Source organism: Ktedonobacterales bacterium, from assembly GCA_036557285.1.
GTDB lineage: Bacteria > Chloroflexota > Ktedonobacteria > Ktedonobacterales > DATBGS01 > DATBHW01.
The window spans coordinates 57,672-115,342 of the sequence record DATBHW010000044.1; the positions used below are offsets into that span (position 1 = coordinate 57,672).

At 59.4% G+C, this 57,671-nt stretch carries 51 protein-coding genes (2 of these 51 cut by a window edge); 24 read left to right on the forward strand and 27 right to left on the reverse strand.

Annotated features, from left to right (window positions below; all coding sequences use genetic code 11):
• On the forward strand, window positions 1-742 hold the 3' portion of the coding sequence (gene tgt / locus VH599_12920) for a tRNA guanosine(34) transglycosylase Tgt (GenBank protein ID HEY7349208.1). The gene continues 461 nt to the left of window position 1, outside the view; 742 of the gene's 1,203 nt are visible here — the last part of the coding sequence; its start codon lies beyond the left edge, outside the window; the stop codon is at window positions 740-742.
• Between the two features lie 15 nt (window positions 743-757).
• Here the strand turns inward: tgt and VH599_12925 are convergent, their stop codons facing one another.
• From VH599_12925 to VH599_12960, 8 genes are all read right to left on the reverse strand, one after another.
• Window positions 758-2,365: a tetratricopeptide repeat protein gene (locus VH599_12925; protein HEY7349209.1), complete on the reverse strand. Its 1,608-nt coding sequence runs from the start codon at window positions 2,363-2,365 to the stop codon at window positions 758-760.
• A gap of 97 nt (window positions 2,366-2,462) precedes the next feature.
• Window positions 2,463-2,966, reverse strand: a complete 504-nt coding sequence (locus VH599_12930) for an OsmC family protein (protein ID HEY7349210.1) — start codon at window positions 2,964-2,966, stop codon at window positions 2,463-2,465.
• Window positions 2,967-2,990: 24 nt separating this feature from the next.
• The gene (gene gatA / locus VH599_12935) at window positions 2,991-4,472 is read right to left on the reverse strand and encodes an Asp-tRNA(Asn)/Glu-tRNA(Gln) amidotransferase subunit GatA (protein ID HEY7349211.1); all 1,482 of its coding nucleotides are present in this window, start codon (window positions 4,470-4,472) and stop codon (window positions 2,991-2,993) included.
• A gap of 3 nt (window positions 4,473-4,475) precedes the next feature.
• A complete protein-coding gene (gene gatC / locus VH599_12940; GenBank protein ID HEY7349212.1) occupies window positions 4,476-4,787 on the reverse strand; it encodes an Asp-tRNA(Asn)/Glu-tRNA(Gln) amidotransferase subunit GatC in 312 nt (103 codons plus the stop codon).
• Window positions 4,788-4,799: 12 nt separating this feature from the next.
• Complete coding sequence (locus VH599_12945; GenBank protein HEY7349213.1) at window positions 4,800-5,087, reverse strand: acylphosphatase; 288 nt, start codon at window positions 5,085-5,087, stop codon at window positions 4,800-4,802.
• Between the two features lie 7 nt (window positions 5,088-5,094).
• Complete coding sequence (locus VH599_12950) at window positions 5,095-5,895, reverse strand: lysophospholipid acyltransferase family protein (GenBank protein HEY7349214.1); 801 nt, start codon at window positions 5,893-5,895, stop codon at window positions 5,095-5,097.
• Window positions 5,882-6,556, reverse strand: coding sequence for a (d)CMP kinase (gene cmk / locus VH599_12955; protein HEY7349215.1), 675 nt, complete (start codon window positions 6,554-6,556; stop codon window positions 5,882-5,884). Before cmk ends, VH599_12950 begins: the two co-directional genes overlap by 14 nt.
• Before the next feature lie 106 nt (window positions 6,557-6,662).
• Window positions 6,663-7,448, reverse strand: coding sequence for a pseudouridine synthase (locus tag VH599_12960; protein HEY7349216.1), 786 nt, complete (start codon window positions 7,446-7,448; stop codon window positions 6,663-6,665).
• 64 nt (window positions 7,449-7,512) lie between these two features.
• Between VH599_12960 and VH599_12965 the strand changes: the two genes are divergently transcribed.
• Window positions 7,513-8,991, forward strand: coding sequence for a hypothetical protein (locus VH599_12965; GenBank protein ID HEY7349217.1), 1,479 nt, complete (start codon window positions 7,513-7,515; stop codon window positions 8,989-8,991).
• Between the two features lie 93 nt (window positions 8,992-9,084).
• On the opposite strand, the gene VH599_12970 is transcribed toward VH599_12965, so the two are convergent.
• From VH599_12970 to VH599_12980, 3 genes are all read right to left on the reverse strand, one after another.
• Entirely contained in the window at window positions 9,085-9,330 is a 246-nt protein-coding gene (locus tag VH599_12970; GenBank protein ID HEY7349218.1) for a hypothetical protein, read from the reverse strand.
• Window positions 9,331-9,692: 362 nt separating this feature from the next.
• Complete coding sequence (locus VH599_12975) at window positions 9,693-10,460, reverse strand: phosphotransferase (protein HEY7349219.1); 768 nt, start codon at window positions 10,458-10,460, stop codon at window positions 9,693-9,695.
• A 135-nt stretch (window positions 10,461-10,595) separates the two neighbouring features.
• Complete coding sequence (locus VH599_12980) at window positions 10,596-11,822, reverse strand: DUF2851 family protein (GenBank protein ID HEY7349220.1); 1,227 nt, start codon at window positions 11,820-11,822, stop codon at window positions 10,596-10,598.
• 82 nt (window positions 11,823-11,904) lie between these two features.
• On the opposite strand from VH599_12980, the gene ccsB reads away from it, so the two are divergent.
• A complete protein-coding gene (ccsB, locus tag VH599_12985) occupies window positions 11,905-12,912 on the forward strand; it encodes a c-type cytochrome biogenesis protein CcsB (GenBank protein HEY7349221.1) in 1,008 nt (335 codons plus the stop codon).
• Between the two features lie 109 nt (window positions 12,913-13,021).
• Here the strand turns inward: ccsB and VH599_12990 are convergent, their stop codons facing one another.
• Both VH599_12990 and VH599_12995 read right to left on the reverse strand, forming a co-directional pair.
• A complete protein-coding gene (locus tag VH599_12990; GenBank protein HEY7349222.1) occupies window positions 13,022-13,963 on the reverse strand; it encodes a hypothetical protein in 942 nt (313 codons plus the stop codon).
• Window positions 13,964-14,135: 172 nt separating this feature from the next.
• A complete protein-coding gene (locus VH599_12995) occupies window positions 14,136-15,044 on the reverse strand; it encodes an isoaspartyl peptidase/L-asparaginase (protein ID HEY7349223.1) in 909 nt (302 codons plus the stop codon).
• Window positions 15,045-15,341: 297 nt separating this feature from the next.
• On the opposite strand from VH599_12995, the gene VH599_13000 reads away from it, so the two are divergent.
• From VH599_13000 to VH599_13020, 5 genes are read left to right on the forward strand one after another with little or no spacing between them, the layout of a single operon-like run.
• On the forward strand, window positions 15,342-16,550 hold the full coding sequence (locus tag VH599_13000; protein HEY7349224.1) for a CaiB/BaiF CoA-transferase family protein: 1,209 nt from the start codon (window positions 15,342-15,344) through the stop codon (window positions 16,548-16,550).
• A gap of 21 nt (window positions 16,551-16,571) precedes the next feature.
• Window positions 16,572-17,543: a GNAT family N-acetyltransferase gene (locus VH599_13005; protein HEY7349225.1), complete on the forward strand. Its 972-nt coding sequence runs from the start codon at window positions 16,572-16,574 to the stop codon at window positions 17,541-17,543.
• 52 nt (window positions 17,544-17,595) lie between these two features.
• Window positions 17,596-18,786: a M20 family metallopeptidase gene (locus VH599_13010; protein ID HEY7349226.1), complete on the forward strand. Its 1,191-nt coding sequence runs from the start codon at window positions 17,596-17,598 to the stop codon at window positions 18,784-18,786.
• Entirely contained in the window at window positions 18,783-19,949 is a 1,167-nt protein-coding gene (locus tag VH599_13015; GenBank protein ID HEY7349227.1) for an aminotransferase class I/II-fold pyridoxal phosphate-dependent enzyme, read from the forward strand. Before VH599_13010 ends, VH599_13015 begins: the two co-directional genes overlap by 4 nt.
• A gap of 22 nt (window positions 19,950-19,971) precedes the next feature.
• Entirely contained in the window at window positions 19,972-20,784 is an 813-nt protein-coding gene (locus VH599_13020) for an aminoglycoside adenylyltransferase domain-containing protein (protein ID HEY7349228.1), read from the forward strand.
• 80 nt (window positions 20,785-20,864) lie between these two features.
• Here the strand turns inward: VH599_13020 and VH599_13025 are convergent, their stop codons facing one another.
• Window positions 20,865-21,473, reverse strand: a complete 609-nt coding sequence (locus tag VH599_13025; GenBank protein HEY7349229.1) for a hypothetical protein — start codon at window positions 21,471-21,473, stop codon at window positions 20,865-20,867.
• 157 nt (window positions 21,474-21,630) lie between these two features.
• Here VH599_13025 and VH599_13030 point away from each other — a divergent pair, with 157 nt between their 5' ends.
• On the forward strand, window positions 21,631-22,428 hold the full coding sequence (locus VH599_13030) for a glycosyltransferase family 2 protein (GenBank protein ID HEY7349230.1): 798 nt from the start codon (window positions 21,631-21,633) through the stop codon (window positions 22,426-22,428).
• Window positions 22,429-22,440: 12 nt separating this feature from the next.
• Here VH599_13030 and VH599_13035 read toward each other — a convergent pair whose 3' ends face one another.
• Genes VH599_13035 through VH599_13045 form a run of 3 tightly spaced genes read right to left on the reverse strand, consistent with a single transcriptional unit; the run spans window position 22,441 to window position 25,376 of the window.
• Complete coding sequence (locus VH599_13035) at window positions 22,441-23,796, reverse strand: hypothetical protein (GenBank protein ID HEY7349231.1); 1,356 nt, start codon at window positions 23,794-23,796, stop codon at window positions 22,441-22,443.
• Between the two features lie 50 nt (window positions 23,797-23,846).
• The gene (locus VH599_13040) at window positions 23,847-24,584 is read right to left on the reverse strand and encodes an isochorismatase family cysteine hydrolase (protein HEY7349232.1); all 738 of its coding nucleotides are present in this window, start codon (window positions 24,582-24,584) and stop codon (window positions 23,847-23,849) included.
• A 42-nt stretch (window positions 24,585-24,626) separates the two neighbouring features.
• Window positions 24,627-25,376, reverse strand: coding sequence for an NUDIX domain-containing protein (locus tag VH599_13045; GenBank protein ID HEY7349233.1), 750 nt, complete (start codon window positions 25,374-25,376; stop codon window positions 24,627-24,629).
• Window positions 25,377-25,544: 168 nt separating this feature from the next.
• Here VH599_13045 and VH599_13050 point away from each other — a divergent pair, with 168 nt between their 5' ends.
• The 7 genes from VH599_13050 (at window position 25,545) to VH599_13080 (ending at window position 34,811) form a co-directional block, all read left to right on the forward strand.
• Window positions 25,545-25,889: a cupin domain-containing protein gene (locus VH599_13050; protein HEY7349234.1), complete on the forward strand. Its 345-nt coding sequence runs from the start codon at window positions 25,545-25,547 to the stop codon at window positions 25,887-25,889.
• 96 nt (window positions 25,890-25,985) lie between these two features.
• Window positions 25,986-27,965: an ATP-dependent DNA helicase gene (locus tag VH599_13055; GenBank protein HEY7349235.1), complete on the forward strand. Its 1,980-nt coding sequence runs from the start codon at window positions 25,986-25,988 to the stop codon at window positions 27,963-27,965.
• Between the two features lie 55 nt (window positions 27,966-28,020).
• A complete protein-coding gene (queG, locus tag VH599_13060) occupies window positions 28,021-29,307 on the forward strand; it encodes a tRNA epoxyqueuosine(34) reductase QueG (protein ID HEY7349236.1) in 1,287 nt (428 codons plus the stop codon).
• Window positions 29,297-29,569 carry a hypothetical protein gene (locus VH599_13065; GenBank protein HEY7349237.1) on the forward strand — a complete coding sequence of 91 codons (273 nt, stop codon included), beginning with the start codon at window positions 29,297-29,299 and terminating at the stop codon, window positions 29,567-29,569. The genes queG and VH599_13065 overlap by 11 nt, the downstream gene beginning before the upstream one ends.
• A gap of 191 nt (window positions 29,570-29,760) precedes the next feature.
• Window positions 29,761-31,818 carry a murein biosynthesis integral membrane protein MurJ gene (murJ, locus tag VH599_13070; GenBank protein ID HEY7349238.1) on the forward strand — a complete coding sequence of 686 codons (2,058 nt, stop codon included), beginning with the start codon at window positions 29,761-29,763 and terminating at the stop codon, window positions 31,816-31,818.
• A gap of 165 nt (window positions 31,819-31,983) precedes the next feature.
• The gene (locus tag VH599_13075; GenBank protein HEY7349239.1) at window positions 31,984-33,525 is read left to right on the forward strand and encodes an O-antigen ligase family protein; all 1,542 of its coding nucleotides are present in this window, start codon (window positions 31,984-31,986) and stop codon (window positions 33,523-33,525) included.
• 110 nt (window positions 33,526-33,635) lie between these two features.
• Window positions 33,636-34,811 (forward strand): hypothetical protein, encoded by a 1,176-nt coding sequence (locus tag VH599_13080; protein HEY7349240.1) that lies wholly within the window; start codon window positions 33,636-33,638, stop codon window positions 34,809-34,811.
• A 65-nt stretch (window positions 34,812-34,876) separates the two neighbouring features.
• Here the strand turns inward: VH599_13080 and VH599_13085 are convergent, their stop codons facing one another.
• From VH599_13085 to VH599_13120, 8 genes are all read right to left on the reverse strand, one after another.
• Window positions 34,877-36,352 carry a sugar transferase gene (locus tag VH599_13085; protein HEY7349241.1) on the reverse strand — a complete coding sequence of 492 codons (1,476 nt, stop codon included), beginning with the start codon at window positions 36,350-36,352 and terminating at the stop codon, window positions 34,877-34,879.
• Window positions 36,353-36,393: 41 nt separating this feature from the next.
• The gene (locus VH599_13090) at window positions 36,394-37,683 is read right to left on the reverse strand and encodes a glycosyltransferase family 4 protein (GenBank protein ID HEY7349242.1); all 1,290 of its coding nucleotides are present in this window, start codon (window positions 37,681-37,683) and stop codon (window positions 36,394-36,396) included.
• Window positions 37,684-37,877: 194 nt separating this feature from the next.
• Complete coding sequence (locus VH599_13095; GenBank protein ID HEY7349243.1) at window positions 37,878-39,164, reverse strand: glycosyltransferase family 39 protein; 1,287 nt, start codon at window positions 39,162-39,164, stop codon at window positions 37,878-37,880.
• A 40-nt stretch (window positions 39,165-39,204) separates the two neighbouring features.
• The gene (locus VH599_13100; protein HEY7349244.1) at window positions 39,205-40,371 is read right to left on the reverse strand and encodes a glycosyltransferase family 4 protein; all 1,167 of its coding nucleotides are present in this window, start codon (window positions 40,369-40,371) and stop codon (window positions 39,205-39,207) included.
• 175 nt (window positions 40,372-40,546) lie between these two features.
• Window positions 40,547-41,785 carry a glycosyltransferase family 4 protein gene (locus tag VH599_13105; GenBank protein ID HEY7349245.1) on the reverse strand — a complete coding sequence of 413 codons (1,239 nt, stop codon included), beginning with the start codon at window positions 41,783-41,785 and terminating at the stop codon, window positions 40,547-40,549.
• A gap of 1 nt (window position 41,786) precedes the next feature.
• Complete coding sequence (locus VH599_13110; GenBank protein ID HEY7349246.1) at window positions 41,787-43,670, reverse strand: lipopolysaccharide biosynthesis protein; 1,884 nt, start codon at window positions 43,668-43,670, stop codon at window positions 41,787-41,789.
• A gap of 34 nt (window positions 43,671-43,704) precedes the next feature.
• Window positions 43,705-44,754: a D-glucuronyl C5-epimerase family protein gene (locus tag VH599_13115; GenBank protein HEY7349247.1), complete on the reverse strand. Its 1,050-nt coding sequence runs from the start codon at window positions 44,752-44,754 to the stop codon at window positions 43,705-43,707.
• A 3-nt stretch (window positions 44,755-44,757) separates the two neighbouring features.
• Complete coding sequence (locus VH599_13120; protein HEY7349248.1) at window positions 44,758-46,977, reverse strand: glycosyltransferase; 2,220 nt, start codon at window positions 46,975-46,977, stop codon at window positions 44,758-44,760.
• 528 nt (window positions 46,978-47,505) lie between these two features.
• Between VH599_13120 and VH599_13125 the strand changes: the two genes are divergently transcribed.
• From VH599_13125 to wecB, 5 genes are read left to right on the forward strand one after another with little or no spacing between them, the layout of a single operon-like run.
• Entirely contained in the window at window positions 47,506-48,105 is a 600-nt protein-coding gene (locus VH599_13125; GenBank protein HEY7349249.1) for an acyltransferase, read from the forward strand.
• Window positions 48,106-48,117: 12 nt separating this feature from the next.
• The gene (locus VH599_13130) at window positions 48,118-49,248 is read left to right on the forward strand and encodes a DegT/DnrJ/EryC1/StrS family aminotransferase (protein HEY7349250.1); all 1,131 of its coding nucleotides are present in this window, start codon (window positions 48,118-48,120) and stop codon (window positions 49,246-49,248) included.
• On the forward strand, window positions 49,181-50,200 hold the full coding sequence (locus VH599_13135; protein ID HEY7349251.1) for a Gfo/Idh/MocA family oxidoreductase: 1,020 nt from the start codon (window positions 49,181-49,183) through the stop codon (window positions 50,198-50,200). The genes VH599_13130 and VH599_13135 overlap by 68 nt, the downstream gene beginning before the upstream one ends.
• Window positions 50,176-51,519 (forward strand): nucleotide sugar dehydrogenase, encoded by a 1,344-nt coding sequence (locus tag VH599_13140; GenBank protein ID HEY7349252.1) that lies wholly within the window; start codon window positions 50,176-50,178, stop codon window positions 51,517-51,519. The genes VH599_13135 and VH599_13140 overlap by 25 nt, the downstream gene beginning before the upstream one ends.
• A 9-nt stretch (window positions 51,520-51,528) precedes the next feature.
• Window positions 51,529-52,584: a UDP-N-acetylglucosamine 2-epimerase (non-hydrolyzing) gene (gene wecB / locus VH599_13145; protein HEY7349253.1), complete on the forward strand. Its 1,056-nt coding sequence runs from the start codon at window positions 51,529-51,531 to the stop codon at window positions 52,582-52,584.
• Here wecB and VH599_13150 read toward each other — a convergent pair.
• Window positions 52,570-54,132, reverse strand: coding sequence for an O-antigen ligase family protein (locus VH599_13150; protein HEY7349254.1), 1,563 nt, complete (start codon window positions 54,130-54,132; stop codon window positions 52,570-52,572). The two genes, wecB and VH599_13150, sit on opposite strands and share 15 nt — an antisense overlap.
• Before the next feature lie 275 nt (window positions 54,133-54,407).
• Between VH599_13150 and VH599_13155 the strand changes: the two genes are divergently transcribed.
• The 3 genes from VH599_13155 (at window position 54,408) to VH599_13165 (ending at window position 57,319) form a co-directional block, all read left to right on the forward strand.
• The gene (locus VH599_13155; GenBank protein ID HEY7349255.1) at window positions 54,408-55,088 is read left to right on the forward strand and encodes a glycosyltransferase family 2 protein; all 681 of its coding nucleotides are present in this window, start codon (window positions 54,408-54,410) and stop codon (window positions 55,086-55,088) included.
• Window positions 55,089-55,375: 287 nt separating this feature from the next.
• Window positions 55,376-56,425 carry a hypothetical protein gene (locus tag VH599_13160; GenBank protein HEY7349256.1) on the forward strand — a complete coding sequence of 350 codons (1,050 nt, stop codon included), beginning with the start codon at window positions 55,376-55,378 and terminating at the stop codon, window positions 56,423-56,425.
• A gap of 57 nt (window positions 56,426-56,482) precedes the next feature.
• Window positions 56,483-57,319, forward strand: a complete 837-nt coding sequence (locus tag VH599_13165; protein ID HEY7349257.1) for a hypothetical protein — start codon at window positions 56,483-56,485, stop codon at window positions 57,317-57,319.
• 126 nt (window positions 57,320-57,445) lie between these two features.
• Here VH599_13165 and VH599_13170 read toward each other — a convergent pair whose 3' ends face one another.
• A protein-coding gene (locus VH599_13170; GenBank protein ID HEY7349258.1) for an SDR family oxidoreductase crosses the window boundary here: on the reverse strand, window positions 57,446-57,671 show its end. Its footprint extends 728 nt past the window's final position; the window shows 226 of its 954 coding nt (coding positions 729-954); the start codon falls outside the window, past its right edge — the gene reads right to left on this strand; it ends in the stop codon at window positions 57,446-57,448.

The window sequence follows — 57,671 nt, forward strand, 5'->3', positions numbered from 1 at the left end:
CGAATGCCTGCCCTATCCCACCACGCCGGAGGCCAGCGTCATCGCTATGGAGCGCACGCACCGCTGGGCCGAGCGCGCCCTGGCCGCCAAACGCCGACCCGATCAAGCCCTCTTTGGCATCATTCAGGGCGCTTTTGACCCGGCGCTCCGCCGCGCCAGTGCGCGTTTTATTGGCGCGCTGCCCTTCCCTGGCTTCTCTATTGGCGGGCTTTCTGTAGGCGAACCCAAGGAACTGATGCTGCCGCTGCTGGAAGCGACGACCACCGAGCTTCCCGATGGCAAGCCACGCCATCTGCTGGGCGTTGGCTCGCCGGAAGATTTGCTGGAGTGTGTGGCGCGCGGCGTTGATATGTTCGATTGCGTCTTGCCCACGCGCACCGCCCGCAACGGCGGCCTCTATACCCGACATGGCCGCGTGAATATCCGCGCCGCTCGTTTCCGCGCTGAGCGCGGTCCCGTCGAGCCAGGCTGCGACTGCGCCGCCTGTCAGACCTTCAGCGCGGGCTATCTGCATCATCTGGCCCGCGCAGGCGAACTGCTCTACTATCGCCTCGGCACCATCCACAACCTGCGCTTCATGATCCGCCTGATGGAGCAGGCCCGCCAGGCCATTGTTGATGGGCACTTCACCAGCTTCAGAGAGGAGTTTCTGGCGGGCTATACGCCGGTCAACGCCGAGGTGCGCGAGGCACAGCGCCGCAAATGGCAGGAAGCGCGAGCGCAAGAGCGTGGCAGCCTGTAAAAGGACAGAAAGCTTTCACCGCCAACGCTGCCGCATATGCGCCATCTCAGATTTTTGAGATGGCGCATATCTGCTCTGCTCATGATAGCCTTCAAGGCGATCTATCCATACCGTATACCCCATTTCCCGCAACCACTCTTTATCATGAGCAGTCAATCTGCCAGCGTGACGTGGTTTGCCCAGGCAATGCGCTGCCTCCAAGCGCGCGGCAACCAGGACACACCGCCAGATAGACCAGCGCCTTCTGAGGCTTACTGTCGCTACTTCCCAGGCTTCCTCATAGCAGCCTGTGCGCAACAGGAGCACGGCCTTGAGGACTACAGCCATATTGGCCGCCCGCGAACCGCGTCCCTGGAACTGAGCGAGCGCCTCAATATCGGCTGTCGCCTCTGGAAACTTGCCTAGCTCCAGCCGCGCACGCGCCCGATCCCCCAGCGCGTACACTCCCAGCGGTCTGCCTAATTCGATCACTCTAGTGGTTGCCCGCTCCAACTCAGGCCATTTCCCCTGGGCGCTGGACGCATCAACGAGTTCCTGCCAGGCTTCCACAGAGTTTTCATCCCTTGAGATCACAGCTTGTGCGATCTGTTCAGCTTCAGCGTAGCGTTTCTGGTGGACGTAGACATGCGCCTGGAGCGTCAGGGCTTCGGCGTCATGAGGATGCTCTGCCAGCACCCGCTCAATAATCTGCAAGGTTTCGGCATTGTGTCCCGCGTAGTAGAGGCTATGAGCAAAACCCAGTCGAGTCTCTTTGAGCGGCTGCTGAGCATGAACAGCCTCGACTAAAGACTCGAATGCCAGCGTGGTGACAAACACGCCAGGTTGTTTAGGCGCTTCGGCCAGCGTGGCAAGCGAGATTGAGACGCCGCCATGATAAGCCATCCAATCACAGAGCGCTTTTACCGCTTCTGGGTACCTCTGCTCCAAATATGGAGCAGCCACCTGCTGCGCCCAGCGATATTCTCGCTGCTCAGCGTCTCGCTCTCTCGCCTCCCCATCTACGACACACCAGCGCCCCCGTGTCCTCTCGATTTTATGCTGCATATGATGAGCAATCTCGTGGAGCAAGGTCGAGAGCATGCGTAGTCGGAGATAGAGTTCTAGTATCTCCCGGTTGGGCAGCGCGTCATCATATACATGGGCGTAGAGCCTGATGGTTGCGCGATATGAAAAGTATGTCCCAAGGTAGCGCCCGCCAAAGACTCCTGGCAGGATTTCGCCGCCAAGACGCCCCGTCAAGGGATCGCGCTCAAGAGGAAGGCTTTCAACATCGAGTTCCTGGCGCTGATACGGCACCCCCAGACACAACTCAATGAGACTTATCCCTGTGAGCGCCTCTGATGGCAAGCGCTGCATCACAGCCCGCAAATCCTCTACGCTCGCGGGGTAATGAACAAACGCTTTCTGGTCTACGACCAGGATGGGGGGAGGCTCGCCATCAATAGGCGCTTCAAGCGATGGCGGCTGGCGGCGTCCGCGCCATACCTCCGCCTTGATGGCGCGTTTCCGGCCAAGCAATGCGCGGATATGTTCGATGCGGACACGTCGCCGTTGCGACTGAGCATACTGGTCCTGCCGCGCTTCCTTAAGCTGTCGTCGCGTAGCATGAATGCTCCGTGACATGCCACCGTCCTTTTTAGGCCCGTACAGCCTCCAGCGCCCAGCTATTGCCGTGAATATCAGCCAGCACAGCCAGGATGCTATTCATTCCTGTTCCTCATTACTCCCAGCCTGCCTCCATCGGCGGCGGGTTACGCAGCGTGGAAAGGACGACACAATATTTCTCCGCCTTCTCGCGCAGCGCGGCAAGCTGTTCCGGGCTGGCATCTGGCGCGACAATATCGAACCGTGTCCTGATCGCCAGAAAGCCAACCGGAACCGTGGGATCAACCCCCAGCGTGCCTTTTAAGTCCAGGTCGCCCTCCACCGTCACGTTGATCTTTTCGGTCTTGATGCCCATCGCCTCGGCAACCATCTGCGTCGTTAGCTGCGCGCAGGCGGCCAGCGCCCCCAGCAGCAGATCGCCGGAGCAGGCTCCCGCGCCAGGCCCACCAACGCCAGGATGCGCCTCGGCTTGATAGATGGCGCGGCCCAGGTCCACATTGCACGCCACCGGCGTATCCGTCTGATCGCCTCTGGCCGTCAGGGTGATGATGGCGCGCTCTGGCTCCTGCCGGTACTGCTGCTTCAGCGGCTTTTGCTTCTCGCGTAGATTAAAGGTCATGATGGTTGCTCCTGTCTCACCTGGCTACGCCGCGCTTGTAACATTCAGCGTCGGGCGGCGGCGATGATAGTCTGTTACTTGTTGATAGGCATCGGCCACGCGCAGCAAGACCGCTTCCTTGAATGCAGCGCCCAGCAGTTGCACCCCCACCGGCAGGCCCTCGCTGAACGGGCCGGGCATCGAGAGGCCGCAGATGCCCGCCAGATTCGCCGGAATCGTAAAGACATCCGAGAGATACATCTGATAGGGGTCATCAACCTTCTCGCCAATCTTGAACGCCACCGTCGGCGAGACCGGACTGACCAGCACGTCGAACCGCTCGAACGCGCGATCAAAGTCTTGTTTGATCAGCGTGCGTATCTTTTCGGCGCGCAGATAATAGGCATCGTAATAGCCGGAAGAAAGGGCATACGTGCCAAGCATAATCCGTCGCTTGACTTCCGGCCCAAAGCCTTGCTGGCGAGTCTTTTTGTAGACATCCAGCAGGTCTTCGGCCTCCTCGCGCACTGAGAGGCCATACTTGATGCCATCATAGCGCGCCAGATTGGCGCTGGCCTCGGCAGGCGCGATAATGTAATAGGCCGCGACGCCATAGCGCGTGTGCGGCAGCGACACCTCGCCCACCTCCGCTCCCAGATCGCGCAGCGTTTCGATGGCCGCGCGCACCGAGGCGACGACGCCCGGCTCGGTACCCTCAATCCAGTATTCTTCAGGGATGCCCACGCGCAGCCCCTTGAGATCGCCAGTCAGCGCGGCGCTATAATCAGGCACAGGCGCCTGAACCGCCGTCGAATCCAGCGGGTCCGCCCCGGCTATCGGCTGGAAGAGCAGGGCCGCGTCGCGGGCATCGCGGGCAAAGGGGCCAATTTGATCGAGCGACGAGGCAAAGGCAACCAGCCCGAAGCGCGAAACCCGGCCATAGCTGGGCTTGAGCGCCGTCACATTGCAAAGCGCGCCGGGCTGGCGAATCGAGCCGCCGGTATCGGTGCCATATGACCCCAGCGCCTCGCAAGCCGCCACCGCCACCGCCGAGCCGCCGCTGCTCCCGCCTGGCACGCGCGCCAGATCCCACGGGTTGCGCGTCGGAAAGAAGGCGGAGTTTTCGGTGGAAGACCCCATCGCAAACTCGTCCATGTTGGTCTTGCCCAGCATCACGATGCCCGCCGCATTGAGCCGCTGCATCACCGTCGCGTCGTAGGGCGGCACAAAGTCCTCCAGAATATGCGAGCCGCAGGTGGTGCGCACTCTATCGGTGCAGATGACATCTTTGATCGCCAGCGGAATGCCCGTCAGCGGCGAAACAGCCTCTCCAGCGGCAAAGCGACGATCCGCCGCTTCCGCCTGCTGCAATGCCAGATCAGGCGTCAAAGTGATAAAGGCGCGCAGCGCACGCTCAACCTCATCAATCCGCTCCAGATGCGCCCTGGTCAGTTCCACCGAACTGATCTCGCGGCGGCGCAATAATTCAGCAGCTTCGTGTATGGTTACTTCCCAAAGTGGGGCCATTCTCTATCCTCCAGCTTCTTCGCCAGCTTCTTCCAACACAGCGGGGACACGCAAAAAGTTCTCTTCAGCCTCAGGCGCGTTGGCAAGCAACTGCCTGGGCTGGTCAGAAGGGCGCGGCTGGTCGGGAGCCATCACATTACGCACTGGCAAGATATAGGCGCTGGCGGGTACCTGGCTTACATCAACCTCGTTCAAGATCGCCATATTTTCCAGAATCACCCCAAGCTGGCTCATCAGCCGCTCTTTCTCTTCTTCGTTCAACCCCAGGCGAGCCAGCAGGGCCACATTCTCAACATCTTCGCGTGTAATTGCCATGATATTTTCTCCTCAATAGCGCACCCGGAATCCCGCAAATACGCCGGTGGCTGGCCCCCAACCAGTCTCAACCTCCCGCACATAGGCCGCAGGTGGACCCAGACGCAGCGATTCCAGCAATCGCTCCAGCAGGGGGCGTGGCCCCTCGGCAATCACCTCAACCGTCCCATTGGGCAGATTGCGCGCATAGCCGCGCAGACCCAGCGCGTTGGCCTCTTCAATCACAAAATAACGATAGCCCACGCCATGCACGCGCCCATGCGCGGTAGCCGTCAGGCGCACGATCTCTGTCTCCCCCATCGCAGCATTACTCTATTTCAGTAGAATCACCAGAATGACCGGACCCGCTGGCGGCCTCTGTACTCATGGCTTGCGCTCCAGGCGTGGCCTGTTTCTGCGCCGTGATGCTTTCCGGCGCGCTTGCGGGCAGCGACACGGGCGCTTCTGCGGCTGTCTCCGCGCTGCTCGCCTCATCGCCGTAGATGCCCCGATACTGCGGCGGCAGCAGCGCGGCGATCTGCCGCATAATCACATTCAACTGGCCCTGAAGGTCGGTATGCCCACGCCGATCTTCGCGGCTGAGCGTGAACGGCTCGCCATAAGTCAACGTAATGGGTGTGCGCCAGGGCCAGATACGCCAGGGCTTGAACCGCTCAGAGCCATAGATGCCTACCGGCACAATCGGCGCGCCCGAACGCATGGCGATCAGCGCCACGCCCGCTAACCCCTCTTTCATCTTGCGCGAGCGGCTGCGCGTGCCTTCTGGAAAGATCACCAGCACCTGCCCGGCCTTCAGCACATCGTCTGCCTGCTTGATCGCCTGGCGATCAGCCTCGCCGCGACGCACCGGGAAAGCCCCCAGGCCAATCACCAGCCACTTGAGCGGCGCTTTCTGAAAGAGTTCAGACTTTGCCATAAAATGCGTGCGGCGCTTCACCCGCAGGCCAATCATCGGAATGTCGGTCCAGTTCAGATGATTGCTCACCAGGATGACCGGACCCGTTTGTGGCACGTTCTGGACCCCGGCCACACGCAGACGAATGAACAGAGGCAGAAGGGTACGCACAATCGCGCGGCAGGTCTCATAGAACCACTTATACTCTTTCATGGATGATCTCCAAGATGCGTTCAAGAACCTGCTCTATCGTGAGATGCTCTGTATGAATCACAACAGCATCGTCGGCGGGACGACTCTGCGCGCTATCCAGCATATCGCGGCGCTGCACCTCAGCCAGCACTTCCTCAAGCGTCGGCGCTTCATCCTGCTTGGCGCGCAACTCCAGCCAGCGCCGCCGGGCGCGCTCATCCAAAGAGGCGGTCAGATAGATTTTCACCTGCGCGTTGGGCATTACCACCGTGCCAATATCGCGTCCGGCCATCACCACGCCGCCGCGCTCGCCGCGTTCCCGCTGGCGGCGGCGCATCGCGGCGCGCACCGCCGGATGATGTGAGACCAGCGATACCGCGTGATCGACCTCCGGGCTGCGCAGCTGCCAGGTCACATCGCGCCCCTCCACCCTGACGGTATACTGGCGGCCATCAGTAGCCGTCGGCAACGTAATCTCCAGATCGAAGGTCTCGGCCAGGGAACCCAGCGGCGCCTCATCCTCCAGGTCTATGCGCCGCTGCAAGGCCAGCCAGGTCAGCGCGCGATACATAGCGCCAGTATCGAGATACAGATAGCCCAGTCGCTTCGCCAGCAGTTCACCTACGGTACTCTTGCCGACACCGGCAGGCCCATCAATAGCAATTTGCAGGTCTTGGCGCATGTCGCCTCCAGAGAATCGCCCCGCCGTAGCCGCCTGAAGCCAGGCCAGGGCATATATTCTGGCTCATTATAGCAGCAAATTAGCCCCAAAAGAAAGCGTGGGGAATTTATTTGCCAGCCAACTTCTCAACCTCCGCCGCACTCAGACGCCGCCACTGGCCGGGCGGCAGATCGCCCAGGCGCAGCGAGCCAACACGCACCCGAATCAGCCGCAGCACTGGATGCCCAACCGCCGCGAGCATACGCCGCGCCTGGCGTTTGCGCCCTTCACGCAGCGTCACAGAGAGCCAGCTTGTGCCATTGCCCATTGCCCGCAGCAAACGAGCTTGCGCGGGAGCGGTGGGGCGCGCCTCGCCAGGCAATAAGAGGCCGCGCCGCAATGGCTCCAGGGCGGCAGCCGTTGGGACACCACGCACCAGCGCGTGGTACTCTTTCTCTTGCTCGTAGCGCGGATGCGTGAGATGCAGCGCAAACGCGCCATCGTTCGTCAGCAGCAGCAGCCCCTCGCTGTCAAGATCAAGCCGACCTACCGGAAAGAGCCGCTCTGCTCGCAGCGTCGGCGGCAGCAGATCAAGCGCCGTCTGGCGGCCCTGGGGGTCGTGGGCCGTCGTGACCACCCCGGCGGGCTTATGCAGCAAGAGATAGACCCTGGCAGCCGGGGGCCGCACCGGCTGCCCATCCACCTGCACCTCGTCTTTTTCTGGCTGAACCTTCATACCCAGGTGCGTCACTGCCTGCCCATTGACCTGCACGCGCCCGTCCCGAATCAATTCCTCAGCGTGGCGACGCGAAGCAACGCCTGCCCGCGCCAGAAACTTTTGCAGGCGCTCAGACCCTGCTGACCCTTCAGACGCTATAGCCCAATCGGGGGATAACTCTCGCTCTTGGCCCATAACCTCTAGTATAATCTGCGCCTGGATGGAAACACAAGAACCAGCCAGGCGAAAGGGGACTGCTGTGCGTTCATTCTCTTTGCCAACGCTCCCAAATCCAGCGCCAGAGAACCAACCGACACGACAGTCTAAAAAACGAGTCGTGTATCTCTGGCTGGCGCTCGCCGTCGTCCTGGGGCTGGTCCTGGGGAGCGGCCTGGGGCTGCTCTTCGCCAAAACCGGACCAGGCTCCGCCCCCACTTCCAGCGACCTGAAACCACAGAACCCGCTTTCCCAGGTTGCCAGCGCCATCACTCCCACACGGCCAGGAGTCACGCCAACCCCTCCGCCAAAGCAGCCGGGTGGAACCAACCACTTCGCCTTCGGGCTGGATAGCCACCCTGGCAATGTACAATATATGAACGATATGCGCGCCAAAAATGGCGCAGCCTTTGACTATCGTTATCAGTACCTCTCCGCAGGCGTCAACACCGGCTCCGGTTGGGAGACCTGGAACAGTCCAGCAGGGGCTTTTGCCACCCTCTATATTCAGGAAAGCGCCAAAAACCACTATATCCCTGTGCTGGTCTATTACGAACTCCTGCAATCGAATGGAGGCTGCGGCGGCTGCGGCGAACAACAAAAAGACCTGAGCAACCTCGCCAACGCCAGCCTTATGAAAGCCTACTATGCCAACTGGGCGCTGCTCATGCAGAAGATCGGCGCGACCCATAAGACCACCCTGGTTATCGTCGAGCCTGATCTCTGGGGCTATATGCAGCAGAGCGTTGTGAACGGCTCGAACAGCGCCGCCTCGGTTCCGGCCAGCGTCGCCAGTTCAGGATACGGCGCGGCGGCTGGCCTGCCCAACACCGCGCAGGGCTACGCCTGGGCGCTCTTGCATATACGCGATCTGTACGCGCCAAACGCTGTGCTGGCGATCCATGCCTCCAACTGGGCTACGAAATTTGACATCAGCAGCAATACCGACCCCAACCTAAACGTAAAGAGCCTGGCACAGAAAGAAGCGCAGTTCCTGCTCTCAGCGGGCATCAAAGGCAATCCCAAAGGCATCTCGCGCTGGAACCTGCTCTCAAACGACGTGGCCGACCACGACTCCGGGCAATCGGGCCTCTGGTGGGACCGCTCGAACAAAGCCCTGCCCAACTTCTCGCGCTACCTGCAATTTATCAGCGCGCTCACAGCGGCCAGCGGGCTGCACGTCATGATGTGGCAGGTACCCGCTGGCAACCAATACTTCGATACCGAAAATAACAGCAAGGGGCATACCCAGGATAACCGCCCCGAATATATCCTGGGCCATATCGCCGACTTTGCCCACGCGGGCATCATCGGCGTCCTCTTTGGCCCCGGCAACGGCGGGACTGAATATAACGACGCCCGGCAAGATGGTGTCACCAATCCCGCGCCGATCAGCACCTTCCAGTGCAACCAGTGCAACAGCCACCAGAGCCAGTACGCCGACGACGATGGCGGCTACCTGCGCATCTTCGTCGGCCAGTATTACAAGAACGGCGCGTATCCACTGCCTGCGGGCTGGTAGAGACCTGAGAAGATGTTGATTGGCGAGAAAAAGCATTGCGCACTATGACCAGGCACGTGCCTGCCCGCAAGTAGGGCCGCGCCCGACGCCGCTTCATACCGTCTGCGCTTTGTTCGTCTCCTCCATGTGAGACTCCTCTTCAGGAAAGACAAAGAAATTAGGGGAGGGAAGCGTTTCTTCATCTTCCATCAGCAACTCAAGCGCTTCCTGGGCCATCTCAGCGGCTTCTGCGTAGGTGGCGCCATGCGTGTGTGCGTTGCCCCATTCTGGCAATGTAACAACATAGCATTGATCTTCTGGCGACCACTGGATGAGGATGCTATAGCGCGGTGGGTTCATGGCTTCCTCTTTCTGGCTTGTTCTAGCTTTTCGAGCGCCTCGCGCAAGTCTTGTTCCTGATACGGCTTGGCATCATCCCCGTCCTGTCCTGGGAGAAGAATCGAGCCAGGCAGCAATGGATGCCTGTACTTGCGGTGACTCCCTTTCCCTTGCTTCTTTACCAACTGAAAGCCAGCGCGCACATAATCAGCCGCTAGCTCACGCACTTTACGCGGCACTGCCTCCACTCTCCGTATTTTATATTATGAAATAAAAGTGCCTCCCTTTCCAGGGTATAAACGCCTCTTCTTTGCTATTCTACCACGCTGGCCTGTCGAAGAACAGGGAGAGGGCGCTGCCTCCCGGCTTTTCACAAGCCCTATCTACAGGACAAACACTCTGGGGCGCGCCATCCACTCAGCCAGATCGATCTTCCCCTGTGCCTCCAGCAGACGATAGAAATAGCGATAGACCGGACGCACAGCCACCAGATCAGGGAGCGGCAGCAGCCCTGCATACCCGCGCGCCACAGCCGCCGCGCCGGGCTGAGTCAGCAGGTACTCCAGGGCAATGAAATCGAACGCGCGCGGCCCAATCACATAGGCTTCAGTATCTATCAGGCCCGTCAGATGTTCCCCGTCCGTCAGAAATTGCGTGGGGTCCAGATCGATCATCACCAGCGCGCCCACCTCAAGCGGCGGCAGTTGCAGCGCAGCGGCCCACATCGGTTCAAGCGCGGCGCTGATACGGGCGTCATGCTGATAAAACTGATCCACAAGCAGCCGCATCGTTTCCGCAAGCCGCGTATGAAATGTCGGCAACGGGTGACGGGGCTTGCCCGTCGGGTGGCCGTAAGAGGCAAAGCGTCGGCAGTGAATACACGCCAGCGCCCGGCCAAGCTCTTCTAGGGCAGACTCAGGCAGGTGATCGAATGCCTCAAGAGGCGCGCCCGGCACATAATCCACGACCACACACGATCTTCCGGCAAGCGTGGCCTTCCGGCGAACACGCGGGACAGCAATGGGGCTGAGGCGCGCCAGAAGCCCATTGAGCGGCTCAAGGTCAAAGATGCTGCCCGGATCGATCCCAAAGAGATGATGGCAGCCGCCCCAAAACGGCCCGCCAGGGCTGCCCCAGCGAAAGGCGCGCACCACCACTTCTTCTCTGGTCGTCTGGACATACTAGACATCGCTGGCATGCCCGGAATACCCAGGGTCCAGATAGCGTTGTGTAACAATAGGCTCAGCAAAGAGTTGTTGGAGGTCCGGCTCGTTCATCTACGAAGATCAACCCTCCTCGTCAGCAAGCCGCCGCGCGCAGGGACAGGCGGCGCAGAGCTTTGCGCGGCACCAATGTTTATGCGCGTGCTGAAGTCCCTGCTGCGCCAGCGCCAGCCGGGGATGCTTTGGCAAGAGCAGTTGCCGCTGCATCGCGCGAGTAATCTGATTGGAGGGCAGCCCTGGAAACTCCAGCGCCAGTATATAAGCTCGCTTTGCCAACGCGTCATCCTCATGCAGCAGCGCCCAGCCATAGGCAAAGGGCAGCGCCACGTTCCAGACCAGAATCGCGGCGCGCCCGGCGCTGAGCAGCTCAGAAGGAGCGGCGCTCTGGCGAGCAGACACCTGATAGGTCTCGCCGGAGATGGTGAGAACCCGCAGCAGCGCCTCTCCGGCGTCATCCGATTGCGTCCGCGAAAGCAGCGCCCAGAGTTCCGGCCAGGGACCGCGCTCGCGCCAGCGCACCGCCAGCCGCGCCAGCGCCGCCAGACGCTGACGGTCCAGGCGCGGCGGAAGTGTCAGGCGCTCCAGCAGCGCCTCATAGGCGCGCACAGGCGAAGTGAGGCCAGGAGCCATCCTGGCAAGCTCTTCGCCCAGCGCACGAAACGCTTCGCGCTCGCGGCCATAGCCCAGCCCCTCGGCCAGCGCCACAAAGAGCAGGCGGCTTTCAACGCTCCAGCCCTGGTGACTGGTTTGACTGGCCGAATCCGCCTGCTCCAGAGCAGCGGATAACTGCGACTGAAAAGCAGTAGCTTTCTCCAGAAAGCGCGCTTCCCCGGCCTGATCGAGCAGCGCCAGCAGTTCAGACTCCGCCAGGCGTGTCGCATCCTGCTGACAGGGCCACTGCTCGGACTCTTTTGGGCGCAGGGGCAGCGTTGGCGGCGCCACAACATCGGCCAACGCCAGCACAGGCGCGGTAGCTCCATCCGCCAGCCGCGTGGGCTGAAGATCAGTCGTGAAAACGACATGCAAGATCACCCGGCCATAACGTGGATCGCTTTCGTGGCCGTGCGCGCGCCAGTCGCCGCCGCGCAGATGGACCTCCACATCGCCACAGAGCGTGCGATCATCGCCCAGGCGAATCACCGCGTCCCGAAAATCAGGGCCAGGGCCACCGCCGGGGCGGCCAGGATAGAGGACGGTGAGGCGCTCGCCATTCGTCGTGCGCAGCGGCACACCCATCAACTCCCCGCTGGCCCAGCGCCGGACAATATCGCGCTCCGAGATTTGTTGCATGTCTTTGTTCCCTGTGCTACTATTTTTGGGTAGTCGGGACCATTTCTTATGGCTTGCGCTATTCTCTCCAAGGAGACCCATTATGGCCGTATCGCTCACACAAGATTTCTTTTATATCTCCGTTTTCTTGACCGCCGTCGCTGTCGTTGCGTATCTGGTCTACACTCTGAGCAATCGCCACGCCGTCCTGGCAACCCTTGCCGATGTTCGCGCTCGCCGCGCGCGTGGCAAAGCCACCGTCAAGGCCAGCGTCGAAAGCGCCGGGAGCGCCGCTGGTGGAGGCGCAGGAACGGCAACGCTTGTCCGCGAGTTTGAGGTCGCCGTCCCCAACGTTGACCCGGACTATCGCGCCGTTTACTGGGGGCGCATCGGCACAGGGGCCGCCTGGTTCAGCGTCATCGCCCTCCTAACCTCGCTGATCTTCCGCTCCGTGGTCATGGGCTACCCCCCCTGGGTCAACATGTATGGCTACAGCCTCAGCTTTTCCTGCGCCTTGTTGTTCTGCTACCTGCTCTTCGAGCGGCGCTACCACTCGCGCGCGTTGGGCGTCTTTGCTACCGGCGTCGCGCTCCTGTCAATTGCTTTTGCCATCTACATTGGCGCTGCTTATAACCAGGCCACGACCAGCTACAACGTCATTCCCGCGCTTCAGGACGAGAAGATTCTCATCTTGCACGTCTCGATGGCGATCTTTGCTTATGCCCTCTTTACCGTCGCCTTTGGCTGCGGCATCATCTATCTCGTCCAGACACAGACAAACCGCTTCTCCTGGCTGCCCAGCGCCGAGGCCGCCGATGAATTGGGCTACAAAGCGGTCATCATCGGATTCCCCTTGCTGGCCCTGAACCTGATCCTGGGCGCTTATTGGGCCAACTACGCCTGGGGCCACTACTGGAGTTGGGATCCCAAGGAGACCTCGGCCCTTGTCACCTGGCTGGTCTACGCGATCTATCTGCACGTGCGCGGCGTGCGCGGCCTGCGCGGCAAATGGTCAGGCTGGCTCCTGGTGCTGGGCTTTGCCGCCACGCTCTTCACCTACTTTGGGGTGAGCTTCATCGTGCCCGGCCTGCACAGCTATGCAGGAGTGTAACACAAGAAAGCGAAGGGCGTCTGCCTCCCGTGCGGGAGGCAGACGCCCTTCTTCATCATCGGTTCCTTCTACTACACCTTCTACCATTCCTCACTACTATCCTTCACTATTATTTCTTCGTCTCAGGCTGAAGCGACTCTTTGAGAACCAGCGCATACGCGGGATTATACGCCTGATCGCAAGACCCGCAGGAAACCGGACGGGGATAGCGCCGCACCCGCTGATACTCTTTGGCGCAGCGCGGGCAGATATAGACGTAGCGAATCGGGCGCGCGGCGCGCGCGGCTTTCTCACGGCGGGTCGTCTCTTCGCGCAGCAAGGCGCGCAATTCCTCCGGCGGATAGCCCGTCACGGCGGCCTCATCCACCGAGATCGAATCATAACCATGACAATGATGGCGCCGGGGATGGCCGCGCAGGCGATCAGCCAGATGAATCAGTTCATGCGCCACCGTCACCTCCACGCTCTGCGGCAAGAGGTCCGGCTCAACAAAGATCAGGTGGCGATGGAGCAGCGAAGCGCCCTGACGTTGAGGCATTACCACCGGCGGAACGGCAAAGCTGGGCAAGGGCAGTTGGGTCAGCACCGCCGCCGCTTCCTCAGTTTGCGCGCCGATGGCCTGGGCAAGCTGCAAATGGCGACGCTGGCGGCGAGTCAATGGAGGAGATGGAAGATAGCAATAACAACCCAGCGCCAGCGTATTCAGACGCCGTCCTGCCCAGCGGGCAAACTCGCGGCGGTCTTGCGTCACCGCCACGCGGCGCCGCTCTTCGGGGGGCAGGCCCAACTTGTGCCAGTAGAGGTCCAGCCAGCGCCGCACCTCATCACCAGCGTGCAGCACTGGCAAATTATGCAGCGGCGGAGGTTCGGAGACGGGCCGACTACGGCCCGATGATTTGCTTCCTGTCGTCATTGCCCTGTTCCCTCCGCAAAAGCCAATAGAATAGAGGTCCAGCAGACACAGCGGCTCATGCGCGCTCTCCAGCAGCCCCTCTTCAGAGCTGCTGCCCCCTTTCCACACAATCAGCCGCCCAGGGGCAAGGGCATCCATATCCCGCGCCATTCATCCGTGTCAAGCCGGGCTATCGTGTCACAACCCCAGCTATTTTAGTATATAGATACGCCTTCGCGCCTGCAACAGCCAGGCACAAATGCCCCAGGGGCTTACACCGATATAACGGGTAAAGGCGCCTGGGGTATCACTTGCTGCCTGGCGTGATCTGCTACTCGATTCCTACCACCGGCGTCTCCATCCCCTCCACGAGATACCCATAGGACATATGCGGCGTGTTATGGGCAAAGCCCACCTGTCCCTGCCGATCAATCAAAATCAAGCCGCCAGAGCCGCCCAGGCGCTCGGCCAGCAGGCGTATTGCTGCCTCTGCGGCGCTCTGAGCAGACATCCCCAGCGCCAGAAACTCACAGGCCCGCCGCGCCAGCATCAGACGTACAAAATACTCGCCATGTCCGGTTGAAGAGACGCCGCCCAGGCTGTCCTCAGCATAAAAGCCACAGCCCACCAGCGGCGAATCGCCCACGCGCCCAGGGCGCTTATTCGCCATGCCGCCTGTCGAGGTCGCCGCCGCGATATGCCCCGCGCTGTCGATGGCAACCGCGCCCACTGTCCCGTGTTTCTCCTCGCCTCCGTCAGCCGCAGAGACGCCTACGCCATCCCCAGGCCGATAGCCGCGACGCCAGCGTTCAAGCTGCGCCGGAGTCACCAACTCTTCTGGAGAGCAAAACTCCATGCCCTGCTCCTGCGCAAAGAGTTCTGCGCCCGCGCCTGTCAGCAGAACATGCGGACTCTGTAGCACCAGGCGTGCCAACAAAATAGGGTTCTTGATCTGCATCACGCCGATAATTGCCCCAACATCCAGCGTCGTCCCATCCATCATTCCGGCGTCAAGCTCTGCCGCGCCGCTGGCATTGAGCGTGGACCCTGTGCCAGCGTTAAAATGAGGGTTATCTTCCAGCGCGGCGACGGCGCGCATTGCCGCGTCCAGCGCAGAGCCGCTGTTTTTCAAGATGTCCCAGCCAGCCAGCACCGCAGCGCGGCAGCCCGCCAGCGAAAGATCATGACGCCCCGGTTGAATATCGCCCGCGCCGCCATGCACAATCAGAGCCATTGACATATCGCACCTCTGTGTCCGTCAGCCAGAGTTCGTCGCTGGACCCTGGCTCGCATTCATTGAAAAATTGCCCCATCTTATGCGCACTCCCTGTATCAAGGGGCGCAACAACCATTCTACCAGCCGCGTCAACCGCAAGCATTGACAGGCGGCTGCTTTCGCTGGTACGCTTAAGAGGCATTTCAGATACAATCAGCGCCGCTGCCAGCCAGGGTCTTGCTAGAGGGCCAGCGCCTCTGAGCAGTTCTATTTTTTTAGGATGGAGCAATTTTAGGAATAATAGAAAGAAAAGGAGCCGCCATGAACACCGGACCGATGCGTGCTTTGCCCCTGGCAGGCGTTCGCGTGCTGGACCTTTCGCGCCTCTTGCCCGGCGGAGTGGCATCACAGATGCTGGGCGACCTGGGCGCGGATGTCATCAAAGTAGAAGAGCCGGGCCTGGGCGACTATGGCCGCCTGATGCCGCCGCTCATCAACGGCATGGGCCTGGCCTATCTGGCAACGAATCGCAATAAGCGCAGCCTGGCGCTGAACCTGAAGCGCGCCAGCGGGCAAGAGGTGTTCAAGCGACTGGCGGCGCAGGCCGATGTCGTGCTGGAAAGCTTCCGGCCTGGCGTGCTGGAGCGGCTGGGCGTGGGCTATCCACAACTGCGCGAGATCAACCCAGGCATCATCTACTGCGCCATCAGTGGCTATGGGCAGTATGGACCCTATCACCTGCGCGCCGGACATGACCTCAACTATCTAGGCTACGCCGGGCTGCTCTCTCACAACCGCGAGGGCCACGCGCTGCCAACGATGCCCGCCACGCAGTTCGCCGATATTGCGGGTGGCGCGCTTCCGGCGGTGATCGGCATTCTCGCGGCGCTGGCGGGCCGGGCAAACTCCAGCAAGGGCCGTTTTGTGGATGTCTCGATGATGGAGGGCGCGCTATCTCTGATGCCTCTGCTGGCAGCGACCACCCTCAATACCGGCCAGGAGCCAGCGCCGGGCGCGGGCCATCTCAACGGCGGCCTGCCCGCGTACCACGTCTACGAAACCAAAGACGGCAAGGCGATCACGCTGGGCGCGCTGGAGCCGAAGTTCTGGTCTACCTTCTGCGAGCGCGCCGGACGGCCTGACCTGCTCGCCCTGCATCAGCCGACCAGCGGCGAAGAACGCGAGGAACCACTGACCGCCCTGCGCGCGCTCTTCCTGACAAAAACCCGCGATGAATGGGTGGCTGAGTTTGGCGAGATCGAAACCTGCCTGGGGCCGGTCAATTCGCTCAGCGAAGCTCTGCAAGACCCACAGGTCGAGGCGCTGGGAACGGTTCGCCGCGCCGACTATGGCCCCAGCGGCGAATTCGGCACGCTGGCGCTGACCCCGCACATCGAGGGCGTCCCCTTCGAGGTGCGCCACGCGCCGCCCACGCTCGGCGAGCAAACACGCGAAATCCTGCTGGCATCAGGATATACTGAAGACGACTTGACGCGCCTGCGCGACGACGGAGCCATCTGGTGGCCCTGATACCGGATCGAGGAGATACTCATGACTGCTGTCCTTCCAGATGGCCTGACCATTCGCGCCCCCACGATGGACGATGCCGAGGCCATCGCTGCATTAGCCAACGCCTGTAGGCTGGCCGAAGGAGGAACAGCTACCCTGACCGCAGAAGAGATTCGCTATGCCTGGCAGACGGCTGGCTCCGACTTCAACCTGGCAGCCAACACCTGGGCTGTCGTCACGCCTGAAGGAAAGCTTGTCGCCTACGCCGATCTCTTCCAGAGAGGGTACGTGGCGTTCTCTATGGTGGGTTGGACCCACCCTGAGTATTGCGGGCAGGGCATCGGTACGTACCTGCTGCGGCTGGTTGAAGCGCGAGCGATCCAGCAGATTCCTGCTGCCCCTCCCAGGGCGCGCATTAGCATCAAAAGCGTCTCTATCAGCCATAAGAACGACGCGGCGCGGCTGCTGGTGGAGCAGGAGGGATACCGGCTGGCGCGGCATGTCTGGGAAATGATGATTGAGATGGACAGCGCGCCGCCCGCTTCCGCCTGGCCGGAAGGCATGACCATACGCACCTTCATTCCCGATCAGGATCTCCATCCCGTGTATGCGGCAATCGAAGAAGCCTTTCAGGATCACTGGAACCATACGCCGACACCCCTGGAAGATTGGGAGCAACGAGTCAAACGCAAAGGCTTCGATCCGACGCTCTGGTTCCTTGCGCTGGATGGCAAGGAGATTGCCGGAGCAGCATTGTGCCGTTCCGATTCAGGAACGGCCCTGGTCGGTCAGTTGGCGGTGCGCCGTCCCTGGCGGCGGCAGGGGCTGGGCATGGCCTTGCTGCGCCACGCTTTCGGCGAGTTTTACCGACGCGGCAAACACCAGGTTATCCTTACCGTTGACTCGCAGAACCCAACTGGCGCTACACGCCTCTACGAGCGGGCTGGCATGCGCGTCATCTGGCAATACGACACCTATGAGAAGGAACTGCGCCCGGGCACAGGTTGCGTGTAGCGCCGTCGTCCCTGGCTGGCGCGTTTCAGATAAGCTTGAGTTAAAGAGAGGCATGGTACCTATGACCCTGGAGCTTGGCCCGGCGTTGGAGCAGGCAAAACAGTATCAGCAGGCGCTGCTCAGTGATCTGCAAACCATTGTCAACATAGATTCCGGCACCTATCACAAGGCGGGCGTCGATCAGGTAGCGCAGTGGATGAAAGGGCGGCTGGAGGCCAGCGAGTACGCCGTCACCGTTCAGCCGCAAAGCGACTTCGGCAACCATCTCTACGGCGCCCGGAGCGGCAAGGGGAAAGCGCGTATCCTCGTCATCGGACATATGGATACGGTCTTTCCCCAGGGCGAGCCGGAGCGACGCCCGTTCACCATCAAAGATGGGCGCGCCCTGGGTCCGGGCGTGCTGGATATGAAATCGGGGCTGCTGCTGGGCGTGTACGCCCTGGACCTGCTGCGCAAGGTCAAGGCAGAGAACTACGCTTCGATTACCTTCCTCTGCAACAGCGATGAAGAGATTGGCTCCCCATCCAGCCGTTCATTGGTACGCGAACTGGCGGCTCAGGCCGATGTCGCGCTGGTCCTGGAGCCGGGGCGCGAGCTAGATGAGGTTGTCATCGCGCGCAAGGGCGTCGGAAACTATCGGCTGGAGGTGCGCGGCGTCGCGGCCCACGCCGGAGTCGAACCCCAGAAAGGGCGCAGCGCCATTCTGGAACTGGCGCATAAGATCGTTGCCTTGCAGGCGCTCAATGGAACCATCCCCGGCGTCACCGTCAACGTTGGCGTCGTTGGCGGCGGCGCGCGGCCCAACATCGTACCCGACCACGCCCACGCCTTGATTGACGTGCGCGCCGCCGACAAGCCAGGCATCGCAGCAGTTGAAGAAGCCTTCCAGCGTATCGCCCGCCAGGTCACGATACCTGATACCGAAAGCGCGATCACCGGCAAACTCGCCCATCTCCCCTTTGAGGCCACGCCAGGGAATATGGCGCTCTTCCATCTGGCAAAGGCCGAAGCCGCGCGCCAGAACATCGCTTTGCGCGGCATCTTCACCGGCGGCGGCTCCGACGGCAACACCACCGCCACCATGATCCCCACACTGGACGCCCTGGGTCTGGCGGGCGGAATGGCGCACAATCCCGGCGAGTTTATCCTCATTGATTCGATTGCGCCGCGCATGGTCCTGCTGGCCGGGCTGATTGAACGCATCGGCGCGGCGTTTCTGGATGGAGGGCTGGCAACCGCATGAAAAGCCTGATGCCTGGGATTCAAGCATTGAATATCAACCCGATCCTCCAGATTGCCGCGCTCGCCAGCCAGCAGCCCGGCTGTATCCGTCTGGAGACTGGCGAGCCGGATTTTCGCACGCCTGAGCATATTCGCCGGGCCGCGATAGAGGCCATCGAACAGAGGAGCATCACCTATGGCCCGCCGCCGGGGCTGCCCTCGCTGCGCCAGGCGCTCGCCGCCAGAGTGCAGCGCGTCAATGGCTACACGATCAGCCCGGACGAGATCAGCGTTGCCCCAGGCGGCAGCGGCGCGCTGATGGCGGCGATTCAGGTGATCTGCGGGCCGGGCGACGAGGCACTCACACCTGATCCGGCCTGGCCGATGTATGAGCACATGCTCGCCTGCGTCGGCGCGCGGCCAGCGCATTATCGCCTGCATCCAGAAACCGGCTGGCTGCCCGACCTGGACGAACTGGAACGCCTGGTCACGCCGCGCACCAGGGCGCTGATTATCAACAGCCCTGCCAACCCAACCGGAGCCGTCTTCCCGCGCGCCCTGCTGGAGCAGGTGATCGCCTTCGCTCAGCGCCACGATCTCTATCTGATCAGCGACGAAGCCTATGACGAACTGGTCTATGAGGGCGAGCATATCAGCCCGGCGGCGCTTTGCGACGATGGGCGCGTCATCAGCGCCTACACCTTCTCGAAAAACTACGCCATGACCGGCTGGCGCATCGGTTACGCGGTGGCGCGGCCACAGATCAGCAAGGCCATCACCGTCGCCGTGAGCGCGGCCTGCACTAACGTCTCACATGTCGCCCAGTGGGCCGCAGAGGCCGCGCTGGCCGGACCGCAAGACTGCGTGGCCGACATGCGCGCCAGCTATCACCAGCGGCGCGATGCCGCCCTGGAAGTGCTGCGCACTTATGGCATCAGCGCCCGCCCGCCAAAAGGGGCGTTCTACCTGATGATTGATATTTCATCCGCCGGCCTGCCCTCGCTGGAGTTTGCCTTGCGCCTGCTGAAAGAGCGCAACATCTCCGTCGCTCCTGGCAGCGCCTTTGGCGAAACCATTGATGGTTATGTGCGCGTCTCGCTTGCCAGCGCGCTCCCCGACCTTCAGCGCGGAATTGCGGGGTTATGTGAATATATGAACGATTGCCAGCAGCGCGCGAACTCCTGACGCGCCCGCAAGAGGCGGTGGTATGACACAGTATAGCTGGGCAACCTGCCCGCCAGCAGCGCGCAGCCAGATAGAGCAGTTTCTTGCCATCACGCGGGATGCCCTGCAAGAAAATCTCACCGGAGTGTATCTGCATGGCTCGCTGGCGCTGGGCTGCTTCAATCCGGCGCGCAGTGACCTTGACCTGCTCGTCGTCACGCGACAGCCCATGAGCGTCGAAACAAAACGCGCCTTTGCCGAAACGCTCCTGGGCCTGTCGCGCAATCCCACGCCCATCGAGATCAGCTTCTTGAGCGCGCAAGACCTCGCGCCCTGGCGCTGCCCCACGCCCTTTGATCTGCACTACAGTGAGAGCTGGCGAAGCCGCTGTGAGCAAGCGTTGGCAAACGACGGCTGGCGAGCGTGGAACGACCAGCGCCAGACAGACCTTGATCTGGCGGCGCATATCACCGTCACCAGAGCGCGCGGCATCTGTCTTGTGGGCCAGTCAATTGGCGAAACCTTTCCGCCTGTCCCTACGCGGGATTATCTTGCCGCCATCTGGGATGATTTTCTTTGGGCGCGGGAGGCTCTAACAAAAAACCCGACCTATTTTGTCCTTAACGCCTGCCGCGTGGCCGCCTATCTCCTTGAAGGGCGCGTCTGCTCCAAAGAAGAAGGGGGCGTCTGGGGGCTTCACGTAGTGCCCACAGCCTTCAGAAATCCTATCGTACAGGCGCTGGAAGTGTACCGAGGCGGAGAGGACAGGCCATTTGACGCCGCAGGGCTGAACCAATTTGGCGCATACATGGAGGATTGGCTGCGCCCCTTCGCCACATCGGAAACCTCTGAATAGGATGCGCCAACCGCTTGTACCGCTGCCGTCCCTGGCGGCGCCTGCGTGTACCGCCGCCGTCCCTGGCGGCCCCCGCGCCACTATTCGTGAACCGTTTCCAGCCGCCAGGGCGTCTCCGGCAGGGTGGACGCTTTGAGCGCCTTGCGAAACTCATCAAACTGGGGCAGATCATCGCGGTAGAGGACCAGCGCGCGATAGACGCTGTGCTTACTGCGCGCGTAGACCATCACGCCAATGATTTTGCCGTTGGCAAACTGCTCCTCTTTGACGCGCACGATCTTATCCCAGGGAATCACCAGTGGTTCGCTCGCTTTTTCCTGGCGCGTCAGACCGTCTGCTGTCAGGCGCAGGATAAAGGGCGCGGGCGCGATCAGGCGCAAGTACCAGATAAAGCCAGCGATCAGGAGAAACCCCAGCACAGCACTGACAATAAGCGAGCCGCCTTCGTAAAAGACCACGCCCACCACGAACAGACCCAGCACGAAAAGCATGATGGCCGTACCATAGCGTCTGCCAGGTGTCAGACCAGGGCTGGCAAACTCCCTGGTAACGAATGGAGGATGCGGCGCGTGTGCGCCAGGATACCCGGCATGTAGCTCTGGAACGGGCATAGCCCTTGCGGGCGCGGTATCATCAGGTTGAGAAAGATCGTCTGTGGGTTGTTGAGATGAGGAGAGTTCCTGGTGCATAATACGGCTGTTTCTATCATTCAGGAGCGTTTTGATTGTTGATCGTGATGCTTCCCTCTCATCGAGAGGGTTAGCAGGTGCGGTTCTATTGTAGCAGCTTTTTCTGCCTTATCGCAAAGAGGGAACTTTGAGGCGGCCAGCAGCGTCGAGAGGAAATATGCGAACACAGCTTGAAGAACAACCAGCAGATGAGTCTGAGCAGCGCGGCTCGCTCCATATCTCCCACACAACACGCGCCGACGGCCAACCCATGACGACGCGCGGCCTCTCCGTCGTCTTGCCCGCCTGGAATGAGGAAGCGGTGATCGCTCAGACCGTGCAGGCGGTGGTCCAGACCCTGAGCCAGGTCGCCCCCGACTATGAAGTCCTCCTCGTGGATGACGGCAGCACCGACCAGACGGGCGCGATTGCCGACGCGCTCGCCGCCAAGAATCCGCGCATTCGCGTCATCCATAACCGGCCCAACCGGGGCTATGGCGGCGCCCTCATCGCGGGCTTCAATGCCGTCAGCAAAGACCTGACCTTCTTCATGGACGCCGATGGACAGTTCGACATTGGCGACATCACCAAACTGCTGGCGCATCTGGAGGAGGCTGACGCGGTGCTGGGCTATCGGGAGCAGCGTCAAGACCCGCTGCTGCGTATTGTCAACGCCTGGGGCTGGAAAATGCTGATGCGCCTGCTCTTTGGGCTAAAAGTGCGCGACGTGGACTGCGCCTTTAAGCTCTACCCCACCGAGCTGGTGCGGCGGGCCAATGTGCAGGCGCAGGGGGCAATGGTCAACACCGAGATGCTGGTCAAGCTGCATCGGCTGGGCTATCGCTGGGTCGAAGTGCCGATCCAGCATTATCCCCGCCAGGGAGGCAAAGCGACGGGCGCCAATCTGCGGGTCATTCTGCGCGCCTTCCGCGAACTGCTCAAGCTGCATCATCGCATCAAGCACGAAGAACTCTAACCAGATGCTGCGCTACTGTACGGCTTCCAACGCGGGATTAGCGCAGGCGCGCCGTCCAACTTTTGCCAGATCATACCATTCGCCCAGCGCCTTTACCCGCACCACATCGGCGGTATAGTCATTGACAGTACCCGCCTCATCTGCATTGGAAAACAAGTACGACCCAACGGCGTATACATCCGCTGGCGCGCCAATTTGCTCAAAGAGGCGAATCTTTTGGGGGGTAAAGCCGCCGCTGACAACGATCTTGACTGCCTGGCACCAGGCGCGGGCGCGCTCCAACCATACTTCCGGCAGGTTCCAATTCTGCCAGGCGTGATCCATCGCCTGGCGCATCCTGAAGACCAGGCGCGGGTTCACCCCATTATCCAGCCCCGGATCGCCCAGCGGCTCCAGCGAGACATCGCGCATATTTCCGCTGGTATCGGGGCGCACCCCAAAGAGGCGATACTTCTCCGCCTCCTCAAGATCGCCCGCATCGGTCAGTTCCAGAAAGCGCCTGAACATCACCCGCATAACTTCCAGCGTGGTGCCCACGCAATCGTTGGTGAAATCCACCAGGGCAATGCGCGGAATGTTCACCGGGCGCAAGGCCGCGAAGGCCATCATCGTTTCGGTGGTATCGCCTAGAAATGCAGCGATGGCCGCGTGGGCCACCGTCCCGCCACCCGCGCCGCCCCACCAGTCGCCCTGCGCATCGGTGGAGATAAACGAATCGAGTTTATGGGCATAGGTGCGGTTGAAAAGCTGAACGGCAATCTGGTACGCGTAGCCATCGGCGGCCTGCACCTCATGGGCATCAAAGCGCGCCGGGAAAAAGAGAACCGGCTTGCCGCGCGCCGCCACCAGCACGTTATAAACATTCGTGGCAATGCGGCTGCCGCGCGTCAGCGCGCCCAGCGTGGGCGTCTCCAGCATGGCAAAATCACGGTAGCGCCCCCGCACCTTCAGCACCGGCTCAACCTGAAAGGGGTCGCCTTCGTAACGAACCAGGGCGCCATCCTGCGCCGCTTCGACCTCAAGCTGCTCGAAGGTATTGACAAAACACCCCTGTTCATCGAAATAGCCGGTGCATTCGCGCAGCATAGCGATGGCTTTATCCACACCCACCACAATGCTGAAGGGCTGGCGGCGCGTGAACCACTGCATCTCAACTTCGATATTGCCGACATCCACCTGGGCCAGATCGAGCTTCAGATCGCTGAGATCGGGTGATATACCCCCGAAGCGATAGCCCTGGCGCGCCAGATCAGCCAGCAGGGCGACGATATTATAAAAATATTTGTCGGAATACCAGCCAGCGCGCATCCGCTCCACATCCAGCTTAAAAATGGATGTGGGCAGGCGCTTGCTATCGAAGATGCTCATAGCCTCTCGTTCTCCCCCGCGATGCCCAAGAGATGCTATCCATTGGCGCTTCAGACAATCTCTCGCACCACCTCAGCGCCGTTCAGCCGCAGATGATAGAGAAAGATGAGATGCAGCAGATCGCCATCGTGTGGCAGCGCACCAAGCTGCTGCGCTGCTGCTACCGGCAGATCATAGGTCTGGACACAGTTGGCAGGCACGATCACCCGCAGGGACTGATCACGAGCATTGGCGCGCAGCTTCAGGTGCATCGTCAGTTGATGGACACAGAGGTCTGTACAATCGCCACAGATCAGCGCCGCGCCCAGATCAGCATGGGCATCCAACCAGCCATCCAAACCCGTGTCCTGCGAGGTGCTGATGGAGTTTTTGGGGAAGACACGGAAAAGATCGGCAAAAGGCAGTTCCTGGAGTTCGGCAACAGTCTCCGCTTCGATGGTGCCTGCTACGCAGTGCAGCGGGAAGTCGTGAAATTCCAGCGCGTCCTGGCGGTGCGTATCCTGCGGCAGCACAAACTGACGCACGCCCCCGTGATGCGCGTCTTCAAACAGGCGGCGCACCGCCGGAATCAAGGCATGGATGCGTGGGCTGGCAAGATTGCCCTCGTGGCAGAAGCCGTTAGTCATATCAATGCAGAAGATACCGATCCGCTCCGGCGGTGTCTCTCGCGTCAGATCAGCCCAGCGCAGAACTGGCAAACTGCGCTCCCACTCAACCAACCACTCAAGAAACAGGCGGCTTTGCTCGATCAAAGCGCCAGCGATGGTCGTGGACTGCGGCATTTCCATCTGTTCACCTCCGGTCCTCTGATAAAGAAGCCTGGCCCCGCTTCACGCCTCGGCTTTCGGGTTAAAGCGATAGAGGCGGGCGGGACGATGCGTGCCTTCCATCTTCATTTCCCCGGTACTCTCCAGAATGCCGGTAGAAACGATCTTCTTGCGAAAGTTGCGCTTATCCAGCTTGCGCTCCTGGCCCAGAATCACTTGATAGACCTGCTGAAGCTCGCTGAGGGTGAACGTGGGAGGTAAGAACTGAAAGCCAATCGTCGTATATTCCAACTTGCCCCGCAGGCGCTTCAACGTGTAATCCAGAATCTGCGCGTGGTCAAAGCCAAGCGATGGCAGATCATACATCGAGAACCAGCCGACGCTCCCAGCGTCATCGGCGGCCTGCGGGTGAAGCTGGCGATAATCCACCAGCGCCAGATAGGCAACCGTAATCACACGAGTGCGCGGATCGCGCCCAGGGTCGCCAAAGGTATAGAGCTGCTCCATATAAATATCGCGCAGCCCGGTTTCTTCTTCCAATTCGCGCCGCGCCGATTCCTCCAGCGACTCGCGCATCTCGATAAAGCCGCCAGGAATAGCCCAGTAGCCCTCATACGGCCAGTTGCGGCGCTTGATAAGCAGCACTTTAAGGTCGCCCTCTTGCAGGCTCAAAATCACCACATCCACCGTCACTGACGGACGCTCCCACACGCTGGCGTCATAGTGGTGTTCGGCTGCCTCAGCCGACCATGCCGCCGATGAACGAGCGGGCGCGCTCCCACTCTGCTCCTGAGAAATATCTGCGCTCATCATTAGCGCCTTTCACTCCTAGAGGCCCAATAAGTGTACTTGAGACACTAATCATTCTAGTTCGCGCCAAAAGGGTCTGTCAAGCCTCGCAGGCCGGGCGCCTATGCTAGAATGGTTTCAGGAAGTTCAGATAGGCTCACCGCAGTACATCCCAGGATCAAGGAGGCAAACATGAACTATATCATGGTGAATAGAGATGAACTCTCTCGTGATGGGGACACCTATGAGTTTGAGGGATACCTGCATGGAAACACCAATATTTCTTTAATCCTGGTGGATATACCTCCAGGAGCAGGCCCAAAGCTGCATGTTCATCCCTATGAAGAGGTCTTTGTCATTCAGGAAGGCTGTGCGACCTATACGATTGGCTCGACCACCCTTGAAGCAAGGGCCGGACAGATTGCGATTGTCCCGGCGGGCGTACCTCACAAGTTCATCAATTCGGGTTCGGGGCGGCTAAGGCAGGTGGACATTCACTACAGCCCTCGCTTCATCACACAATGGCTTGAAGACTGAACCCAGCCGAAGCTGAGAGGAGCAAGTGGTTTATCTATCCATATGATATACTGGTTCTATTAGGAACGTATGGTCTAGTGCGCTGCGGGAGGCCAGGTGAGCATCAGTCTATCGTTAGCGGAGCAGGTCCGGCGGGATCTTCTCCAGGGTGGCGCGCTCTCAGAGAGTCTGCCCGATTATGAAGAACGAATGGCGCAGGTGGAGATGGCCGAACTGGTGGCCCAGTCGCTAGAAAACAGCAGCCATGCCGTCATAGAAGCTTCAACTGGGACTGGAAAAAGCATCGCCTACTTGCTTCCCATCGTGCGCTCCGGCAAGGTTGCCATCATCAGCACGGCCAACAAGAACCTTCAGGAGCAGTTGTTTTACAAAGACATCCCCTTTGTGCAGCAGCACATTCAGGACTTCCGCGCCGCGCTCATCAAGGGCATGGGCAACTATCTCTGCCTGGACCGCTTTGATAAAGAAAACAGCGAACTATTGCCCTTCCAGCGATCATCAGCCTTCGAGCAATTGCTCAGATTCTTGCAGGATACTGTTACCGGCGCATCTGAAGGCGAAGCTTTTGACGGCGATCTCGATACGACGCCTTTCGCCCTCCCCGGTGACATACGCGCCCGCATCGCGGCAGACAGCGATCAGTGCGCCTGGAGCAAGTGCAACTGGTTTAGCGATTGCTACGTGCGCGAGATGCGCCAGCGCGCCCGCGAAGCGCAGATTATCGTCGTCAATCACACCCTGCTGCTGCTGGACGCCGCGATGGACGGCTGGCTCTTGCCGGAGCGCGATGTCGTGGTCATTGACGAGGCACATCACCTCGAAGAAGAAGCCACGCGCGCCTTCACCGTCACCGTCTCGCCGGGCCGCGTACAGAGCCTCTTTCAGCAGCGCCGTCTGAGAGAGCATGTGGACGCGATGCTCTTTCAAGAGGCCGGCCAGCGCAACGTCGTCGCCTGGGATCGCCTGGCGAGCATCGCCGATCCTGGCTATAAGAATCGCGCCCTGCTCACCCAACCTTTTCAGGAAGGCTTGCATCTGGCCGAGGCCATCAATTCGCTGGCCGAAGACATGAAGTACCGCCGCCCCGATACTCTGGACGAGAAAGAAGAGCAGCTTTACGACAAGCTGGTGAAGCGCGCCCGCAATCTGGCGAGCGATCTGCGCGTGGCCTTCGCGGTCCAAGACCTCAAGAGCCGCGTCTATTACGTGGAGCGCGAAAACGGCCCGCGCGGCCAGGATAAGGGCTTGCGCCAGTTGAGCGTCTCCGCAGCGCCGCTTTCCATCACCGAACTGCTGCAAACGCAGCTTTTCGAGAAGATCAACACTATCGCCACATCGGCGACGCTGGCCGTTGGCGGCGACTTCAGCTTCTACCGCCGCCGAGTGGGCGCGTTGAATAAGGTCGTCGAGCGTGTTCTGCCGCCCACGTTCGATTATCCCAACCACGCCCTGCTCTATCTGCCGCGTGGGCTGCCAGAGCCAAAGTTTGGCACTGATAACCGACCCTATATTGACGCGCTGGCAGGCGAGATGGCCCGATTAGTGCAAGCCTCTCGTGGGCGGGCGTTTCTGCTTTTCTCCAGCCACAAGGCCATGATGGAAGTCTACGAGCAAATCCGCGACGCGGTGGATTTCACGCTCTTGCTTCAAGGCGATTTCTCGCGGATAGAGCTTATCAGGCGCTTCCGCAGCACGCCCAACGCTGTGCTGTTAGGATTGAAAAGCTTCTGGGAGGGCGTAGACATCGCCGGAGAGGCGCTCTCGCTGGTCGTCATTGATAAGCTGCCTTTTGACCCGCCCGACGACCCGGTGCATGAGGCGCGGGTCAAATTGATGAAGGAAGCTAACGAAGATTGGTTCAACGGCTATGTTCTGCCACAGGCCACGCTCCGGCTGAAGCAAGGGCTGGGGCGGCTGATTCGCACCAAAGAGGACCGGGGCGTGATGGCAATTCTGGACGCGCGCCTGTACACGAAATATTACGGCAGCCGCGTCGTGGCGGCGCTTCCGCCCGCCCGGCGCACCGCTAAGATCGAAGATGTCGAGCGTTTCTTTGCAGAGGAAGCCGCTCAATAGGAATAGTTTCCTGTTGCGCTCTGTTTCGGTTTCTCTCAATGATCATCAAACCGCTATGTCTCTCACCACTGATATAAAAGACTATGCCGCTCGCCTGGGATTTGATCTGGTGCGTGTCACCAGCGCAGAGCCATTTCCCGAACGCGAGGCGGCTATCAAAGAGCGCATCGCGCAGGGCTTGATGGATGGCCTGCCCTGGTTCACCGCCGAGCGCGCGGGGGTCTCCAGCAATCCGCGCGCGCTGCTGCCCGATGCGCGCTCTGTCATCTCGCTGGCGATCTTCTATCTGACCGACACGCCGCGCGACCTGACCACCCCTGGCGACCCACACGGGCGTATCTCCTGCTACGCCTGGGGCGACGACTATCACGAAGTCATCAAAGCCAGGCTGGAGCAGATGGCAGCCTATCTGCGCACGCTGAGCGCCGCGCCGCAAGACGCAGGGTCAGGAACCGAAACGCGCCTCTTCGTTGATACCGGGCGTATGGTTGATCGCGCCGTCGCCGAGCGCGCCGGATTGGGATGGTACGGCAAAAACACCAATATTCTGACGCATGGCTGGGGGTCGTGGGTCTTCCTGGCAGAGATCGTCACCAACCTTGAGCTAGAGCCAGACGCGCCGCTCAAATCCAACTGCGGCACGTGCGAACGCTGCCTTCACGCCTGCCCAACGGGCGCGTTTATCTCCCCCTATGTCCTGGATAACACGCGCTGCATCTCGTTCCTGACCATCGAACTGCGCGGCAGCATCCCCCTTCATTTGCGCCCGCTGATGGGCAACCATATCTTTGGCTGCGACATCTGCCAGGAAGTCTGCCCGGTCAATCTCATTGCTGTAGAGCGGCTCAAGCGCGCCGGGCGCTTTGGCGCAGCCTCAGCGCAACACGCGCGCCCAGACGGCACAGCACTTGCCAATGAGAGGCAAAATCTGGCGTTCCAGCCGCGCGCGCAGGTCGGTTCCAGCCCGGCGCTCATCCCGCTGCTGAAACTGGACGAAGAACAGTTCCGCGAGCGTTTTCGCCACAGCCCCATCAAGCGCGCCAAACGCCGGGGGCTGCTGCGCAACGTCTGTGTCGCGCTGGGCAATCTGGGCGATTCGGCAGCCGTTCCGGCGCTGATCGAAACCCTGCGCACTGAGCCAGAGCCGCTGGTGCGCGGCCATGCCGCCTGGGCGCTGGGGCGCATCAGCGGGCCTGAAGCACGCGCCGCGCTGGACCATGCCCTGGCGACAGAACAGGATGAAACGGTCATTCAGGAGATTCGCTGCGCGCTGGAGGTCGGCGTATGGGATCGAGCGGCCTGTGAAACTCACGTTGGGGACAAAGCCTCATATGCAGAGTGAGCTTTCGCCAGAACTGGCAGCCCAGCTACGCGCGCATGGCCTGGAGCTTGATGACGAAGCTGGATTGCGCCGTCTGCTGGAGGAATGCGCGGACACCTGGACGCTCATTCGCCTCAACGACATCGCCGCCAAACGCTGGAAAGCGCGCTACCGGCTGTTGTTGCGAGAACGCTGGTATGATGCCGCAACGGTCTCCAATGCCTATGCCCTGGCGCTGCTGGCGCTCATGAAAGCGGAGGCTGAACGGCAGAACCCCAAATGAGCAAATGAACGCTTCTCTTGTCTTCCTATCTCAGCTATGCTATGCTCCGAGACGAGACAAAAGGTTTATTCCCACAGTCAATGAAGACCCGAATCCAGTTGCTATTCGTTCTATGAACAGAACATCTTACAACATTTGAGCGAGAAAAACTGGCAGAGATCGCCAACCGAGATCGCCAACAAGGAGTAAGAATGAAGGCGCCGCCAGAGGATAATGATCGAGAAGAGCCGCCGCGCTCAGCCGCGCGCAACACCCCCTCTCCAGAACCGGATTCTGCCAGAACCCAGGTGAGCATGAGGCCGATCAGCCCTGTTCCTGCTTCTGCTCAACCTGGCACGCAGCCCATTGATCCTGATGACGCCCCCACGATGGTTGATACCCGCTATCGTCGCCATCTCCTGGCGCGTGGGGTGGACGACCCCTATGTCGATCAGGATCAGATGGAAGCGATCTCCTTCGAGTCGAGCCTGGCAACCTTCTCCCCCGCGCGCCACGAAAGCGCCTATTTCGACGACCAGCCCTCGATCTCCATGCGCCTGTCCAGTATTGTGGCAGCGCCCACAGCGGGGCAGGAGGCTGTTGCTGAGGACGAGCAGCCCTCTATGCAGATGCGCGCCCTCAAGGGCAACGCCATAGCCGCAGCAACCATGATACTTACCGCTTCGTTCATTGCCGGGCGCGTGCTGGGACTCTTCCGTAATTCGCTCTTCGCCGGACTCTTTGGGGCAAGCGTGGATGCCGACGCTTACACCCAGGCGTTCTATATCCCCGATACCATTTTTAATCTGGTATCGGGCGGCGCACTGCTCTCAGCATTCATTCCTATTTTCACCCAGTATATGGTGGAAAAGCGCGATAAAAAAACAGCATACCATGTGGCAAACGTCGCCCTCAACACGGCGGTAGCCGGACTTACCATCTTTGCCATTCTGGGGATGTTTCTCGCGCCGGTTCTCGTCCCGCTGTACGTCCTCAACGCGGCTCCGGGTGAACTCAACGAGATCGTCTCGCTGGTGCGTATCATGCTCTTGCAGCCAATCTTCCTGGGCGCGTCCACCGTTCTCAGCGCCATTTTGCAGACCCGCCAGCGTTTTTTGCTTCCCGCGATTGCGACTGTTCTCTATAACGTTGGCCTGATTCTGGGGCTGTGCGCGACCCTGCTAGACAATCGGACTCACCTGTTTGGCGGCAACCTGGGTATCTACGGCGCCACCTGGGGGGTCGTGCTGGGCGCTGCGCTGCAACTCCTGATTCAATTTCCTGGCGCAATCAGCGCCGGGCTGCGCTATCGCCCAACCCTCAATTTCCTGCACCCCGGCATGCGCAGCATCACGCGGCTGATGGTTCCGCGCATCGTCAACGCTGGCATGCTCTATCTGGCCTTTGGGGTGGATCGCGCCCTGGCCTCGCTGCTTTCCGAGGGCAGCGCCTATGGCTTCTTTACCGCCTTTCAGTTGATGCTCTTGCCCATCAGTATTTTTGCGATGGCCGTTTCGACAGCCGCCTTCCCCACGCTCGCCACGCTCTTTGCCGCAAATGAGTTCGAGCGGCTGCGCCACGTCATCTTGACGACGCTGCGTGGCATCCTCTTTCTCTCCATTCCGGCCAGCCTCGGTCTTATTGGCCTGGCGCGGCCAATTATCCGCCTGCTCCTTCAGCACGGCAACTTTAACGCGCAGGCAACCAGCCTGGTCTACGATCCGCTCATCTTCCTGAGCATTGGCATCGCGGGCCACGCCTCCGTTGAGATTCTCACGCGCTCGTTCTACGCGCTGCGCGACAGCCGCACGCCCGTCTATGTCAGCCTCTGTCAATTTGCCTTTATGATTGGCCTGAGCATCCTGCTCTTCCCATTAGGGCTGCGCGGATTGGGGCTGGCGATGTCCATTGGGGTGTTGGGCGAGGCAACTGCGCTTTTGCTCCTGCTGCGCCAGCGATTGAAAGGCTTTGATGTGCGCGCGCTCTTCATCTTTACGGTGAGTGTCCTGGCCGCCAGCCTGGTATCAACCCTGGCTGCCCTGGTGAGCTACGCCGCCGTAGACCGGCTGATCTCCTATACCGGCATTGATGGTCGCGGCTCGCTGGAGGTAAACGCCCTGCTGGCGCTGCGCATTGGCGCTGGCATCCTCGCGGCGTGTATCGTGTATATCTTCTTCGCGCGCTTTCTGGAGATCGATGATGCAGTGCCGATGCTGAGCCGCATCACGCGCCGCTTCAGCTTCAGGCGCAAACGTTCATCCGCTCAGTGAACCACGCCAGACCTGCCGCGAACCCAGCTATCCTATTCTTTTGGTCTCCGGGGCGGGACTTTGATATAATGGCTCTGCCTTTCAGACAGAAGCGGAGGGCTGGGTGTCGCTTCCCCAGCCTTCCCACTGCCTCGGTTGAAGTAAGGATTGCTAGGAGAGATACTCATGGCCCTGCAAGTCCCCCCACTCGCGCGCCGCTCCAGCGCCTCGGTTCGTTTCGTTGGCCTGGGGCTGTGCCTGGTGTTTACCCTGTTCTTTTTCTGGCCGCATCCGCCCGCCTCCTTGCTCTTGCTGGTGGTGGCAGCCGCGCTGGCCTATCTGCGCCTGGAGATTGCCGTTGCGCTGCTGCCGTTGACCTTCCCCTACTTTCTCTTTCTCAAGCCCCTCAGCCCCAGTGGCTTCCCTTCCTTCTACATTGCAGAACTGGGAATGTTCATCTGCCTGGGGGTGATGGCGCTGCGCCATGTCTTCATGGCGGAAGAGCGACGTGCGACGGGCACATGGCTGCGGGGGCTGTGGCGGCAAGCGGGCGCGTTTATCCCTCCCGCGCTGCTCATCCTGGTTGGGGCTGCGCTGGGCCTGCTGGTCTCTCCGGTCCAGCACGATAGCTTGCGCGCTTATCGCCAGGAAATCATCGAGCCGCTGCTGTATTTCTTGCTGATGCTGCGCTATCTGCGAACGCCCACCGACCTGGCGCGGGCTATCGGGGCGCTCATCCTCTCGTCGCTGGTACTTGCCTGCATTGGCATCGGCCAGGGCATAACTCAATTGACCAGCTTCCGCGACGTGCTGAATCCCGCCACGCTTCGGGTTATTGCCTTCACCTATAGCCCCAATAATCTGGCGTCTCTTCTGGACTATGCGATCCCCATTCTACTGGCGATGGCGCTCTCAGGGATGCGCCGCCCTCGGACGGCTGGTGCAGCCGTCCAGCCGTCCATCTGGCGCGATCCGCTGCGCTGGATCTGTCTGGCGCTGCTGCTCCCGCTGCTGTTGGCGCTCTACTGGACCGACTCGCATGGCGCTGAACTCGCCCTCCTGCTGGTGGCGTTCGGCTTCTTTGCCTTCGAGGTCCGTCGCTGGGTGGTGGTGCTGGGGATAGGAGCCGTCGGCATCCTGGGTGGAGTGCTTTTTTGGTCCCGGCTCGCCGGGCTTTTAAACAGCAAGACGCACGGGACATTTGCTGAGCGGCTCTACATCTGGAAAGCGGGCTTGCTGATGATTCGGGACCATTTCCTGCTGGGCACCGGGCTTCACAGCTTTAGTACCCTCTTCCGGCCTACCGCGCCCAATTCGTATATGCTCCAGGCGCTCGATGGGCAAACTTCCGGCGCTCCCCAAGCCTCAACACCCCACCCCCACGACTTCCTTCTCGACTTCTGGGTCAGTACCGGGTTGCTGGGAGAGATAGGCGTGCTCTGGGTGCTGGGAGCTTTTGCCACCGTTTTTGTGCGCACCTATCGCCTCTGCGCCAGGCTCTCACAAGCCAGGCTCCTCCAGCGCTTGCTGCTTGGGATCGCTGGAGCGATGCTGGCGAGCGTCATTCATGGGCTGGTGGATAACTTTTACTTTTTGCCCGATCTCGCCCTGACCTTCTGGTTCTTCATGGGCATCTTGCTGGTGCTGCGCACGCTTGCCCGACAGGAATATGCCGCCCTTCCTGACGACGCGAAACAACAACGCGAAGAGACAGTGGTTGCCCGGTGAAGCCAACTGGTACCTTCATGCCGAGCATGTTACAACCCGAAGCGGGTCGCGTTGTCTACCGTAGTGGAACCTGGAACCAGGCACTCTTCTCTTCAAAGGAGCTTTTTTCCATGCAAAAATCAACCCGTCTTGCTCCATCGCCAGGTCGGTTGGAAGAACCCCGGCAAGCGACCTGGATCAGGACGATTCTTGCACCAACCCTTATTGTTGGCCTGGCCTACCTGTTTATCCTCGCCCTCTATCCGATACTGCGCGGCTATACCAGCCCACTGGATTTTGCCCATATTGGACAGTTCTACTGCTGCGGCGGTGATAAAACCAGTTCCGGGTATGATGGGCAGTTCTTTTACTATATGGCTGTTGATCCGCTGCACGCTGGCGCACACATGGATAGCGCGCCTTTTCGTTATCAGCGCATCCTCTTCTCGATAGTTGTCTGGGCGCTTTCCCTGGGGGGACAGGCCACACTGGCCGCCTGGTGGCTGTTCATCCTCAACATGGTGGGCACTCTGGCCGGAACGGCGGCTCTGGCGCTCCTGCTGCAACGCAAGGGACTTTCACCCTGGTTTAGCCTGGCCTTTGGCCTCTATTTTGGGCAATTTGCCTCTATAACCCACGATGTCCCCGATGGGCTGGCAGCAGCCTTGATCGTCTTTGCGGCGCTCGCCATTGATCGTGAACGCTGGAAAGAAGCGACGTTGTGGCTGATAGCCGCCGGGCTGACACGCGACACCACTATGATCTTTGCGGGCGCTTTTGCCCTGGACGCGCTCTTCCAGCGGCGCTGGGGCCGGGCAGCGCTGCTCCTCTCCTCCGCCGTCCCACTCATTATCTGGCTCATCATCCTGCGGCTGGCGCTGGGGAAGACTGGCCTGTTCGCCTCCACAGCCGTCAGGTACGTGTTCAAGCCTCCGCTGACGGGCCTGTTGAGCATCGCCAGCACGTCGCCGCGTTTCTTGATAACCGTAGTGGTGATCGCCCTTCCAGCGGCGCTCGCATTGGGCTGGGTGGCACGCGAAATCATCACCAAACAGTGGCGCACTTCGCCTGGATTGCTCTGTGCTGTGGGCATCACTGTCGTCTGGCTGGTCATCTTTTTGAGTGCCGCCATCTATGGAGACCTGACCTCCAGCACCCGCATCGTCATCGGTTTACCGCTGGGCTGGTTGCTCTATGCAGCACTGCGACGCTCGCGGGCGCTCTTATGGCTCGCCACTCCCTGGACCTTAGGGGTAGCCTTGTACGCCATCGCCGTGATTATTCCACTTCAATCCATCATCCCCTGACCTGAAGAAAGCCGAATCGCAAGAGGAGCACGCTGCATCAAGCGGCGAAGAGTCAGCCGGGCCGATCAGGTTCCCTGGAACTTGATGATGGTAATGATGGTACGCGCCAGGATAGTCAGGTCGAAGATGAGCGATTGGTGCCGAATGTAGTAGAGGTCATATTGCAGCTTGCGCAGCGCATCCTCGGTGCTGTTCCCGTAGCGATAGCGAATCTGCGCCCACCCCGTCAGGCCAGGTTTGACCACATGCCGGGTTTGATAAAAGGGGATCTCGCTTCCCAAGAGCTGCACAAACTCCGGGCGCTCCGGGCGAGGGCCGACCAGGCTCATCTCCCCTGCCAACACATTGATGAGCTGCGGGACTTCGTCTAGCCGGACCTTGCGCATCAGCCGGCCCAGGCGCGTCACCCGTGTATCGTGGTCGGTTGCCCAGCGAACGCCGGTCAGGTTTTCGGCGCCATCAATCATCGAGCGCAGCTTCACGATCTTGAAGACTTTGTCACCTCGGCCTACCCGTTCCTGAAGATAGAAGATCGGGCCAGGCGAATCCAGTTTGATCGCCAGCGCGAGCAGCGGAAAGCAGAGGGCGAAGAGCGCCAGGCCGACCAGCGCCAACAGGAGATCAATGCCTCGTTTGAGCGCCTGAGAGAGATTGAACACCAGCGAGCGTTCTTCATGTGGCAGCACCAGCGCCCAGAGGTGCTGATCGACCAGTTCGATAGGGATACGCCCGGTGATCTGCTCATAGAGCATAGGCATGGGTACAATCGCAATGCCCTGTCTATAGCAAGCCATCAAGCCCTGGAAGATGTCATTAGGTACGTCGTTGACATAGGACACGATTAGCTCAGAGACGCCATACTGCTGCACGAGCTTTACGAGTTCTTTTCCCGTACCTAAGAGCGCGGCCCCTTCCACAGCAGGGGTGCGGTCATGCGCACTGGTCACACAGCCGACGATCTCGTAATCGTGTTGTACTTCCTGCTTAATAGCCTCCCAAATGGCCTGGGAGGCGCTGCCGGTACCCACAATCAACACCCGTCGGCGAAAGCTGGACCGGCTGGTCAGAAACAACCGCCCGGCGCGCCACAACGCAATCATGGTCAGAGAGAGGATCGCATAATAGAGAATAAAGGCGCGGGGTAACAGGTTGCGTGGGGCCAGGAGAAAGATAATGCCGTAGGCCAGCACCAGTTGCAACGAGATCCAGGCCAGCCGTGTCACACTGCTGGAGAAACGCGAAGTGACGCGCAGGTTATAGTAATCGTTGGCGTGGGCGAGGGTGAGCCAGAGGAGGGGCAGGACAAAAAACCAGACGACGCGCTCCCAGATAAACGCCAGAGTGAAGGGTTCCTGGGCTGTGAGCGCCCACAGCCACAGCGCACACAGTACCGAGAGCAGTGTCACGGCCATATCGCCCTGTATGAGCAGGATACGGCGTTTCGCTATCGAAAACTGGATTCCCCTGGCAGGTATTGTTGGTCTCCCGCTGTGTTCTTGCGCGCCGGTTTCCAGGGGGAGATCGTCATGCTTAGGTAACATCCATACCGCTCCTTAAGCATCCTCTGATAAGGCGCCCGTCCTCACTGGGCATCTGAGGATCCTCCAAACACGGGAAGATGAGCCTGAGCCTCTTCCTGCCGCCTCTCCAGTAAAGCCAGAAGGCGCTCCTCTAATGTCACGACCAATTGATCCCGATCAAAGTGTGCTTTGACAAACTCGCGTCCCCGCTGGCCCAGGCTCCGGGCCAGCTCTGGCTGATCGCGCAGTTGAAGAATGGTGTGCGCCAGCGCGCTGGCGCTCCCCGGTTCCACATAGAGCGCCGCCCCAGCTTGCTCAGCAATAAGCTGCCGCGCCTCACCATCCACAGCCAGGGCGAGCGGGCGCGCGCAAGCCATAGCTTCGTATGCCTTGACAGGCACAGTTCCCTCGAACAGAGGCGCCTTGAGTACGGATGCCAGGCAGGCATCCGCTGCGGCAATAAACACAGGCAATCGGTCATGAGGTTGCGCGCCCCAAAAGACCACATTTGTTAGGTGTCGCCTCTCTGCCTCGGCCACCAGGGCTGCCTTGGCAGTGCCTTCCCCAAGAATGATCAGCCGAATATCTGGATAAGAACGCAAGTGTTCAGCGGCCTCAAGGAGTACCATCAGACCATGCGCCAGGGCAACGGCTCCCGCATGCAGCAGAATAAAACTGTTGGCATCCCAGCCTACCTCAGCGCGCGCCTGAGCCTGGGGAAGCGGGCGAAATTTTTCGGTATCCACGCCATTGGGTACCAAAAATACTTTCTCAGGAGGCTGGACACGCTTGAGCAGCAGTTGGTGTGTCCCTTGTGTCACCGACCAGATGGCGGCAGCCCGGCGATAGCTGGAGAGTTCAAGCCACTCTGCCAGCCGAATCAGGAAACGATTCCGCAACACGCCCAACTGAACTGCTGCCTCCGGCCAGATGTCCGCGACATTCAACACATAGGGACGCCGTTTGAAGCGCGCCAGGAGACGCCCACCAATGGCATCAAAGAGCGGTGGAGATCCCACCACAATCACATCAGGTTGCCCAACCGCTCTGGCGCCCAGGAAAGGCGCCAGGCAGCCAAAGGAGAGCTGCGAGAGGATGCGGTGGAAAAATCCCTTATGAGGAGTGATATAACTCCATACCCGCACGACGGAGACTCCATCGAGTATCTCACGACGACGGGCGCGGCCACGATATTCAGGGGGTACTTTCCCCAGGGGATAATTTGGCAGCGTCGTCAGCACTGTCACTTTATGCCCCCGCTTGACCAGCCGCACCGCAGTTTCGCTAATCCGCGTTTGAGCCGCCCCAACCTCTGGTGGGTAGTAGGGTGTAAAAAACAAGATGTTTGCCATGTGAACCTATCCTAATCGCTCTTGGGAGCGGCATCCCAGTCCCTCACAGGTTGCTAATATGGTGAACTGTTGCGTATCTCAGGCTCTCGCAACCTCAACTTTTACGACGTACTGTACTAGCCACCCGTAACTGCGTTCACTCATTTCTCCTCATGGCGCACGGGAGGCAGATCTGCGCAGCAACTTCGCTGGCGTTAAACGACAGAGGCTCCTATGACAAAGCCCACGGTGAACAGCGCCAGGAAACCAATAAAGAAGACCAAAATGGCTTCGTGCCAGCGTGGCCTACGTTCTGTCAAGCGGGCCAGCGCCACATAAAACCCAATGGCGGGCAGAAGGTACCGTGATGTCGAATAGGTGTAAGCTGGTAGGTAGGTCGTCAAAGGATCACTGAGCGGGATCAGCAACACGCCCAGACTTAACAGCGTCAGGCTGATCGGCACGCGGAAGCGCCGCAAGCCCCACGGTGTTAGCGCTGCAAGCAAGAGAGCTAATTCCACGATCACGATAGTGAGGTCGAATGCCCGGTCGAACTGATACATGGAGCCAAAGGCTAAATCGCGCATCGTCCACAAGGCCGTCAACAACGTCTGGACCGGCACGACAAAATGACGCCCAAAGCTATCTTCCGCTTGGGAAAACGCCAGCGCGTTGCCCAGGGCGAAGTAGAGGTAGGCCATGTACATTGCCAGCGCCGCTGGAATAGCCAGCAGTGACCAGCCATGACGGAGCCACTTGCGCAAATCCTTGCGACAATACCAGGCCAGCTCGACTATGAAGGGCAGCGCCAGGATGATGCCAAAGAATCGCCCCAGCATGGCAAGTCCGGCAAAGAGGCCCGCCAGCGCGAATTGCTTGCGGCGCAGGAAATAATAGCTGGCAATGAAGACGAGCAAAAACAGGCTTTCGGAATACGCAGCGAACGTGAAGAGCGCCTTGGGAAAGACCATCAAATAAAGCAGGGAACGCTGCGCCGTCGCAGTACCGAATTCCCGGCGCAGCAGCGCGTAAAAAAACCAGGCTGCACCGAAAAACGCGGCATTGGACACCAGCATACCAGCCAGCAGATAAGCATATTTCCCATTAATGAGGCTGAGCGGCTCCGCGACGATCCTGGTGGCAAGGGGCATAAGTGGAAAAAAGGCGCTGCTGATGCCGGGCCTATAGGTTGCGTAGCCCTCGCTGGCAAGGCCAAGATAAAACTTGACATCCCGCTGATCCCACGCCAGGACCAAAGAGGCCACACGGATTCCAGCCCAATTTCGCCCAACATGGTCTGGAGAAAGCAAGGCAAGGGCACCATACGTCAGCGCGATAAAGAACGCGCGGCTCACCACAAACAGCTTCAAAGGATAGGCATTGGGCGAGACAAACCAGCCCACTAACCGCTGCCTGAGCGAAAGCACCTGCTCCCGTTCTTTCACTGCGGGCAAGATATTCGTTGGCATGCCAGAAGCAGTACTATATTGTTCACTAGGCATGGCAATTTGTCCCCTCCGCTTTATGAGCTTACCGCCAGATTCACTCAATGCCACCGTAGTTGGGAAAACTGGCGATGTGTTGGTACAGCGTAATCAGACGCCCACTCTCAACCTCCCAGTGTAGATCTGTTTCACTCGCCCGCAGCGCATTGGTGCGCATCTCCTCCAGAGCTTGAGAATCCGCCAGCAAATCATTGATCGCCTTTCCAATTGCTTCTGGTTCCAACGAGGACACCATGCGCCCGACTTCATAGCGTTGAACAATATCCACAATGGCTTCCAGCGGCGACGTGAGGACAGGCAATCCCACCATCAAATACTCAAAGAGCTTATTCGGCAGGCACAATTGAATACTGACCGAATAGCTCGGTAAAAAAAGGGTAAGACCGATGTCAGCCGAGGCGGCCCACTCCAGCAGTTCTTCATAAGGCACAGCAGGTACGATTTTTACCTGATCGCCCACACCCGTTTCAATGATCAATCTTTCTAATTGAGCTTGTATCGGCCCCTTGCCCATCAAGACGATGACATTGCCGGGAGCCAGGAAACGCGCTGCATAGATCAGCCTATCAAGCGAGCGATTATTCTGGAGACCACCGTGATAGAGGGCGATACGGCTCTCCGCGTCCAGCTTGAGCAGGCGACGCAGCCGATCACTCGTAACCGGGGGCTGGTATACAGGGAGATTGCGAACTACTGTAGCGGTTGGTCCGCCATAACGTCGTTGTAGTTCAGCCACAATAGGAGGTGAGACGGTAAGCACACCGTCACACCGGGGCATCATGCCTCGCAACAGAGCGGCAGTCAGCCAACGGAGAACAGGGCGCCTGGTAATTGAAGGGTCTGTCACTGGTAGTTCGTGGGCATCGTAGACCAGATGTTTGCGCCGGAGAACGGCAGCCAGATAGCAAGCGGGCAAGGCGGTAATATCGTGTGCGTGATATACGTCTGCCGGTGTACGCAGAACCGTGAATAGACTCCCCAGCATCTGGCTGGCCTTTGGCAGGAGCCAGAGCTTGAACGGCCCCAGGTGAGGCCAGGTAGGCGTGCGGGCATGTTTTATCCGAACACCCTGAGCCGTTTCCTCGCGTGGCCGCGCGCGGTCATTTTCAGTATCCACAACCGTGACGGCCAGGCCCGCCTCGACCAGCGAGATAGCCTCGCGCATCACACGAACATCAGTATCCCCCTTTCCTAAGAGGTGCATACAGACCCTCTTACCAGCAAGCCGACTTTCAGGTTGCGTGTGTGCTGTCGGCGTAGTAACAGATGCAGGTTGCCCAATCATCACAATATCCTCTTTGTTATATGAAAGTTCATAGTATGGACATGAGGAAGGATTCGATATACATTGATCATGCGCAGGCCCAGAGGCTGGCCCATCAGCCCTTATCGAAACTACCAAGCACCTGCTGATAGAGTTGCAGCAGGCGCTGGCTTTCAACGTCCCAGCGCAGATCCTTTTGAGCCGCCGCCAGCGCGTTCTTCCTCATGCGCGCCAGCGCCGCGCTATCGGCCAAGAGCCTGTTGATCGCCTCGCCAATCTCCGCTGGCTCCAGCGAAGGAGCCACGACTCCTACGTCATACGTCTTCAGCACATCGGCGACGGCATCCAGCGATGAGGCCAGGACAGGGAGGCCAGCCATCAAATACTCAAAAAGCTTATTGGGCAGGCACATTCGAATACTGAACGAATAGCCTGGGTCAAACAGGGTGAGGCCTATATCGGCTGAGGCCGTCCATTCCAGCAGTTCCTCATAGGGAACCGGCGGAAGAACCTTCACTCGGTCAGCAACCCCCTCCTGAGCAATCAGCGCCTCAAGATCAATATCCATAACATTGCGTCCCATCATCACGATCACAACGCCAGGGTCAAGGAACTTGGCGGCATAGACTAGTCGATCAAGCCCTCGATTTGGCTGAAGGTTGCCCTGATAGAGCGCGATCTGCGTTTGAGGGCTGAGGCCCAGTTGGCGGCGGAGCCGGTCACTGGAAATAGGAGATTGGTAGTTTGGCATATTACGAATCAGTACCGGCGTTGGTCCACCATAGCGGCGCTGCAACTCCTGCGCGATGGGGGGGGAGACTGTAATAACCGCTATGCAGCGCGGAATCATCCACCTGAATGCGCGGGTTGCCAGGGCATGAAGCCGCCGCCACCGAGTCACCCCCTGTTCCACTAATGGCAACTCATGCGCGTCAAAGATGAGTGGCTTCCGGCGCAGCCAGGCGGCAATACAGCAGGCGGGGAGCGCCTTCGTGTCCTGGGCGTGATATACATCGGCAGAGGTACGCAGAAGGGCAAACGTCCCCCGGCAGAACAGCTGGAATGCCTTGACGAGAAACCAGAGCTTGAAGCGGCGGGTAGGAACGAACCAACTGGGCATTCTCACATGTTTCAGCCGGATACCCTGGAAGTCTTCTTCACGAGGGTAGGTGCGCTGGGCCTCCACATCTACAATCGAAACAGCCATCCCTGTTTTCACCAAAGCATCGGCCTCGCGCAGCACGCGGGCATCGATACGCACTCTCCCCAGAACGTGCATGCAGACACGCGCCGGGGCCGCGCTTTGCACCTGATCTGTTGGTGATTGAGGAGTAGAAGAAAGCGTTTGCGCCATGCTACGAGACTCTCCAATCCGAAGCAATACGAGTAATCAAACGAGCGCCATGAGCGCGCAGAAGACCTATCCCTCCTGCCAGGAAGAGAAGAAAGACTCCATAGAGAATCAGGCACACAAAGGTCAGAGGCCAACGCCAGAAGACGCCCCATTCCAGCGAAAACACGTCAGCGCCTATATAGAGCGCGACGCCCATCAGAAGGGCGAGCAAAAAGCGCTTCATTTCATACGGAACAGGATAGATACGTTGATTCGCCAGGTACCCCACCAGGGCCAGCACGATATAAGCAATCAAGGTGGAGGCTGCCGCGCCCGCCGCGCCATAGCGCGGAATCAGTAGCAGATTTAGAGCAAAATTCACAAAGGCCGCCCCCGCTGTGAAGGCGGCGTGCATCCACGTTTTGCGCTGGACACTGACTCCGGTCATAAAGACGCTGTACAGCCCATAAAAGACGAGGGACTCGGCTACAACGGGAATAATGGGCGCCGCCGAGTGGTAGTTTTTCAGAAACAACCAGTCCAACAGGAGGGTGCCACCGATTGAGACGGCAAAAGCTACAAACAGCAGCACCGTGCTGAACCAGCGAAAGATCATCCGAAAGACCTGTGGGGCATCTTTGCGCTTGGCTACAGCATACATTGTGGCAGGCCAGGCCAGGGAAAAGGGGGCAATGACCAGCGTAGCCAATACTGACCCCAGGCTATAGGCGACCGTATAGCTGGCCGTTTGCGCCAGCGAACCGAACAGGCTCAGCAGATAACGGTCGGAGACTTGCAGCACCCAGTAAGAGACAGCACTAAAAACCAGTGGCGTCCCAAATGTGAGCAGGCTCCAGGCAATATCTTTGCGCACACGCAATCTCGAACGCCAGAGGATAACCGGCACAGTACAAAGCGCCACACTGGCATAGCCGCTCCCCGTGGCAAGCAGCGAACCCTCCACTCCCCAACCTAGCAGCCCTACCAGCAGCAGATTAGCGCCCAGCACGATCAGCACATTGCTTATCGAGAGCAAGGAATAGAACAGAGGGCGGTTTTCCGCGCGCAGCCAGGCAAAGCCAGGGACGGTGAGATTCTGCACCACCACAATCCAGGCAGTTGTGGTAATGAGGCCGCCGAGCGACGAGCGGCCATCAAGCAGCACCCCGGCCAGGGCAGGCGCGAGAAGCGAAGCGACAATTGCCACTGGTATGGAGACGAGAGGCAAGAGCACAATGATCGTCGCAAGCACCGAGCGCCGGTCACGCGGCTCAGTGTACTCATAACTATACACGCGAAAGAATGCCGAGCCAAGACCAAGCTGGGTAATGCCTGTCGTTAAACTGAGCACTGTCGTCAGGACGGCAAGCATACCATAAGAATCTTGCGAGAGACGATGTGTCAGGAACGGCGCCAGCACCAACGATACCAGGGGAGAAGCTAACGAGGCGAGCGCATAAATCCCAGAACTCTTCACCATCGTGCGCGCTGTCTCGACATAGCTGGCGGCAGGCGCGCTGCTGACCCTAGGTTCAGTGAGCGCCTCGATACTAGACGATTTAGTCTCTGGGGATACCAGGGTCGCCAGCCTACCATCGGATGAATAATCAGCCTCCACAGGCTCAGGGAGCAGCGACTTTTGCGTCGGCATCCGGGGGAGGGGTTGAGTCGGCCAGTTATTTAGCGTGTAGAGTGGCATTGGGGCAGTTGGAAATTTATCAATATTGAGGTCAGGAAGGGAACTCGAAAGATACTGGGCAAATGCTTCCTCCTCCTCAGGCGAGGATTGGGGATTTGCCTTCTCCTGCTCCTCAGGCAAGAGCGGGCGCTGGGCTTCTCCCTGGACAACCTCATTCGTATTCTGGCGCATCAGACCGATACGCTGATAGAGCTTACTTAAAGGCATGATAAGCTTACCTTAAACTGTACAGCCTGCTATATTACCGACTATCACCTGCTGTCACAGGCGCTGGCCTGGCTACCTGTGGCGCGGACCCTTTGAGGAAGGTTCGCTGTAACCTGCGACGGTAGCGCCACAGGCGGCTGGCGCCGAAGTGACGGAAACGGCTCCAGGAACTCCGCTGATACTGCTCCCAACGCGCCGCCAGGGCCGCGCAATGCGCGCAGCCGGAAAGCTGGGCCAGCACCCGAAGCTGGAGAATATGCAGAGCATGATAGGAGAGGGCGGCCTGATGCTTATTGAAGAGATCATAGCGCGACCAGTAGCCAGTATCATAGTCATCAATCCAGCTATGGAGTGTGGCAAGACTGCGCTGGATCAGTTCGTTGATCTGGCTATCGTTCGTGAGCGCCACATAATCATACAGGCCAAAGAGCGCGTAGAGATAGCCATTGAGAATGTGCGCCGCCGGGTATACGGCCACCTCCTCAAAGAAGACGCCATCCTCCCCCAGAAACACGCTCACCCCACCATCGAGAATATCATGCTCAAAGGGGCGCACACCACGTTGGGCAACCCTGAGAAACTGCTCATTGCCGGTGAGCCGGTAGGCGCGTACCAGGACGGAAATGACATTGCCCTGTGTCATGGCGGAAAGCCAGGGTCCAGGCGCGTGATAGCTGGAGGACGGGAAGGGAATCGGCCAGACGCTCACCTCGCTATCCCGTTGCACTGCATGCTCCACCAGCCAGTTTGCCTGGGTGAGAAACGCCTGCCGGTGCTGCTCGCCCGCAGTCTCTACATAGGCATTCCAATGCGCCAGGGCATAGTGAGCAATGGTCGTTGGCTGATAGCATGCCGGATGCTCGCCCTTCTGCGCATTATATGGAACGCCCTTTTCATCGAGTGTTCCGTGCGGCAGCGCCAGCGCAGCAAACATATCTATCGGATAGAGAGGTAGCTCAGCCGCTTGCTGTGTCGGCTTCGCCAGGCGATAATGAGGCAAGTTGACCTCATTTCGCCATGCCACCCAGTCAGCGATCAGGGGGAGTGAGCGCCACAACGAGCGGCGCCGGGATGGATTGCTCATGCTTTATCTAACCTCCTCAACGATCAGTTCATCTTTGCGCTGTCTCCAATGGACATCATTCACCGCCAAAGGCCATCCAGTGGCCCGCAGCAGGCAGCGTCTGAGTGCCTCAGCGCGATGGTGCGCTTCGATATACGCTCTCGCTCGTGCCCCCATCTCCCGCGTTGTCGGCAGATCACGCAGAGCTTCTGTTAGAGCCGCGCTCACCGCCTCGGCATCGCCAACAGGAATCGCCATGCCACGCCCGTCCGTAAGGAGCGCCGCCTTGGAAGGGGGAACCATCGAAGCAATCACCATCAGCCCCGCAGCCATTGCCTCAAGCACAGCCACTGAATTGATGTCGCGGATGGCCGTAAAAAGGAAAAGATCGCTGATGCTCAAGAGCAGCGCCACATCATCTCTGGTCGTCTCGCCCAACAGCAGGCACGTGGATTCCAGTTGATAACGGCGAATATCCTCCTCAATCCGCGCGCGCAATGGTCCATCTCCGGCAATAACTACGCGCACCCTGGAACCAAGAGTGGTAGGAAGCCTGCTGAGCGCACTGCTGATCCCTTGCAACGCAACATCAATACCCTTTTCAGGCGCCAGCCGATTCACCATAGCGATCACGATGCCATCAGCAGGAAGCTGCAACTGCTTCCGTCGCCTGGCTCTCTCCAGCCCATCACAGGGAGCATAACGCTCCGTATCAATCAGAAAAGGAAAGCGGCTGATCCGGTCTGCGGAGACGCCGAACCCCTGACGGTAAGCTGTCTCAACGGCATCCCCAGCAGGTAAAAAGAAATCTGTAGCACTGGTGGCGACACGAGTCAAGAGGCGGAGTGACGGCCAGTAGCAGGCAAACCGCAAACGCGAAAGCATCCTGGACCGCCAGGGCGCCGCCTCAGACCTTTTCAGCCGTTCAGCGCGAAAGATGGGGCTAGAGGGCAAGGTGATATTGCCATGATCCATGCACACGACTCGCACGCCCGCCAGCCTGGCGGCCAGAGCCGCATAGGCGCCGGTAAAGACCCCATCTTGGGCCAGAATCACATGATAGCGTTGGCCGTGACGAAGCAAGGAAAGCAGCCGCCGCCAGCCAGCAAAGACATAGAACCAGACGTTAGGAAATTGCCAGTAGGCGGTATAGGCATTGCCAAACGAGCGGATCGTCATGCCTTCGTGGTCCTGCCCGATACGCCAGGCCAGGTACTCAATCTCCCACACACCAGCCATCGCCTGCGCCACCCCGGCCAGGACACTGCGCATGCCGCCAGCTACTGGGAAAGCCGTGATGGGTACACAGACCTTTCGCGTACTTTGCTGCCCCGCGCCTTCAGCGCCAGGGAAGAAGCGGCGCTGAAGCCAGAACCAGAATGTTTGTCGCACGCGGCTCGCTTTGCGGGCGAAGAAATAGTGGAAGCGAGAGTGCAGAGCATGTTGGTATCCTGCCCAGCGCGCCGCCAGCGCTGCCCAGGCATCATCGCCCGAAGCGCGCGCCAGCGCCTTGAGTAATGCAATGTGCAGCGCGTGCGTGGCCGGGTCAGCCAGCCGTCTTGAGGCTAAATCCGCGCGCGACCAGTAGCCAGTATCAAACGCGGGCGTCAGGGCGGAAAGCGCAGCAAGACAGCGATGAACAAGCTCAGCAACTCGCGTGTCATCAGCCACTGCCAGATAATCATATAAGCCTAGAAGCGCAATCACGCACACACTGAGATGATGCGCAGCCGGATAAGCGGCTACCTCCTCAAAAAAGATGCCTTCACCTCCAACCGGCGCGCTCACCCCACCATCAAAAATATCCAGATCAAAGGCGCGAACGGCGCGCTGAGCCACGCGCCAAAAAGCTTCATCACCCGTCAGCCGGTAAGCACGCACCAGCACAGAGAGCGCCAGACCCTGTGTGGAGGCGGAAAGTAGTGGCACAGGTTCAGGAAGCGTGGACAACCGCATCAAAACAGGCCAGCCAGACACAGCCTCGGCAAAAGGTGTTGCACGCTCCAGAAACCACGCGGCCTGGGCCAGAAAAGCCATCCGATGCTGCTCTTCACCTGTGACAAGATAGTCGTTCCAGCAAATAAGCGCCTCCTGGGCAGCGATGGTCGGCTGATGACCATTCGGCAATTGATACTCTGACGCATCAGGGGCCGTTTCCTGCTCCTTGAACATCCCACGCGACAACGCCAACAGAGGCGAGAGGTCAAGAGGGTAGGGTGAGAGTCCTTCAGGTTGCCCGCTCATACTGGAACACCTCTGTGTAGCATCGTAATCTTACCTGCTTCTCGATCTGCGCCTGGGCGTTCTTTTCTCGCTTCTCTCCAGGGAGGCTCCTGATGAGAATCTGGCGTTATCTGTCCTGGTGAATGTGCTGAAGGCAGAATCATCAAAGATTAGGATCATCAAAGGTATTTTTATAAGAACACCAAAAGTAGGAACATCAGGCGCATACTCAACACCTGAACAATACACGCACTATACGCCCTTACCGATCTCAATACAAGAGGCGCTTCTGGTCGTGCCGCCCGCATCCAGCCCTTATTAGATAACGAAAGAACGGGTTGGAGGAATACGCCTGAGTCAGTGTTAGCCAATTTTTCCTAGCATAAAACCGGCCATCGCGCGCCTTTCACCTCTACAGCAGAGATGAACGATCACCCCCAACCATCCTTCCCTTGACAGCGATGCGAGAATCAATGTGCCAGGGAATAGGTGAGCTTTCACTCACTCACCCATTCTTTCCCTTCGCCTACTCACAACAGTGGAGAAAGTGTGAACACGATCTTTATTCATCCAACCGCCGATGTCGCCGCCGATGCGCACGTTGGCGAGGGAACGCGCATCTGGAACCAGGCACAAATCCGAGAGGGCGCGCAGATTGGCGCTGAATGTAATATTGGCAAGAACGCCTATATAGACTTCGGTGTTCAGATCGGCAACCGCGTCAAGATTCAGAACAACGTCTCTGTGTATCATGGAGTGACGGTAGAAGATGGGGTTTTTATCGGGCCACACGTCTGCTTCTGCAACGATATGCTCCCACGAGCTATTACCCCATCAGGCGCGCTGAAGGGCCAGGATGATTGGGAAGTGGGGCGAGTGCTGGTACGCACTGGCGCGTCTATCGGGGCTGGCTCCATTATCCTACCCAATGTCACCATCGGTTCTTTCGCGCTCATTGGCGCTGGCTCTGTCGTGACCCGTTCGGTACCCGATCAGGCGCTGATGTTTGGCAATCCAGCGCGCCTGCAAGGGTATGTCTGCCGCTGCGCGCGCAAGCTGGAAAACCTCACGCAAACCCCTTCAGGGTTGACAGGCATCTGTCCGTCCTGCCAGATCAGCTACACGCTGGCAGCAGGAGAACATCGCTAGATAGGAGAAGAAATGATTCCAATCGCTCGCCCGCTCCTGGGCGCTGAAGAACTGGCTGCCGTCTCCAGGGTCTTTACCAGCGGGCAGCTCGCCCAGGGACAGCAAGTAGCAGAGTTCGAGCAGCGTTTCGCTGAACTCTGCCAGGTCAAAGAAGCCATTGCCGTCTCATCAGGGACAGCAGCTCTGCACCTGGCCTTGCTGGCGCATGGCATTGGCCCCGGGGATGAAGTAATAACCAGCCCCTTCAGTTTTGCGGCCACAGCCAACACCATTCTGCTCGTCGGCGCAACCCCCGTGTTTGCCGATATTGAGCCAGACACCTATAATATTGACCCGGCCCTCGTCGAAGCAGCCATCACCCCACGTACCAAAGCGATCATGCCAGTACACCTCTACGGGAACCCCAGCGATATGGACCGATTAGGGGAACTGGCCGCGCGGCATCATCTAATCTTGATTGAGGACGCCTGCCAGGCGCACGCGGCAGCGATTCGCGGAAAACCCGTTGGTAGTTTTGGCACTGGCTGTTTCTCCTTCTACGCCACCAAAAACATCACCACCGGGGAAGGCGGCATGATCACCACCAACGACCCGGAAATTGCCGAGCAAGTCCGACTCTGGCGCAGCCACGGGCAGCAGCATCGCTATCACCACATTGCCATTGGCTATAACCAGCGTATGACCGATATACAGGCCGCCATTGGCCTGGCGCAGATGGAGAAATTGGAGCGATGGACGGAGCAGCGCATTGCCAACGCCGCCACGCTGACAGCGCAATTGCGCGAATGGGTCAAGACGCCAGTAACTCGCCCCGGCTACCGCCATGTCTATCATCAGTACACCATTCAGGTGGAAGGCGACCGGGACGCCTGGATACAGGCGCTGGCCGAGCGCGGCATCGGCACAGCGGTTCATTATCCCTGCCCAATTCACCAGCAGCCTTTCTACCAGGAGCAGGGGTTCCACGTCTCTCTGCCGATTGCAGAAACCGCAGCAAAGCAGATACTCTCTCTGCCAATTCACCCCGCTGTGAGCGAGGAGAATCTGGCGACTATCGCACAAGAGGTGATCCGTTATGTCAGTGAAGGTGGCCGTGATCGGCGCAGGGTCAATGGGCCTGAACCATCTGCGCGTCCTGCGTGATTTTCCCGAAGACGTAGTGGAATTGGTTGGCGTGGCCGAAACCCACGAGCCATCTCTGGCGCGGGCCATCAGTCGCTTCCACATTGCCGGTTTTACCGACTATCATCAGATGCTCAACCAGGTTCGCCCCGATCTGGTTTCGGTAGTCGTGCCAACCAATGCCCATTTTGAGGTGGCCGCTGCGGTGCTGAAGGCGGGCTGCCACGTCCTCATCGAAAAACCCATCACCGCTACCAGTGAGGAGGCTATCGCCCTGCTCAAGCTGGCAGCCGAGCGTGACCGCAAGATCGCCGTCGGCCACGTCGAACGGTTCAATCCCGCAGTCATGGAACTGAAACGCTACATCGCAGCAGGCAACCTGGGGCAGATATTCACGCTGCACGCGCGCCGCGTCGGCCCATTTCCCCCGCGTATTCGGGATGTGGGCGTCATTCTCGATCTGGCAACGCACGATCTGGATGTGATGCGCTATCTCACCAATGCCGAAGTAGAATACGTCTATGCCGAATCCCAGCAGCGCGTGCATCAAACGCACGAAGACCTGCTGCTGGGCCTGATCCGCTTCAGCAATCGCGCCATCGGCGTGCTGGATGTCAACTGGCTGACACCCACCAAGGTGCGCGAACTGAGCGTCACCTGCGAACGTGGCATGTATCTGGTCAACTATCTGAGTCAAGACCTTTATTTCTATGAGAACGACTATACAACAACGACCTGGGACGCGCTGCGCTCCATTACAGGAGTGAGTGAGGGAACCATGACGCGCCTGAAAGTCCAGAAGGCAGAACCACTGCGCCGGGAGTATGAAGACATCTTCGCAGCATTGCGTGACGACACCGAGCCAACCGTGAGCGGCAAGGATGGCCTGGCTGTCCTGCATCTGGCCCATCAGTTCATCAAGGCGACACAAAGTAGAGAGGTTATCGTATGCAGCACCCCCATCCATTCGTGACCGCGCCCGCTCAGCAGAGCGGAACAGTCGCAGTCGTTGGCCTTGGCAAGATTGGTTTGCCGCTTGCCATCCAATATATCCAGCATGGCCGCCAGGTCATTGGCTGCGACATCAATCCCCAGGTCGTTGAGGCCATCAATGCGGGGCGCTGTCATGTCCATGAAGAACCGGGGTTGGAAGACGCAGTTGCCAGCGCCGTTGCCCAGGGACGGCTCAGCGCGACAACGGACACTGCCTCGGCAGCGCGCCAGGCAGCGGTCGTCGTCATCATTGTGCCGGTGATCGTGAACCAGGGGCACGCGGTAGACTTCCGCAGCATTGACATTGCCACACAAGCAGTCGGATCAGGGCTGACATCAGGAACCCTCGTCATCTATGAGACCACCCTGCCCACCGGAACGACCGCTGGAAGGCTGCGCACGATTCTGGAAGAACAATCAGGGCTGAAAGCTGGCAGCGATTTCCTGCTGGCCTACAGCCCGGAGCGCGTCTCATCCGGCCACATTTCCCGTGATCTCGCTACCTATCCCAAGGTCGTTGGAGGCGTGAACGAGGCGAGCAGAGACGCCGCCAGCGCCTTCTATCGCTCGGTGCTTGATGCTGAAGTCATCTGTATGGCAAGCACTGACGAGGCCGAATTCGTCAAACTCATCGAGACGACCTACCGCGACGTGAACATCGCGCTCGCCAATGAATACGCCCGCTATGCAGACGCGCATGGCCTGGATGCTATGGCGGCCATTAGCGCCGCCAACACCCAGCCGTACTCCCATATTCATGCCCCAGGCGTCGGAGTGGGCGGGCATTGCATTCCGGTCTACCCGTATTTCCTCCTGAGCGGGGCTACAGAAGGGCTGGCGCTCCCCCGCCAGGCACGCCTCATCAATGACGGGATGGCCGACTATGCTGTCGAACGTATCGAAACCGAGATTGGTTCGCTGGCGGGGCAAACCGTTTTGATCCTGGGGGTCGCCTATCGTGGCAACGTCCGCGAAGTAGCCTTTACCAGCGCAAAATTGTTGCAGCAGGCGCTGGTCGAACACGATGCCAGGGTTCTTGTTGAAGACCCACTCTTTAGCGAACAAGAGCTAGAAGCATTGGGCTACAGGCCGCTCAGGCCAGAGCAGCGTGGGGAGATACACGCCATCATCGTGCAGGCCGAACATCAGGTCTACCACTCGCTGGATTTCCGCCAGTTTCCCAATTGCCAGCTTGTGCTTGATGGGCGGCGGGCATTGAAGCCAGAAGCCATCACAGCAGCGGGCATGCGTTATCTCTCCATCGGAGATGGCGCCAGGCCGCTCATCACGGTACGATAGGGGATAGGGATGCGCTTTGTTTCTATCGTTGGAGCACGACCCCAATTTATCAAACTGGCTCCGGTGAGCCGCGCTTTGCGACTCCGACACGATGAACTGATTATTCACACCGGCCAGCACTACGACGCGGGCCTTTCCTCCCAGTTCTTTGAGGAACTCACCATTCCCACGCCCGATTACCACCTGGGCATTGGTTCGGCGTCTCACGGCGCGCAGACCGGGCGCATGCTGGAAGGTATTGAGGAAGTGCTCCTGAAAGAGCGGCCTGACGGAGTGATCGTCTTTGGCGATACCAACTCCACCCTGGCAGGCGCGCTGGCCGCAGCCAAGCTCCATATTCCAGTGGCTCATGTGGAAGCGGGCCTGCGCAGCTTTAACCGCGAAATGCCAGAGGAGATCAATCGTGTCCTGACGGATCACGCCTCAACCTGGCTGTTTTGCCCGACTGAAACAGCACGCCAGCACCTCTTGCATGAGGGCATAGCTGAAGGGGTAGCAGTGGTGGGGGATGTGATGTACGATGTGCTGCGCCAGGTCCAGCCAAAGCTGGTCGGGCGCGCTCACTCGATTCTCTCCGCGCTTGGCATTGAGCCGCAGAGCTATCTGCTGTTGACCATCCATCGCCCGGCAAACACCGATGATCCTGCCCGGTTAGGGCAAATCGCCCAGGCCATCAGCGGCCTGGGCAGGCCGGTTATCTTCCCAGTACACCCGCGCACTCGGAGATTTATGAAAGAGTACCATCTGACCTGGAGCGACCAGGTCCGTCTGATCGAGCCGGTAGGCCACCTGGATATGCTCGCCTTGGTGCAGGCCGCCTACCATGTGGCTACTGATTCTGGCGGCCTGCAAAAAGAGGCGTTTCTTCTTGGCGCTCCCTGCGTAACTCTGCGCGACGAAACAGAATGGCCGGAAACGCTGGAAGGTGGTTGGAATCGGCTGGTTGGGAGCCATCGTGAAGCCATCATCGAGGCCATTAATCGCCCACAGCCTGAGCCACTCCACCGACAGCCCTTCGGGGAAGGCGACGCGGCGCTGCGCATCGCAGGATTACTGCATAACTGATACTTCTTCGCCAGGCTTCCTCGTCTCCTGGCGCAGGGCAGCAGACTCCTGCTCGGCTATCGTTCGCAGCACCAGCAGCACTCCCAGGAAGAACCAGAAACTCAACGCCAGATCAGGCAAAAAATACATTTTATCAACCAGTCCATGTATCACACTCGCCGCCATACATCCAGCGATCCCCAACACGAGATACTGGGGTAGCCGCCCCTGCGGCAGCGCGGCACAGCGACGATAGGTACGCACAACCACCACAGCAAAGGCGCCCAGCAGCCAGAAGATGGCGACCACCCCCAGCAGCCCGGCGCTCAGCCAGAAGTCCAGGATGAAGTTGTGCGGGTGCGATATAGTGGCAATCGGGGCAGCGGATCTCTGGTCATCGAGCGCCTGGAGGAGATAGGAATTGGGCGCTGATGGCTGATAAAGGGTTTTAAAGCTGTCAGGACCGATACCCAGCAGCATATGATCTCGTATCATCAACACAGCGGCTTTCCAAATGGTGAGCCGCTCCCAGAATTTGCCATGCGCGCCGCTGTTCAAGAGTGCGACGATGCGGGGCCAGAAGAGCACGATCCCCAGGATGCCCGCCCCTCCTGTCACCAGAATCACCAGCTTGCTGCGCACCTCGAAGGCAAAGAAGCAGAAAGCCACCATCAGGAGCGCGATCTCTGCGCCATGCGAATCGCTCCAATAGAGCGCCCACACCAGCGGCAGCAGCAGCCCCAGGCAGACCCAGCGCAGCGGGTCGCACCAGGCTGGCTGTTGGGAGCCAGCCTCTTGCGTCGGATGGCGCCCTTTCCCCCTCCCCTGGCGCAGCGCCCCTACGAACGCCAGCGCCAGCAAGAGAGGGATCGCGCGGTCCAGGAGAAAACCAAGATTATTGGGGCCATTAGTGGAGCCTCTGATGCGGAACGCGCCAGGATTGAGGATGTCGCTTAAGCCCCTCACCTGAATAAATCCCTGAGCGATGCCGATACAGGCGACTAGCAGTGCCGAGAGGATCAACGCGCCCACCGTCCGCGCCAGATCGCTGCGGGTCCGCAGATAGCGCAGCATCAGCAGAAAATACACGAGCGGTTCAAGGATTTCCTCGCGGTACGCCCGCAGGCTCAGGTGCTGAACCGGGGAGACCAGCAGCGCCAGGGAAGCACCCAGCAGCAGCAGCACCGCCGGTGTCAGGAACGGATGCGCTTGTCGCCAGAGCTTCCCCAGCCAGACGCGGGTCGCCTGCCGCTCAGCAGGCAGCAGGGCATGGCGGAGCAGGGCTGCTCCCAGGCAGATGATCACACCCAGTTCAGCGAGGTAGAATTGCGGGTAGCCGCTGGCGCTGAGCGGCAGGAGATAGTTATCATAAGGGAAGGTCAGCGGCAGGAGCGCAATGGCAATCTCCAGGCGGATAGAGGCAAGGGCTGCGGCCACCACCAGGAACAGCAATGAGGCCGGTGGATGGGGCCAGAAGAAGAAGAGGGCAAATGAGAGGCAGAGTCCCAGCCCAATGAAAAAGGCCAATGAACCAGAGCGACGCACTCCATCAGCGAGATACAGAGCCATTACGATCTCTCCTAACAATCGAACAGTAGAGACGAGTTTCCGTTATGCAGAGCAGCGAGGGGCGCGGGTTATCAGCCGCCCCGGTGCCCGAATCGGTCTGAAAATCACAACCATTATACCAGAGAGGTTTATCGGAGGCCAAAAGGGTAGGACAATCATCCCCTGGTAGCATCTCATACTGGCAGAGCGATGCCGTTAAGAATAGCGCATGAGATCGTTTTATTTAGGCAGGAGGCGCGCTAAAGAAGCGTATCGGTTCAATTCAGGAGTGTTTCATGGAAGTCTCAGTTATCATCCCGGTCTATAATGAGAAGGCTACCATTCAGCGAGTCATCGAGATGGTCCAGCAAACCCCCTACTCCAAAGAGATCATCATCGTTGATGATTGCTCCACCGATGGGACACGGGCTATTCTTGAGCAAAGCGCATGGCCGGAGAACGTCCATATTTACTATCACGCAAAGAATATGGGGAAAGGCGCCGGTGTCCGTACCGGCGTGCAGCACGCGACCAAAGAGGTCATTGTCATCCAGGATGCCGACCTGGAGTACGACCCCAAAGATTTGGATGTGGTCCTCAAGCCCATCATGGATGGCAAAGCTGATGTAGTCTATGGCTCGCGCTTTCTCGGCATCCATCGAGCATTTCTCTTCTGGCACTACATGGGCAACAAACTCCTCACCTTCATCGCTAATCTTCTGTACAACAATATGCTTACCGATATGGAGACGGGGTATAAAGCCTTCCGCGCGCCGATTCTCAAAAGCATCACTATCCGTTCCAATCGCTTTGATTTTGAGCCAGAGATCACGGCGAAGGTCTTGAAACGCCAGTATCGCATCTATGAAGTACCGATCTATTACTCTGGTCGTGATTTTGATGAAGGAAAAAAGGCCACCTGGCGTGACGCCTTTCCCGCGCTGTGGGCGCTGATCAAGTATCGCTTTGTAGATTGAGGAGGCTATGCTATCACCTGCCTATATCTGGCCGGTGTCCTGACGCTGAGTTGACGTTCCCACGACGCAACGGAAGAAGGGCAATGGCATTCCCCCTGGCCCCTCCTCTCGAAATTTTGACAAACACCTCATCCTTCAGGTATCTTTCTCTTCGATTACGGCAAGCATCCAGGCGCTTGCTGCCCATTCGATTCATTCCGCAACTGCCAACACAGAAAAAGGGCTTGTAAGCGCGTCTCTCACCGAGACACCATCGTGGTGATGACACACCTGAAGGAGAACAATGTATGAGTACACTGGAACGCCGCCTGGTGTTCTTAGGTGTGGCCCTGCTCTTTCTCGCCCTCACGGTCTGGGCCGCTGGCGGAGGGCGCTTCCCAACTTCAATCGCTCAGGCTGCATCGCGCATTCCGAACGAATCTACCCTGACGTACTATGGCGCTGATATTAGCGTCAACGGGGGGATGGCAGTAGCAACCGGCGTCCAACCGTCAAACAATCGCCCCAGTAACGGTCCCTGGCCTCAATACGCTCGTAACTACTGCTTCCTGGCAGTAGTGCAGGCCATTTCCAACTACCAATACTGGAGGCAAGGCTATGCTATTGAGTTCCCCCATCAAAACAACCAGGGGCCTGCCGACGGCAACCCCAGCCATGCCACATCTGGAGCAAATGGTACCCCTTGGCAGATTCTCTACGATATGCAGCACTACATGACACCGCCTGGTGGTCCAGTCCCGTCGCCAACAGGGTTTACCCTGGCGGATACTTCCAGAGACTTTGGCGGTGATCCCCGCGCTCATGCCTATGCTACACAATATGAGACTCCTGATCGCCATTACTACCATCAGTACATCTACCATACCGGGGTCGCTGTAGGAACTTACGGGCTAGCCAAAGGCGTTGCAATGTCCCACTGGGACGGAACCTCACCTGAGATAGCCATTGTGAACCACGCGCTGCATTCTGTGGTGATTGCCGGGGTCTGGGCCTCCGCCGACCCAGGCGCCGTCAGCACCGCTACCATTGACAGCTTCGCGGTTTACAATCCCTGGGACCAGGGCGCCTTCGGCCCCTACCTCAATGGCGCCTACTACGCGCGGGTTTCCTACAGCGCCTGGACCACGAGTAGTTGGTGGTGGGGACAAACCTACAATGCCAACAACGGCCTGGACCCCGATCCGGTCATTGGCATCTATCAGGCAGGCCCTGGCACAAGCAACCCAAACGCGCACTACTGGATCGGCAACTACGTCAGCATTCAGCGCGACGAGGACGCCACCTACAGCGCCGATTATTCCCTCGATGAGCAGGGCAATATCATGCAGGGGCCTTAATGCTGCCACAGTGACACGTAGAAGAGTTGCTTCGTTCAGGAGGAAAGGACAGCAGCGATGTCACGATCCGCTCGCAAAAAGAACCAGCGCCGAATGCCGCCTGTTCGGCTTATCTGGCGCCCCTTACGTCTGACCGCGATCCTTGCTTTTCTCTGCCTGGCGATCATCGGCATTGGCCTGGCTATCGTGGGAAGTGGTCAGGCCCATTTTGGGCAGAGTTCGCAAACCACCAGCGCCTGTAATCCCACGCTCATCACAACCGACAATCAGGCTCAACCCGCAAAATGGTTCTCGATCAACTCCGGGTCTGCTGCGGACATTTTAAGCGCGGCGCAATGCTCCGATATGTTCCAGAGCGCCTCGCAAGGCGCCGATCTGATCGCAAACGCATTACAGAACGGCACGCTGGCCGCGCCGGTTCTGGTGAAACCCTATCGCAGTGATGTTGGACTGGCGCAGTTCTGGGTCGTTCCGGTGGTTGATAAAAACAATCATCCCCTGGCCCTGCTCACCTTTTTTTATAATCCTCAGTCCCGCCTGATTCATGAAGGGGAGTTCGACGCCGTGACGGGCGACATGTTTTACGTGAACCACTCATTTCCTGCGGTCACGGCCACTGCGGCTGTTGCAGCGGTGAGCGTCCAGCAGCACGTCGCTGTGATCCAGGGGCGCACGCCTGAACTGATCTATTTTCCTGGCGATTTTAGCGGATCGCAGGCGGTCCAACAAACCTTGCGCGAGGGAGGCACAGTCGTCATTGATCCCATCTGGCGCGTACCAGGAGCAGATGGCGTCTGGCACTACGTCGATCACAACGGCCAGGCGCACCTGAACACAGACTTCCCGGTTGACCCGCATTACCAGCCCATGCCTGCGACAACGACCACTCAATAAGAGCGCATCCAGTTGAACAAGTGAGCCAGCTCACAGGGGTTACTTCCCCTCATTCGCGCGCGGGCGCTGCAACCGCCTCAGCCGCGCCAGATAGCGCCTGTGTTCCTGCGGCTTGCATCGCGTGGCTCATTGCTGGTGTTCTCTCTTCTCCTGACGGAGCGCGGCCAGGGTGCGCTCCAGCCCCTCCTGAAACCCTATTATTAGTTCATACCCGAGCAGGCTTCTAGCCCGCTGAATAGCCGCGAGACTATCGCGCACGTCTCCGACGCGGGCCTCGCGGTACTCTGCCTGGACCCGCGCTCCGAGCAAATCCCCGGCGACACCCAGGAGCGCATTGAGCGACCTCTGCTCG

What these genes read in the sequence shown, in the direction of transcription:
- gatA (HEY7349211.1), bottom strand. Translation starts at nt 4,472, where the DNA reads ATGGCCCCACTTTGGGAAGTAACCATACACGAAGCTGCTGAATTATTG.
- VH599_12945 (HEY7349213.1), bottom strand. Translation starts at nt 5,087, where the DNA reads ATGGGGGAGACAGAGATCGTGCGCCTGACGGCTACCGCGCATGGGCGC.
- VH599_13000 (HEY7349224.1), top strand. Translation starts at nt 15,342, where the DNA reads ATGAACACCGGACCGATGCGTGCTTTGCCCCTGGCAGGCGTTCGCGTG.
- wecB (HEY7349253.1), top strand. Translation starts at nt 51,529, where the DNA reads ATGCGCTTTGTTTCTATCGTTGGAGCACGACCCCAATTTATCAAACTG.
- VH599_13035 (HEY7349231.1), bottom strand. Translation starts at nt 23,796, where the DNA reads ATGAGCATCTTCGATAGCAAGCGCCTGCCCACATCCATTTTTAAGCTG.
- VH599_13050 (HEY7349234.1), top strand. Translation starts at nt 25,545, where the DNA reads ATGAACTATATCATGGTGAATAGAGATGAACTCTCTCGTGATGGGGAC.
- VH599_13010 (HEY7349226.1), top strand. Translation starts at nt 17,596, where the DNA reads ATGGTACCTATGACCCTGGAGCTTGGCCCGGCGTTGGAGCAGGCAAAA.
- VH599_12960 (HEY7349216.1), bottom strand. Translation starts at nt 7,448, where the DNA reads ATGGGCCAAGAGCGAGAGTTATCCCCCGATTGGGCTATAGCGTCTGAA.
- gatC (HEY7349212.1), bottom strand. Translation starts at nt 4,787, where the DNA reads ATGGCAATTACACGCGAAGATGTTGAGAATGTGGCCCTGCTGGCTCGC.
- VH599_13030 (HEY7349230.1), top strand. Translation starts at nt 21,631, where the DNA reads ATGCGAACACAGCTTGAAGAACAACCAGCAGATGAGTCTGAGCAGCGC.
- VH599_13165 (HEY7349257.1), top strand. Translation starts at nt 56,483, where the DNA reads ATGTCACGATCCGCTCGCAAAAAGAACCAGCGCCGAATGCCGCCTGTT.
- VH599_13120 (HEY7349248.1), bottom strand. Translation starts at nt 46,977, where the DNA reads ATGAGCGGGCAACCTGAAGGACTCTCACCCTACCCTCTTGACCTCTCG.
- cmk (HEY7349215.1), bottom strand. Translation starts at nt 6,556, where the DNA reads ATGCGCCAAGACCTGCAAATTGCTATTGATGGGCCTGCCGGTGTCGGC.
- VH599_13025 (HEY7349229.1), bottom strand. Translation starts at nt 21,473, where the DNA reads ATGCACCAGGAACTCTCCTCATCTCAACAACCCACAGACGATCTTTCT.
- ccsB (HEY7349221.1), top strand. Translation starts at nt 11,905, where the DNA reads ATGGCCGTATCGCTCACACAAGATTTCTTTTATATCTCCGTTTTCTTG.
- VH599_13130 (HEY7349250.1), top strand. Translation starts at nt 48,118, where the DNA reads ATGATTCCAATCGCTCGCCCGCTCCTGGGCGCTGAAGAACTGGCTGCC.
- VH599_13135 (HEY7349251.1), top strand. Translation starts at nt 49,181, where the DNA reads ATGTCAGTGAAGGTGGCCGTGATCGGCGCAGGGTCAATGGGCCTGAAC.
- VH599_12980 (HEY7349220.1), bottom strand. Translation starts at nt 11,822, where the DNA reads ATGCAACAAATCTCGGAGCGCGATATTGTCCGGCGCTGGGCCAGCGGG.
- VH599_12990 (HEY7349222.1), bottom strand. Translation starts at nt 13,963, where the DNA reads ATGGATGCCCTTGCCCCTGGGCGGCTGATTGTGTGGAAAGGGGGCAGC.
- VH599_13005 (HEY7349225.1), top strand. Translation starts at nt 16,572, where the DNA reads ATGACTGCTGTCCTTCCAGATGGCCTGACCATTCGCGCCCCCACGATG.
- VH599_13040 (HEY7349232.1), bottom strand. Translation starts at nt 24,584, where the DNA reads ATGGAAATGCCGCAGTCCACGACCATCGCTGGCGCTTTGATCGAGCAA.
- VH599_12925 (HEY7349209.1), bottom strand. Translation starts at nt 2,365, where the DNA reads ATGTCACGGAGCATTCATGCTACGCGACGACAGCTTAAGGAAGCGCGG.
- VH599_12995 (HEY7349223.1), bottom strand. Translation starts at nt 15,044, where the DNA reads ATGTCAATGGCTCTGATTGTGCATGGCGGCGCGGGCGATATTCAACCG.
- VH599_13080 (HEY7349240.1), top strand. Translation starts at nt 33,636, where the DNA reads ATGCAAAAATCAACCCGTCTTGCTCCATCGCCAGGTCGGTTGGAAGAA.
- VH599_13090 (HEY7349242.1), bottom strand. Translation starts at nt 37,683, where the DNA reads ATGGCAAACATCTTGTTTTTTACACCCTACTACCCACCAGAGGTTGGG.
- VH599_13015 (HEY7349227.1), top strand. Translation starts at nt 18,783, where the DNA reads ATGAAAAGCCTGATGCCTGGGATTCAAGCATTGAATATCAACCCGATC.
- VH599_13110 (HEY7349246.1), bottom strand. Translation starts at nt 43,670, where the DNA reads ATGCCTTTAAGTAAGCTCTATCAGCGTATCGGTCTGATGCGCCAGAAT.
- VH599_13045 (HEY7349233.1), bottom strand. Translation starts at nt 25,376, where the DNA reads ATGATGAGCGCAGATATTTCTCAGGAGCAGAGTGGGAGCGCGCCCGCT.
- queG (HEY7349236.1), top strand. Translation starts at nt 28,021, where the DNA reads ATGTCTCTCACCACTGATATAAAAGACTATGCCGCTCGCCTGGGATTT.
- VH599_13105 (HEY7349245.1), bottom strand. Translation starts at nt 41,785, where the DNA reads ATGGCGCAAACGCTTTCTTCTACTCCTCAATCACCAACAGATCAGGTG.
- VH599_13140 (HEY7349252.1), top strand. Translation starts at nt 50,176, where the DNA reads ATGCAGCACCCCCATCCATTCGTGACCGCGCCCGCTCAGCAGAGCGGA.
- VH599_13020 (HEY7349228.1), top strand. Translation starts at nt 19,972, where the DNA reads ATGACACAGTATAGCTGGGCAACCTGCCCGCCAGCAGCGCGCAGCCAG.
- VH599_13155 (HEY7349255.1), top strand. Translation starts at nt 54,408, where the DNA reads ATGGAAGTCTCAGTTATCATCCCGGTCTATAATGAGAAGGCTACCATT.
- VH599_13115 (HEY7349247.1), bottom strand. Translation starts at nt 44,754, where the DNA reads ATGAGCAATCCATCCCGGCGCCGCTCGTTGTGGCGCTCACTCCCCCTG.
- VH599_12970 (HEY7349218.1), bottom strand. Translation starts at nt 9,330, where the DNA reads ATGAACCCACCGCGCTATAGCATCCTCATCCAGTGGTCGCCAGAAGAT.
- VH599_13085 (HEY7349241.1), bottom strand. Translation starts at nt 36,352, where the DNA reads ATGTTACCTAAGCATGACGATCTCCCCCTGGAAACCGGCGCGCAAGAA.
- VH599_12930 (HEY7349210.1), bottom strand. Translation starts at nt 2,966, where the DNA reads ATGACCTTTAATCTACGCGAGAAGCAAAAGCCGCTGAAGCAGCAGTAC.
- VH599_13075 (HEY7349239.1), top strand. Translation starts at nt 31,984, where the DNA reads ATGGCCCTGCAAGTCCCCCCACTCGCGCGCCGCTCCAGCGCCTCGGTT.
- VH599_12950 (HEY7349214.1), bottom strand. Translation starts at nt 5,895, where the DNA reads ATGAAAGAGTATAAGTGGTTCTATGAGACCTGCCGCGCGATTGTGCGT.
- murJ (HEY7349238.1), top strand. Translation starts at nt 29,761, where the DNA reads ATGAAGGCGCCGCCAGAGGATAATGATCGAGAAGAGCCGCCGCGCTCA.
- VH599_13095 (HEY7349243.1), bottom strand. Translation starts at nt 39,164, where the DNA reads ATGCCTAGTGAACAATATAGTACTGCTTCTGGCATGCCAACGAATATC.
- VH599_13150 (HEY7349254.1), bottom strand. Translation starts at nt 54,132, where the DNA reads ATGGCTCTGTATCTCGCTGATGGAGTGCGTCGCTCTGGTTCATTGGCC.
- VH599_13160 (HEY7349256.1), top strand. Translation starts at nt 55,376, where the DNA reads ATGAGTACACTGGAACGCCGCCTGGTGTTCTTAGGTGTGGCCCTGCTC.
- VH599_13100 (HEY7349244.1), bottom strand. Translation starts at nt 40,371, where the DNA reads ATGCACCTCTTAGGAAAGGGGGATACTGATGTTCGTGTGATGCGCGAG.
- VH599_13065 (HEY7349237.1), top strand. Translation starts at nt 29,297, where the DNA reads ATGCAGAGTGAGCTTTCGCCAGAACTGGCAGCCCAGCTACGCGCGCAT.